Source organism: Priestia sp. JNUCC 25, assembly GCF_053667915.1.
In genome coordinates this window covers 4662908-4720578 of sequence record NZ_CM132211.1, presented here as the reverse complement: position 1 = coordinate 4720578, position 57671 = coordinate 4662908, and the positions used below count along the sequence as shown (strand labels likewise).

General features: G+C 39.4%; 52 protein-coding genes, 20 tRNA genes, 3 rRNA genes and 2 riboswitches (2 of these 77 running past the window's edge). Of the genes, 56 read left to right on the top strand and 19 right to left on the bottom strand.

Features of this window, described 5'->3' with window-relative positions; all coding sequences use genetic code 11:
- Positions 1-1343: the 5' portion of a Na+/H+ antiporter subunit A gene (locus JNUCC25_RS24785; RefSeq protein ID WP_029319206.1), read on the bottom strand. It extends 1063 nt beyond the left edge of the window; only the first 1343 of its 2406 coding nucleotides appear in the window; it begins with the start codon at positions 1341-1343; its stop codon lies beyond the left edge, outside the window.
- Between the two features lie 214 nt (positions 1344-1557).
- On the opposite strand from JNUCC25_RS24785, the gene JNUCC25_RS24780 reads away from it, so the two are divergent.
- From JNUCC25_RS24780 to JNUCC25_RS24770, 3 genes are all read left to right on the top strand, one after another.
- A complete protein-coding gene (locus tag JNUCC25_RS24780) occupies positions 1558-1806 on the top strand; it encodes a hypothetical protein (RefSeq protein ID WP_223269018.1) in 249 nt (82 codons plus the stop codon).
- Between the two features lie 245 nt (positions 1807-2051).
- On the top strand, positions 2052-3401 hold the full coding sequence (locus JNUCC25_RS24775) for a glucose-6-phosphate isomerase (protein ID WP_013059589.1): 1350 nt from the start codon (positions 2052-2054) through the stop codon (positions 3399-3401).
- A 379-nt stretch (positions 3402-3780) separates the two neighbouring features.
- The gene (locus tag JNUCC25_RS24770) at positions 3781-4185 is read left to right on the top strand and encodes a YugN-like family protein (RefSeq protein ID WP_016765797.1); all 405 of its coding nucleotides are present in this window, start codon (positions 3781-3783) and stop codon (positions 4183-4185) included.
- Between the two features lie 9 nt (positions 4186-4194).
- Here JNUCC25_RS24770 and JNUCC25_RS24765 read toward each other — a convergent pair whose 3' ends face one another.
- The 3 genes from JNUCC25_RS24765 to cdaS form a co-directional block, all read right to left on the bottom strand.
- Positions 4195-4983: a potassium channel family protein gene (locus JNUCC25_RS24765; RefSeq protein WP_025601282.1), complete on the bottom strand. Its 789-nt coding sequence runs from the start codon at positions 4981-4983 to the stop codon at positions 4195-4197.
- Between the two features lie 67 nt (positions 4984-5050).
- On the bottom strand, positions 5051-5434 hold the full coding sequence (locus JNUCC25_RS24760; RefSeq protein WP_013059586.1) for a VOC family protein: 384 nt from the start codon (positions 5432-5434) through the stop codon (positions 5051-5053).
- Positions 5435-5531: 97 nt separating this feature from the next.
- Positions 5532-6158, bottom strand: a complete 627-nt coding sequence (gene cdaS / locus JNUCC25_RS24755; RefSeq protein ID WP_029319203.1) for a sporulation-specific diadenylate cyclase CdaS — start codon at positions 6156-6158, stop codon at positions 5532-5534.
- Between the two features lie 312 nt (positions 6159-6470).
- Positions 6471-6573: riboswitch (SAM riboswitch) on the top strand.
- Between the two features lie 254 nt (positions 6574-6827).
- Between cdaS and JNUCC25_RS24750 the strand changes: the two genes are divergently transcribed.
- The 7 genes from JNUCC25_RS24750 to JNUCC25_RS24720 all read left to right on the top strand — a co-directional run bounded on the left by JNUCC25_RS24750 (position 6828) and on the right by JNUCC25_RS24720 (position 12697).
- Complete coding sequence (locus JNUCC25_RS24750) at positions 6828-7541, top strand: phosphoadenylyl-sulfate reductase (RefSeq protein WP_025601286.1); 714 nt, start codon at positions 6828-6830, stop codon at positions 7539-7541.
- Positions 7542-7560: 19 nt separating this feature from the next.
- Positions 7561-8640 (top strand): inorganic phosphate transporter, encoded by a 1080-nt coding sequence (locus JNUCC25_RS24745; protein WP_013059583.1) that lies wholly within the window; start codon positions 7561-7563, stop codon positions 8638-8640.
- Between the two features lie 52 nt (positions 8641-8692).
- Positions 8693-9844 carry a sulfate adenylyltransferase gene (sat, locus tag JNUCC25_RS24740; protein WP_013059582.1) on the top strand — a complete coding sequence of 384 codons (1152 nt, stop codon included), beginning with the start codon at positions 8693-8695 and terminating at the stop codon, positions 9842-9844.
- Positions 9845-9856: 12 nt separating this feature from the next.
- Positions 9857-10456, top strand: coding sequence for an adenylyl-sulfate kinase (cysC, locus tag JNUCC25_RS24735; RefSeq protein ID WP_013059581.1), 600 nt, complete (start codon positions 9857-9859; stop codon positions 10454-10456).
- Positions 10457-10547: 91 nt separating this feature from the next.
- Positions 10548-11327, top strand: a complete 780-nt coding sequence (cobA, locus tag JNUCC25_RS24730; RefSeq protein WP_013059580.1) for a uroporphyrinogen-III C-methyltransferase — start codon at positions 10548-10550, stop codon at positions 11325-11327.
- A 13-nt stretch (positions 11328-11340) separates the two neighbouring features.
- Positions 11341-12108: a sirohydrochlorin chelatase gene (locus tag JNUCC25_RS24725; protein ID WP_013059579.1), complete on the top strand. Its 768-nt coding sequence runs from the start codon at positions 11341-11343 to the stop codon at positions 12106-12108.
- Entirely contained in the window at positions 12089-12697 is a 609-nt protein-coding gene (locus JNUCC25_RS24720) for an NAD(P)-binding protein (protein ID WP_013059578.1), read from the top strand. Before JNUCC25_RS24725 ends, JNUCC25_RS24720 begins: the two co-directional genes overlap by 20 nt.
- A gap of 26 nt (positions 12698-12723) precedes the next feature.
- On the opposite strand, the gene JNUCC25_RS24715 is transcribed toward JNUCC25_RS24720, so the two are convergent.
- From JNUCC25_RS24715 to JNUCC25_RS24705, 3 genes are all read right to left on the bottom strand, one after another.
- On the bottom strand, positions 12724-13401 hold the full coding sequence (locus JNUCC25_RS24715) for an MgtC/SapB family protein (protein WP_013059577.1): 678 nt from the start codon (positions 13399-13401) through the stop codon (positions 12724-12726).
- A gap of 119 nt (positions 13402-13520) precedes the next feature.
- Positions 13521-15107, bottom strand: coding sequence for an AMP-binding protein (locus tag JNUCC25_RS24710; protein WP_064472179.1), 1587 nt, complete (start codon positions 15105-15107; stop codon positions 13521-13523).
- Positions 15108-15343: 236 nt separating this feature from the next.
- Positions 15344-15538: a hypothetical protein gene (locus JNUCC25_RS24705; protein ID WP_013059575.1), complete on the bottom strand. Its 195-nt coding sequence runs from the start codon at positions 15536-15538 to the stop codon at positions 15344-15346.
- A 353-nt stretch (positions 15539-15891) separates the two neighbouring features.
- Between JNUCC25_RS24705 and JNUCC25_RS24700 the strand changes: the two genes are divergently transcribed.
- The 28 genes from JNUCC25_RS24700 (at position 15892) to JNUCC25_RS24565 (ending at position 30912) form a co-directional block, all read left to right on the top strand.
- Positions 15892-17443, top strand: a 16S ribosomal RNA gene (locus JNUCC25_RS24700).
- Between the two features lie 225 nt (positions 17444-17668).
- A 23S ribosomal RNA gene (locus tag JNUCC25_RS24695) occupies positions 17669-20604 on the top strand.
- A 109-nt stretch (positions 20605-20713) separates the two neighbouring features.
- Positions 20714-20829 (top strand): 5S ribosomal RNA (rrf, locus tag JNUCC25_RS24690).
- The 16S, 23S and 5S rRNA genes sit together here with 20 tRNA genes alongside, the layout of an rRNA operon.
- A gap of 9 nt (positions 20830-20838) precedes the next feature.
- A tRNA-Val gene (locus JNUCC25_RS24685) sits at positions 20839-20914 on the top strand.
- A gap of 26 nt (positions 20915-20940) precedes the next feature.
- Positions 20941-21016, top strand: a tRNA-Thr gene (locus JNUCC25_RS24680).
- A gap of 8 nt (positions 21017-21024) precedes the next feature.
- A tRNA-Lys gene (locus JNUCC25_RS24675) sits at positions 21025-21100 on the top strand.
- A 13-nt stretch (positions 21101-21113) separates the two neighbouring features.
- Positions 21114-21195 (top strand) — tRNA-Leu (locus JNUCC25_RS24670).
- A 23-nt stretch (positions 21196-21218) separates the two neighbouring features.
- Positions 21219-21293: transfer RNA gene (locus tag JNUCC25_RS24665), tRNA-Gly, on the top strand.
- 14 nt (positions 21294-21307) lie between these two features.
- Positions 21308-21396: transfer RNA gene (locus JNUCC25_RS24660), tRNA-Leu, on the top strand.
- 9 nt (positions 21397-21405) lie between these two features.
- Positions 21406-21482 (top strand) — tRNA-Arg (locus tag JNUCC25_RS24655).
- 4 nt (positions 21483-21486) lie between these two features.
- Positions 21487-21563 (top strand) — tRNA-Pro (locus JNUCC25_RS24650).
- A gap of 5 nt (positions 21564-21568) precedes the next feature.
- Positions 21569-21644: transfer RNA gene (locus tag JNUCC25_RS24645), tRNA-Ala, on the top strand.
- A gap of 30 nt (positions 21645-21674) precedes the next feature.
- Positions 21675-21751 (top strand) — tRNA-Met (locus JNUCC25_RS24640).
- Between the two features lie 27 nt (positions 21752-21778).
- Positions 21779-21871: transfer RNA gene (locus tag JNUCC25_RS24635), tRNA-Ser, on the top strand.
- Between the two features lie 25 nt (positions 21872-21896).
- Positions 21897-21973: transfer RNA gene (locus JNUCC25_RS24630), tRNA-Met, on the top strand.
- A gap of 4 nt (positions 21974-21977) precedes the next feature.
- A tRNA-Asp gene (locus JNUCC25_RS24625) sits at positions 21978-22053 on the top strand.
- An 8-nt stretch (positions 22054-22061) separates the two neighbouring features.
- Positions 22062-22137: transfer RNA gene (locus JNUCC25_RS24620), tRNA-Phe, on the top strand.
- 10 nt (positions 22138-22147) lie between these two features.
- A tRNA-His gene (locus JNUCC25_RS24615) sits at positions 22148-22223 on the top strand.
- An 11-nt stretch (positions 22224-22234) separates the two neighbouring features.
- Positions 22235-22308: transfer RNA gene (locus JNUCC25_RS24610), tRNA-Gly, on the top strand.
- 6 nt (positions 22309-22314) lie between these two features.
- Positions 22315-22391, top strand: a tRNA-Ile gene (locus JNUCC25_RS24605).
- Positions 22392-22394: 3 nt separating this feature from the next.
- Positions 22395-22469 (top strand) — tRNA-Asn (locus JNUCC25_RS24600).
- 3 nt (positions 22470-22472) lie between these two features.
- Positions 22473-22563, top strand: a tRNA-Ser gene (locus JNUCC25_RS24595).
- Between the two features lie 20 nt (positions 22564-22583).
- A tRNA-Glu gene (locus JNUCC25_RS24590) sits at positions 22584-22655 on the top strand.
- Between the two features lie 293 nt (positions 22656-22948).
- Entirely contained in the window at positions 22949-24910 is a 1962-nt protein-coding gene (glgB, locus tag JNUCC25_RS24585; protein WP_035438693.1) for a 1,4-alpha-glucan branching protein GlgB, read from the top strand.
- A complete protein-coding gene (locus JNUCC25_RS24580) occupies positions 24861-26012 on the top strand; it encodes a glucose-1-phosphate adenylyltransferase (RefSeq protein WP_025601713.1) in 1152 nt (383 codons plus the stop codon). Before glgB ends, JNUCC25_RS24580 begins: the two co-directional genes overlap by 50 nt.
- Positions 26013-26034: 22 nt before the next feature.
- Positions 26035-27060, top strand: coding sequence for a glucose-1-phosphate adenylyltransferase family protein (locus JNUCC25_RS24575; RefSeq protein WP_064472178.1), 1026 nt, complete (start codon positions 26035-26037; stop codon positions 27058-27060).
- Positions 27057-28487 carry a glycogen synthase GlgA gene (gene glgA / locus JNUCC25_RS24570; RefSeq protein ID WP_454222570.1) on the top strand — a complete coding sequence of 477 codons (1431 nt, stop codon included), beginning with the start codon at positions 27057-27059 and terminating at the stop codon, positions 28485-28487. Before JNUCC25_RS24575 ends, glgA begins: the two co-directional genes overlap by 4 nt.
- 13 nt (positions 28488-28500) lie before the next feature.
- Positions 28501-30912 carry a glycogen/starch/alpha-glucan phosphorylase gene (locus JNUCC25_RS24565; RefSeq protein ID WP_064472177.1) on the top strand — a complete coding sequence of 804 codons (2412 nt, stop codon included), beginning with the start codon at positions 28501-28503 and terminating at the stop codon, positions 30910-30912.
- 38 nt (positions 30913-30950) lie between these two features.
- Here the strand turns inward: JNUCC25_RS24565 and JNUCC25_RS24560 are convergent, their stop codons facing one another.
- Positions 30951-31748 carry a TIGR00266 family protein gene (locus tag JNUCC25_RS24560; RefSeq protein ID WP_013059569.1) on the bottom strand — a complete coding sequence of 266 codons (798 nt, stop codon included), beginning with the start codon at positions 31746-31748 and terminating at the stop codon, positions 30951-30953.
- Positions 31749-31842: 94 nt separating this feature from the next.
- Entirely contained in the window at positions 31843-32595 is a 753-nt protein-coding gene (locus JNUCC25_RS24555; RefSeq protein WP_013059568.1) for a TraR/DksA C4-type zinc finger protein, read from the bottom strand.
- Positions 32596-32946: 351 nt separating this feature from the next.
- Here JNUCC25_RS24555 and JNUCC25_RS24550 point away from each other — a divergent pair, with 351 nt between their 5' ends.
- The 8 genes from JNUCC25_RS24550 (at position 32947) to JNUCC25_RS24515 (ending at position 44313) form a co-directional block, all read left to right on the top strand.
- Positions 32947-34368 carry an isochorismate synthase gene (locus JNUCC25_RS24550; protein ID WP_454222567.1) on the top strand — a complete coding sequence of 474 codons (1422 nt, stop codon included), beginning with the start codon at positions 32947-32949 and terminating at the stop codon, positions 34366-34368.
- Positions 34355-36109, top strand: coding sequence for a 2-succinyl-5-enolpyruvyl-6-hydroxy-3-cyclohexene-1-carboxylic-acid synthase (menD, locus tag JNUCC25_RS24545; protein WP_029319905.1), 1755 nt, complete (start codon positions 34355-34357; stop codon positions 36107-36109). The genes JNUCC25_RS24550 and menD overlap by 14 nt, the downstream gene beginning before the upstream one ends.
- Positions 36110-36112: 3 nt before the next feature.
- Positions 36113-36922 (top strand): 2-succinyl-6-hydroxy-2,4-cyclohexadiene-1-carboxylate synthase, encoded by an 810-nt coding sequence (gene menH, locus JNUCC25_RS24540; RefSeq protein ID WP_218812670.1) that lies wholly within the window; start codon positions 36113-36115, stop codon positions 36920-36922.
- Between the two features lie 16 nt (positions 36923-36938).
- Positions 36939-37757, top strand: coding sequence for a 1,4-dihydroxy-2-naphthoyl-CoA synthase (gene menB / locus JNUCC25_RS24535; protein ID WP_013059564.1), 819 nt, complete (start codon positions 36939-36941; stop codon positions 37755-37757).
- Between the two features lie 82 nt (positions 37758-37839).
- Positions 37840-39303, top strand: coding sequence for an o-succinylbenzoate--CoA ligase (locus tag JNUCC25_RS24530; protein ID WP_098279031.1), 1464 nt, complete (start codon positions 37840-37842; stop codon positions 39301-39303).
- 3 nt (positions 39304-39306) lie between these two features.
- Positions 39307-40410 (top strand): o-succinylbenzoate synthase, encoded by a 1104-nt coding sequence (menC, locus tag JNUCC25_RS24525; protein ID WP_029319911.1) that lies wholly within the window; start codon positions 39307-39309, stop codon positions 40408-40410.
- Between the two features lie 280 nt (positions 40411-40690).
- A riboswitch (cobalamin riboswitch) is annotated at positions 40691-40876 on the top strand.
- 133 nt (positions 40877-41009) lie between these two features.
- Positions 41010-43253, top strand: coding sequence for a ribonucleoside-diphosphate reductase subunit alpha (locus tag JNUCC25_RS24520; protein WP_016765778.1), 2244 nt, complete (start codon positions 41010-41012; stop codon positions 43251-43253).
- A gap of 16 nt (positions 43254-43269) precedes the next feature.
- On the top strand, positions 43270-44313 hold the full coding sequence (locus tag JNUCC25_RS24515; RefSeq protein ID WP_013059560.1) for a ribonucleotide-diphosphate reductase subunit beta: 1044 nt from the start codon (positions 43270-43272) through the stop codon (positions 44311-44313).
- Between the two features lie 29 nt (positions 44314-44342).
- Here the strand turns inward: JNUCC25_RS24515 and JNUCC25_RS24510 are convergent, their stop codons facing one another.
- Positions 44343-44546: a hypothetical protein gene (locus JNUCC25_RS24510; protein ID WP_013059559.1), complete on the bottom strand. Its 204-nt coding sequence runs from the start codon at positions 44544-44546 to the stop codon at positions 44343-44345.
- 66 nt (positions 44547-44612) lie between these two features.
- Positions 44613-44771 carry a DUF1540 domain-containing protein gene (locus JNUCC25_RS24505; protein WP_013059558.1) on the bottom strand — a complete coding sequence of 53 codons (159 nt, stop codon included), beginning with the start codon at positions 44769-44771 and terminating at the stop codon, positions 44613-44615.
- Positions 44772-44978: 207 nt separating this feature from the next.
- Between JNUCC25_RS24505 and JNUCC25_RS24500 the strand changes: the two genes are divergently transcribed.
- The 3 genes from JNUCC25_RS24500 to JNUCC25_RS24490 are packed head-to-tail and all read left to right on the top strand — an operon-like array spanning position 44979 to position 46544.
- Positions 44979-45260: a DUF2325 domain-containing protein gene (locus JNUCC25_RS24500; protein WP_025601454.1), complete on the top strand. Its 282-nt coding sequence runs from the start codon at positions 44979-44981 to the stop codon at positions 45258-45260.
- A 54-nt stretch (positions 45261-45314) separates the two neighbouring features.
- On the top strand, positions 45315-46070 hold the full coding sequence (locus JNUCC25_RS24495; protein ID WP_223268961.1) for a hypothetical protein: 756 nt from the start codon (positions 45315-45317) through the stop codon (positions 46068-46070).
- Between the two features lie 15 nt (positions 46071-46085).
- A complete protein-coding gene (locus JNUCC25_RS24490) occupies positions 46086-46544 on the top strand; it encodes a flavodoxin (protein WP_098279032.1) in 459 nt (152 codons plus the stop codon).
- A 30-nt stretch (positions 46545-46574) separates the two neighbouring features.
- Here JNUCC25_RS24490 and JNUCC25_RS24485 read toward each other — a convergent pair whose 3' ends face one another.
- Positions 46575-47612, bottom strand: coding sequence for a cytochrome d ubiquinol oxidase subunit II (locus JNUCC25_RS24485; protein ID WP_013059554.1), 1038 nt, complete (start codon positions 47610-47612; stop codon positions 46575-46577).
- Positions 47613-47627: 15 nt separating this feature from the next.
- The gene (locus JNUCC25_RS24480; protein WP_013059553.1) at positions 47628-48962 is read right to left on the bottom strand and encodes a cytochrome ubiquinol oxidase subunit I; all 1335 of its coding nucleotides are present in this window, start codon (positions 48960-48962) and stop codon (positions 47628-47630) included.
- 152 nt (positions 48963-49114) lie between these two features.
- On the opposite strand from JNUCC25_RS24480, the gene JNUCC25_RS24475 reads away from it, so the two are divergent.
- On the top strand, positions 49115-49360 hold the full coding sequence (locus JNUCC25_RS24475) for a type B 50S ribosomal protein L31 (RefSeq protein ID WP_013059552.1): 246 nt from the start codon (positions 49115-49117) through the stop codon (positions 49358-49360).
- A gap of 29 nt (positions 49361-49389) precedes the next feature.
- Here JNUCC25_RS24475 and JNUCC25_RS24470 read toward each other — a convergent pair whose 3' ends face one another.
- Positions 49390-50349, bottom strand: a complete 960-nt coding sequence (locus JNUCC25_RS24470) for a metal ABC transporter substrate-binding protein (protein ID WP_013059551.1) — start codon at positions 50347-50349, stop codon at positions 49390-49392.
- 83 nt (positions 50350-50432) lie between these two features.
- Positions 50433-51620 (bottom strand): GTP-binding protein, encoded by a 1188-nt coding sequence (locus tag JNUCC25_RS24465; RefSeq protein WP_454222562.1) that lies wholly within the window; start codon positions 51618-51620, stop codon positions 50433-50435.
- Positions 51621-51739: 119 nt separating this feature from the next.
- Here JNUCC25_RS24465 and JNUCC25_RS24460 point away from each other — a divergent pair, with 119 nt between their 5' ends.
- Positions 51740-52312 carry a beta-class carbonic anhydrase gene (locus JNUCC25_RS24460; protein WP_014457956.1) on the top strand — a complete coding sequence of 191 codons (573 nt, stop codon included), beginning with the start codon at positions 51740-51742 and terminating at the stop codon, positions 52310-52312.
- Between the two features lie 3 nt (positions 52313-52315).
- On the opposite strand, the gene yidD is transcribed toward JNUCC25_RS24460, so the two are convergent.
- Positions 52316-52543: a membrane protein insertion efficiency factor YidD gene (yidD, locus tag JNUCC25_RS24455; protein WP_013059548.1), complete on the bottom strand. Its 228-nt coding sequence runs from the start codon at positions 52541-52543 to the stop codon at positions 52316-52318.
- A 150-nt stretch (positions 52544-52693) separates the two neighbouring features.
- On the opposite strand from yidD, the gene JNUCC25_RS24450 reads away from it, so the two are divergent.
- The 5 genes from JNUCC25_RS24450 (at position 52694) to ytkD (ending at position 55258) form a co-directional block, all read left to right on the top strand.
- Positions 52694-53167, top strand: a complete 474-nt coding sequence (locus tag JNUCC25_RS24450) for an S-ribosylhomocysteine lyase (RefSeq protein ID WP_013059547.1) — start codon at positions 52694-52696, stop codon at positions 53165-53167.
- A 163-nt stretch (positions 53168-53330) separates the two neighbouring features.
- On the top strand, positions 53331-53771 hold the full coding sequence (locus JNUCC25_RS24445; protein ID WP_013059546.1) for a Dps family protein: 441 nt from the start codon (positions 53331-53333) through the stop codon (positions 53769-53771).
- Positions 53772-53862: 91 nt separating this feature from the next.
- A complete protein-coding gene (locus JNUCC25_RS24440; RefSeq protein WP_013059545.1) occupies positions 53863-54288 on the top strand; it encodes a phage holin family protein in 426 nt (141 codons plus the stop codon).
- A 74-nt stretch (positions 54289-54362) separates the two neighbouring features.
- Positions 54363-54683, top strand: coding sequence for a hypothetical protein (locus tag JNUCC25_RS24435; protein WP_013059544.1), 321 nt, complete (start codon positions 54363-54365; stop codon positions 54681-54683).
- Between the two features lie 104 nt (positions 54684-54787).
- Positions 54788-55258: an RNA deprotection pyrophosphohydrolase gene (gene ytkD, locus JNUCC25_RS24430; RefSeq protein ID WP_013059543.1), complete on the top strand. Its 471-nt coding sequence runs from the start codon at positions 54788-54790 to the stop codon at positions 55256-55258.
- Between the two features lie 45 nt (positions 55259-55303).
- On the opposite strand, the gene JNUCC25_RS24425 is transcribed toward ytkD, so the two are convergent.
- The 3 genes from JNUCC25_RS24425 to JNUCC25_RS24415 form a co-directional block, all read right to left on the bottom strand.
- Complete coding sequence (locus JNUCC25_RS24425; protein ID WP_407728420.1) at positions 55304-56023, bottom strand: ABC transporter permease; 720 nt, start codon at positions 56021-56023, stop codon at positions 55304-55306.
- A 73-nt stretch (positions 56024-56096) separates the two neighbouring features.
- Positions 56097-56867, bottom strand: coding sequence for an ABC transporter ATP-binding protein (locus tag JNUCC25_RS24420; RefSeq protein ID WP_025601484.1), 771 nt, complete (start codon positions 56865-56867; stop codon positions 56097-56099).
- Between the two features lies 1 nt (position 56868).
- Positions 56869-57671: the 3' portion of an ABC transporter substrate-binding protein gene (locus JNUCC25_RS24415; RefSeq protein ID WP_013059540.1), read on the bottom strand. 196 nt of this gene lie beyond the right edge of the window; the window shows 803 of its 999 coding nt (coding positions 197-999); its start codon lies off the right edge, out of view; it ends in the stop codon at positions 56869-56871.

The following is a 57671-nucleotide window of genomic DNA, read 5'->3' as shown; positions in this document are numbered from 1 at the left end:
ATACTATAGACGAAAGTGAAAATACTTCCTAACCAAGCGATGATAGGCAGCAAAATTCCCCACGTCTGCATACTATACATATCCATTTTTGTCACGTTTACCATGCCTGTAAAAAACATCTCTTTACTTAAGAATCCATTAAAAGGAGGAAGACCCGCCATTGAAAATCCCCCGATGATAGCAATGGTAAATGTCACAGGCATGAAGCTCATTAACCCGCCTAACTTTCTAATGTCACGCGTGCCTGTTTCATGATCGACAATGCCTACTACCATAAACAAGCTGCCTTTGAAGGTAGCGTGGTTAATCAAATGGAAAACCGCTGCAGTAAGAGCTACTAAGTAGATATTATCGTCTAAAAAATTATAGTGAATAGCTGCGCTACCTACTCCTATAAGTGACATAATCATCCCGAGCTGACTAATGGTTGAAAAAGCTAAAATCCCTTTCAAGTCTTGTTGCTTTACTGCTGAAAACGAGCCCCAAAACAGTGTGATTAGTCCTATAATTGAAATAGTAAAAAACCAAGTGGCGCTTATAGAGAAAACAGGGCTGAGTCTTGCTAAAAGATAAATTCCCGCTTTTACCATTGTGGCTGAATGAAGGTATGCACTCACTGGGGTTGGAGCTTCCATTGCATCTGGCAGCCAAATATGAAAAGGAAACTGAGCAGATTTTGTAAAGGCCCCTAATAAAATGAGGACTAGAGCTGGAATGAATAGATGACTTGATGTGACTACATCTATGTTTGAGATAATTTCGCGTATGCTGAAAGTACCTGTCATAACGTATAAAAGCACAATTCCTGCTAAAAGGGAAAGTCCTCCGAATACGGTAATGAGCATAGATTTTAAGGCTCCGTATTGAGATTTCTCTCGTTTGTACCAATAACCAATCAATAAAAAAGATGAAAGGCTTGTTAATTCCCAAAAGCTGTAAAGGCTCATTAGGTTGTCTGATAATACAACTCCTAGCATCGACCCCATAAAAAGAAGCAAATAGACATAAAACGAATGCAGTGCTTCTTTTGTCTTAGAAAGATAATAAATGGAGTAAAGAATAACAAGTGTCCCAATTCCGGTGATTAATAGAGAAAACAGAAGACCAAGTCCATCCACATAGGCATCAAAGTTAATGCCCAGACTAGGTATCCATTTCATTGAATGTAGATATGTTTCCCCCTTAGAAACACCACTGATATATTGTGTGAAATAAATGAACAACACAAGTGGAAGAGGTAAAACGAACCACCCTGTATGAATACGCTGGAATTTCCTATACAGAAGGGGGACAAAAAAGGCTAATAAAAAAGGCGATAAAATCACCAAGTGCAACCACGACAAAAGACAAACCTCCTTGTGATATTCAATTCTGTAACCGATTATATAATAATTTAATTATGCATGCATCCATGCTATTTCTTAGTATCAGCGGATTTTTCAAACCTTATTAAATAAATAGAAACTCGTCACAAAATCCATAAAAAAAACATAAAAAAATTTTTTTGGACGTATAAAAATCACTCGAAATTGTCACTCTAAGAGTGAGGTGATGGAAATGTATAGGAAACAAATAGCCATCAGTTTTCTCATTTTTATCGCATTATGTATGGGCGGATTTGTGCTGAATAATCACTTGGAAATGAAAGAAGAAAACAGGATGCTACTCACTTCTAAAAACCAAGCTGAAAATTCCATATCAATAGACTTTTCCCTTTTAAAAGCCTCTTATAAACCGAGACAATATGTGAAGATAGGTGAAATGAACTATATTGCACCACCCGATAAGCAAATAAAAAACGATTGAAGACCACTCTGTAGTCGTTTTTTATTTGCTTATTATTTGCGTAATCGTGCATGAATTACGTCCTGTAATCAAAGAACATTAGTTGACTTCACAACTGAATTTATCGTTAAATAAAAGGGTACATACAATGATTGCAGTTTCAACAAACTATAATGATTGTGTCAAATTGTAAGTGGATTCACTTGAATTCACCTAACAGTTTCGATAAAGTGAAAAATAAAGATATTTTAATGGAGGAACAGACTATGACACATGTTCGTTTTGATTATTCAAACGCGTTATCATTTTTTGGTGAACATGAACTTACATACTTACGTGATGCCGTGAAAGTAGCTCACCATTCAATTCATGAGAAAACAGGTGCTGGAAACGACTTTTTAGGATGGGTCGACCTTCCTACGGAGTATGACAAAGAAGAATTTGCACGCATTCAAAAAAGTGCAGAAAAAATTAAATCTGATTCAGATGTATTAATTGTTATCGGTATTGGAGGATCTTACTTAGGTGCTCGTGCTGCTATTGAAATGCTTCAGCATTCATTCTATAACACATTATCAAAAGAACAGCGTAAAACTCCGCAAGTTATTTTTGCTGGTAACAACATCAGCTCAACATACATGAAAGACTTAATGGATGTTTTACAAGATAAAGATTTCTCTATTAATGTTATTTCAAAATCTGGTACAACAACAGAACCGGCGATTGCTTTCCGTATCTTCCGTAAATTATTAGAAGAGAAATATGGCAAAGAAGAAGCACGCAAGCGCATTTATGCAACAACAGATAAAGCGCGTGGCGCATTAAAAACATTAGCGGATGAAGAGGGCTATGAAACATTTGTTATTCCAGATGATGTAGGCGGCCGTTATTCAGTATTAACAGCAGTTGGTTTATTACCAATCGCCGCTGCGGGTCTTGATATCGAACAAATGATGAAAGGGGCAGCTGATGCTCAAGAAGCATTCTCATCATCAGAGCTAGAAGAGAACCCAGCTTATCAATATGCTGTAGCTCGTAATGTTCTTTATAATAAAGGAAAAACAATTGAAATGCTGATTAACTATGAGCCAGCTCTTCAATACTTTGCTGAATGGTGGAAACAGTTATTTGGCGAAAGTGAAGGAAAAGATCAAAAAGGTATTTACCCTTCATCTGCTAACTTCTCAACGGATCTTCATTCTTTAGGTCAATATGTACAAGAAGGTCGTCGTGATATTTTTGAAACAATTGTACAAGTTCAAGATTCTCGTCATGAGCTAACAATTGAAGAAGATGCAGCGGACTTAGATGGATTAAATTACTTAGCTGGTGAAACAGTTGACTTTGTAAATAAAAAAGCCTTCCAAGGTACAATGCTTGCTCACACAGATGGAGGCGTTCCAAACTTAGTTGTGAACATCCCTGCGCTAGATGAGTATACGTTCGGATATGTTGTATATTTCTTCGAAAAAGCATGTGCAATCAGCGGCTATTTATTAGGCGTAAACCCATTCGATCAGCCGGGAGTAGAAGCATACAAAGTAAATATGTTTGCTCTTCTTGGAAAACCTGGTTTTGAAGAGAAAAAAGCAGAATTAGAAAAGCGTTTGAAGTAAGTAAAAAGAGGGCGGTACAAAAGTATTTTAGCCCAAGTGGAAAACGAACCATTGATCAACATGTTTGATTAGTGGTTCGTTTTTTTTGTTATGGTGAATATAGTTTCATCTGTTTAGGTCCTTCTAGCAGTTGATTGGAGGGCAAGGCGAAGACTCCTGCGGGGAAAAGCGCAAGCGACGAGGAGGCTCAGCGCCTGCCCGCGAAAAGCGAAGCCTTGCACGGACATCACGGTGTCACAAGCGATTTATACGAGCTACTTTATCCAGTTTGTTCGTCTTTAGGTTGGATTCATTTAGTTATGTCTCAACCTTTTTTTTGCTTTTGAGATAAAGGATAAAACGCTGGAAAGAGGACATGTTAAAACAGAGGAGGGATAACATGATTGAATTATCTTCAAGATTAGAGGGCACATTATTCAAGCTTTACGAATTAGAAAAAACGCTTAAGCCGCTTGGGTATAACATTGGAGGGAATTGGGATTATGACCATGGTTCATTCGACTATAAGATGAATGATGAAGTCGGCTATCAGTTTTTACGTATCCCGTTTACAGCTACGAATGGAGAACTGGATTCTAAAGGAACAACCGTACAGATTGGCACGCCATTTTTACTTTCACATAAATATCAAATTGGTCTAGATGACGATGTTCACAATGGAAATGTGAGTGCTTCATTTAATCAGTTTGCAGAACCCCAAGACGCAGACGCTTCATTTCCAGAAAAGTATATCAGCTTAGGAGAAGAGCTAATCAGAGAGGCAGAAGATGCGCTGCTTCAGTAATTGAAGGAACTATTCTTTTTTTAAACTCTCTGATTTTTTCACAAAAATATGTTCGTACATGACTTGACTAATCAACTCGTTTGTTTTAATCATTTCATTCACCCCCAAATTTTGTGCATTTTGAATATGCTTTTTTGTTAACAGTTCAACGATGCTGTAAATAGAAGGGTTCAATCCTTGCAGCGCGACTAACGTAACAATAGTATTCATGTCTGCATATTCTTCTGTCTTATGCTGATCGGCAGTAATCAGCACTTTTTTTGCGTACCGAGCGTTGGCAAGTTCTAATACTTCATAATGAGAGGGACTTCCTTTAATAAAATGAACGCGATCACAAATCATGGGATTTTTAGTCAGAGAGTCGTCGATAAGAACAATGTCTTCTTTATGAAATGCGTCGCGATAAGACTCTAACACGAGTTTGGCGCGCTCATTCCACCCAACAACGATGAAGTGATCTTTTCCATAAAATTTTAAATTTCCTTCCAAATAAGCGCTCTCAGCGGAAACAGCAATTTTAGAAAGCGTAACAAAATAAGTGGTAATAAATCCCGTTCCGATCAGGACTAAAATAATTGCAGCTATCCTTCCAATCGTAGTGGTCGGAGCAAAATCACCGTACCCTATAGTAGAGATTGTAATAATAACCCACCAAATTCCTTCAAACACATTCCCAAACGTTTGCGGCTCTAGGAAATGTATAAGCATGCCGAAAAGCAGAACAAGGCAGCCGATAATAAAAAGAAGCCGCACTAAAATAGAACGACGAAAAAGTCGAAATAATAGCCATTCCATCATAAAAAAACCTCCAGTGATTAGTCATAGCCACAGTATGACCATTTTTCACTGAAGGTATAAGATATCTTTATCTTTTTACTTCGTAATATTCAATCCATTCTTTGTCTGGACCGTAGAAAAATAAGTATCTTGCTCCATTTGGCAAAGTTACAATGTTTTCTTCCACAAATGAAACGCCTGCTGATTTTAAACGCTCAAACTCCTCTTCAATTCCGTCTACTGCCAGCGCAAAATGATGAACTTTACCTTCGTTAGGTAAGCTTGAGTTATACCCTTGAATTAACTCTACAATTACATTGCCTTCTAAACCTAGAAAAGCTAGCTTCAAAGACGGATCGGTATGTGGTAGTTTTTCGATGAGCTCTAATCCCACTTTTTGCGTATAGAACTCAATAGATTCTTCTATATCCTTTACTTGAACGCCTACATGTTCAAATTTTAAAATTGTCATATGCATCACCCGTATCTATAGTATGTAAAAACTATGAAATATATTAAAGAGAAAGGATATAGAAGTCAATATAGGGCTGCTTATCAGGAAAGGGCTCTTAAATCATATTTTTGCTGGAGTGAATAGGGTAGAGGCTTCCCTCAAGTGCAAACGAAATTTTGCCTGTTTCTTCAGAGACAACTAAAATTAATGCATCCGATTTTTCCGACATTCCAATGGCTGCACGGTGACGTGTTCCCAATTTTTTGGTCGTTGAAATAATAGACGAGAGAGGTAAAACATTAGCAGCTGAGATAAGCTGATTATTTCTAATTAGGACGGCTCCGTCATGTAAGGGTGTCCCTGGATAGAACAGCGTCTCAACTAGCGTAGCGCTGACAGGAGCTTGAATAGGCATTCCTTTTTGAATAAGAGGGTCTACATTTTGTTCCCGTTCAATGACAATTAAAGCGCCGTGACGTTTCTCAGAAAGGTTATGAATAGCTAAGGACAGAGCAGCATATTCAAATGTATAAGGCGATAAGTAATGACGCAAGTAATAAGAGGCAGCCGTAGCTTGAACATCTTGAAATAACTTTCGCATCTCCTCAAAATCACATAGTATACAATGATCACTCGTGTCTAAATGTTTAACTAAATTAGAGGCTTCAGTTGAAATCTGCTGTAAATATGTTCGCACATTATTTTTAATTGTATCGTCTAATTGAAAAGGTTGTCTCTCCATCTTATATAGCTCCTATCTGTCAGTCAGTGTTATCTGTAATGTGTGCTAATGTGGGTGAATTATCCGTAAAGCTTATAAATCCCTTATTAATTTTATAGAGAGGTTTTGTGTTTTATTTAGCAAGAGAATATAAAAAGTTGGAGAAAAAGAAAGCGTTTTATAAACTGATATGTTCACATTTGGTTTAAATTTACATATGTTGTTTTAAATAAAAGTATAGATATTTCTGTGAATTTAAAGTATAGTTTTCTTATCGGATATATGATTTTTAATGTTGACAAATATTCTAAATATGCTAAAATTTTTAAAAAATGCTTATCAAGAGTGGTGGAGGGATCTGGCCCGTTGAACCCCGGCAACCTGCTTAGCAAGGTGCTAATTCCAGCAAAGTGTGTATCATTTTGAAAGATAAGGTGAAAATTTATTGCCTACCCAGTCTTTCAATATGGAAGACTTTTTATTTTGATATAGCGCAAGCGATAATTTGAGGAGGGACACCAATGACTGTAACCCCCGACTTAAAACAAATCTTTGGGCATGTCGAAGCAAAGTAAGAATTAAATAGTTTCGCTGACTAGACACACTAGAGGCGGTTTTATCCAATTCTAGTGGGTAAAACCGTCTTTTTTTATTGGATAACGCGGATAACTAAGAATTGGAGTGAAGAAAATGGCAGACTTATATACGTACGAAAACTGGAGTGATACGTTTCCAGAGTTCGACAGTGAAGATGAAACAAAAGGAGCCCTTTCAGCATTGCAGTGGGCGTATGATACCTACGGAGATTCAATTATCTATGCATCAAGCTTTGGGATCGAAGGGATCGTGTTAATTGATTTAATTTCAAAAGTGAAAAAAGATGCTGAAATTGTCTTTTTAGATACAGGCGTTCATTTTAAAGAAACATATGAAGTGATTGATGCAATTAAAGAACGCTTCCCTGATTTACGTATTCATATGAAAAAACCGGATTTAACTCTTGCAGAACAAGCTGAAAAACATGGAGATGAGCTTTGGAAGAGTCAGCCTAACTTATGCTGTCAAATTCGAAAAATCATTCCATTAAGAGAATCTCTTGCTCCTTATGATGCGTGGATTTCTGGTTTGAGACGCGAGCAGTCTGAGTCTCGTGCCAGCACGAATTACTTTAATAAGGATGAGAAATTCAAGAAGGTGAAAGTTTGTCCGTTAATTCATTGGTCTTGGAAGGAAATTTGGCGCTATGTGTATAAGCATGATTTACCATATAACAAACTTCATGATCAAGGCTACCCAAGTATCGGCTGTGAACCCTGTACCGCACCTGCCTACAATGTAGACGATTTACGTTCAGGAAGATGGGCAGGTACACAAAAAGTTGAATGCGGATTACACGAATCTTAAATACGAAAGAGCTGAATAAATGATGCTTTTATATGTTGCCTTTATCATTGCGCTTTTTTTTGCAATGAATATTGGGGCAAGCGGTGCAGCAGCAGCTATGGGCGTTTCATACGGCTCCGGTGCGATTAAAAAGCGAAGAGTAGCCCTGTTCATCTGTGCTGTAGGTATTGTGCTCGGAGCCATTATCGGAGGCGGCGAGGTGGTAAAAACCATCAGTTCAGGTATCATACCTGAAAAATTGCTGTCAGTAGAATTAGTTATTATCATTCTGGCTGCTGCAACGCTGTCACTCTTTTTCGCGAATTTAATTGGTATTCCTCTATCAACAAGTGAAGTAACGGTTGGTTCAGTTGTTGGAGTAGGCGTAGCTTATCAATCTCTGTATGTGGAAAAACTTTTAGTTGTCATGTCTTTTTGGATTATTGTTCCGCTAGTTTCATTTGTCATTGCTTTTTTGATTGGAAAAGTGATAAAACGCAGAGCGCATAAAAAAGAAGCAGAGGGAAAGTGGAAAAGAGTTTTAACGATTTTAGTTATAGCGACGGGATTCTTTGAAGCCTTCTCAGCTGGAATGAATAACGTGGCAAATGCTGTCGGTCCTCTAGTAGGAGCTGGATTAATGGATGCCACAACGGGTGTCATAGCAGGCGGATTGGCAGTGGCGCTCGGAGCTCTTTTACTAGGAGGCCGAGTTATTGAAACAAACGGGAAAAAAATTACTCGCTATTCTGTAGGAGAAGGGTGCATTATCTCGGGTACTGGTGCTTCTCTTGTCACAGTCGCTTCACTGTTTGGTTTGCCAGTACCGCTTACACAGGTCACTACGTCTTCTATTATTGGAATAGGAGCAGCGAAAACGGGATTCACGAAAGAACAGCGCGAAGTGGTCATTCAAATGTTAAAGGTTTGGGTGGTATCCCCTGTATTTTCACTCGTAATCTCATATGTTCTTGTGAAATTAGTACTTGAAAGCGACTTATATTCATTTGTGGTGCTAGCTAGCGGATGTATTGCCACAGCAGGTGTTCTAAGCTTGGCTAGAGCGACTAGAAGAAAAAGAGCAAGCTTGCAGTCGGAAAAAGAAAAAATGACTGCGTGATTCAAGTGCTTTTTATTATATTGTGTTAATTATTTAAGGAGGATTTTACAAAATGACAACAATTCAAGCACACGGTGGAGAATTAATTAATTTATATCAACCAACATATGACTACACGTCACTAACAAAAGAAATCGAAGTAGATAACATGGCCCTAAGTGATTTAGAACTAATTGGAATTGGTGCTTACAGCCCAATTACAGGATTTTTAGGAGAAAAAGATTATCAATCAGTTGTTGAAAATATGCGTTTAGCAGATGGAACAGTATGGAGTATTCCTATCACTCTTCCTGTAACAGAAGAGCAAGCTAAAGAATTAAACATTGGCGACAAAGTAAAACTTGTTCAAAACGGCGTAACGTATGGTGTTTTAGAAGTTTCTGAAGTATATACGCCAAATAAAGAAAAAGAAGCGGAGAACGTGTACCGCACGGCAGAACTTGCTCATCCTGGCGTGAAAAAAATGATGGAGCGCCCAAATGTATATGTAGCAGGTCCAATCGTACTTGTAGAACGTACACCTAAAACGCGTTTTGAAAAGTATTACCTAGATCCTACTGAAACAAGAGCAGCATTTGAAGAACGCGGTTGGAAAACAGTTGTTGGATTCCAAACTCGTAACCCTGTTCACCGTGCGCACGAATATATTCAAAAAACGGCATTAGAAATTGTAGACGGCCTGTTTTTAAATCCACTTGTAGGAGAAACAAAGTCAGATGATATCCCAGCAGATATCCGTATGGAAAGTTATGAAGTACTTTTAGAGAACTATTATCCTAGCGATCGTGTAGCTTTAGCAGTTTTCCCTGCTGCGATGCGCTATGCTGGACCTAGAGAAGCTATTTTCCATGCAATGGTTCGAAAAAACTTTGGATGCACACATTTCATTGTAGGCCGTGACCACGCTGGTGTTGGTGACTACTATGGAACATATGACGCACAAAAAATCTTCAGTAACTTTACAGCAGATGAATTAGGAATTACACCTTTATTCTTTGAACACAGCTTCTATTGCAAGAAGTGTGAAGCGATGGCATCAACGAAAACATGCCCTCACAGCAAAGAAGATCATATGATTCTATCTGGAACAAAGGTACGTGAAATGCTTCGTAACGGAGAAGTGCCACCAAGCACATTCAGCCGTAAAGAAGTAATTGAAGTGTTAATTAAAGGATTAGCAAAACAAAAAGTATCTTCAAAATAAGGAGCGGTTGAAGTGAACAAATCAACAAACATTACGTGGCATGATGCTGGAATTACAAAAGAGGAAAGACGCGAGCAAAATAATCATCACAGTTTTGTATTATGGTTTACAGGTCTTTCGGGTTCAGGTAAATCTACCGTAGCAAACGCAGTGGCAAAAGCGCTTTTTGATAAAAATATTCGCAACTATGTATTAGATGGTGACAATGTTCGTTTCGGCTTAAATAAGAATCTAGGGTTTTCTGCTGAAGATCGTACAGAAAATATTCGCCGTATCGGTGAGGTTTCTAAACTGTTTGTAGACAGCGGTCAAGTGGTACTCACAGCATTTATCTCTCCATTCCAAGAGGACCGCGCTCAAGTGCGTGAGATCTTAGAGGGGAATGAATTTTTGGAAGTATACGTGGAGTGTCCGTTAGAAGAATGTGAAAAAAGAGATCCAAAAGGCCTTTACAAAAAAGCAAGAAGCGGAGAAATTCGTGATTTTACAGGAATTGATTCTCCGTATGAGTCACCGGCTAACCCTGAATTAACAATTAATACAAGCACACAGTCTGTAGAAGAATGTGTACAAACTGTTATTGAATATTTAGCTAACCGAAAATTTATCTAAATGACAGCGGACTTTGTCCGCTGTTCTAATTCAAATTAAAATGTGGGAGCGCTGCGGAGACGTGGAAATGATGGAAGGGTGAAAGGCATTCATGGGGAAAGTATATCTAGTCGGTGCAGGACCGGGAGATCCAGATTTAATTACATTAAAAGGGTTGAAAGCAATTCAGCAAGCAGATGTTATCTTATATGATCGTTTAGTGAATAAGGACCTGCTGGAGTATGCTAAAAGTGATGCAGATATCATTTACTGCGGAAAGCTTCCGAACTATCATACCCTCAAGCAAGAAACAATTAACAACTTTTTAGTGAAATTCGCTAAAAAAGGAAAAATTGTAACGCGCTTAAAAGGCGGAGATCCATTTGTTTTCGGACGCGGAGGGGAAGAAGCAGAAGCTCTCGTGCAGCAGGGCATTTCATTTGAAATTGTTCCAGGAATTACATCAGGCATCGCAGCCGCTGCTTATGCAGGAATCCCTGTCACTCACCGGGAATACAGCGCAAGCTTTGCTTTTGTAGCAGGTCATCGTAAAGATAGCGAGCATGATGCAATCAAATGGGATAGCCTAGCCAAAGGTGTAGATACTCTTGCAATTTATATGGGGGTGCGGAACTTACCGTACATTTGCCAACAGTTAATGAAACACGGAAAAACTTCAGCTACGCCAATTGCATTGATTCACTGGGGAACATGTGCGGACCAGCGCACTGTAACTGGAACTCTTGGTACAATTGTTGATATTGTTAAAGAAGAACAAATTGAAAATCCAAGTATGATTATCGTTGGTGAAGTTGTGAATTTTCATGACCGATTAAATTGGTTTGAGAAGACTGGACAGCATTACTATTCGTTTGCACAAGAAGCTTACTAAAGAGGTTGATTATATGGATGCAGTTTTATATGTTTGCCATGGCAGCCGCGTAAAAGAAGGCGCTGATCAGGCAGTTGCTTTTATTGAAAGATGTAAAAAAAATCTAGATGTACCGATTCAAGAAGTTTGTTTCCTAGAACTAGCTTCCCCCACTATTGAACAAGGATTTGAAGCATGTATTGAACAAGGTGCTACTCGTATTGCAATTGTGCCTCTTCTGTTATTAACAGCTGCGCATGCAAAGCATGATATACCCGAAGAAATACACAAAGTATATGAACGTTATCCCCAGGTAGAAGTGCTGTACGGAGAACCGTTCGGCGTAGACGAACGAATTGTTGATATCTTGGTAGAGAGAATCAAGGAAACCAATGTGGATAAGCATGAAGATTCGATGGTATTGTTGGTCGGCAGAGGAAGCAGTGATCCTGCTGTAAAAAAAGATTTTAACGAAATAGCTCAACTGCTAAAAGGGAAAGGTGCTTTTAAAGAAGTGAGCACATGCTATTTAGCTGCAGCTTCTCCTAATTTAAAAGAAGGCCTGCACCTTGCTAAACGAACTTCGTATAAGCAAGTATTCGTTCTTCCGTACCTTTTGTTTACCGGTATTTTAATGAACGAAATTAAGGAAGAATTGGAGCAGCTATCAACAGATGCCCAGCAGTTTATCTTAGCCAACTACCTAGGTTATCATGATGGACTTGCACACATTTTAAGTCACCAAGTAAAAACGTTATTATCGAGCAAAGGAAATCAATACGATGTATACCGTTATGCTTGATTTAAAGGGTCGTTCGGTCTTAGTAGTTGGGGGAGGGACAATCGCAACTCGTAGAATTAAAGGTTTTTTACAAGAAGGAGCAGCCATTACAGTGGTTGCTCCAACTGTTTCAGCCGAAATAAATGAGTGGGAAGCTAAAGATCAGCTGCGTGTAAAAAGAAAAAAAGTAGGAGAAGAAGACTTACTTAATGTCTTTTTAATTGTTGTGGCTACAAATGATCAAGCTGTGAATAAGTTTGTTAAGCAGCATATTAAAAATGATCAGTTGGTTAATATGGCCAGCAGTTTTTCCGATGGAAATATTCAGATTCCTGCACAGTTTTCTAGAGGGAGATTATCGCTAGCAATATCCACAGATGGCGCTAGTCCTTTGTTGACAAAACGAATCAAAGAAGACTTATCCTCAAATTATGATGAGAGTTACACACAGTATACACAGTTTTTGTATGAATGCAGAGTTCTTATCCACAGATTGAATGTGTCAAAGAGCCGTAAACATGAGTTATTAACAGAAATTATCAATGATCAATACCGGCTGTCTCTAGTAAAACAGCGGGAATTTTTACAGCAGATTGAAAAATATAAATAAAAAACGGCCAATTGGCCGTTTTTTATTTATACATTTTCAACTTCAATGCTTCGAATACCGCTGATTTTTTGAATTTCGTAATACACTTCTGTAGTAGGGCGCTGGTTATTAACTGACACTTTCATTCGTATATACAATTCATTGGTGTCTAAATCTTTGATTCGAATATTTTTAATTGTAATATTCTTTTCTCTAATGCTATTAGTTGTATCAAAGATATTGTGCTTATCCGCCAGCTTGAGTTGAAGAATAAGCTCTTTTTCGCGCAGTTGCCTAGGCCCCAAAATAGTAATGAGGAAGGGAAGAAGTTCAACGCTGATGATGAGCAGTACAACTCCGGTAATAGCTTCAGGATAAAACCCTGCACCTACAGCAATGCCTATACCTGCTGCTCCCCAGATAATAGCCGCTGTTGTAAGCCCTGAGATGCTGTCATTTTCTTTTCGTAAAATGACACCGGCCCCTAAAAAACCAATTCCAGAAACAATTTGAGCGGCCAGACGAAGCGGGTCCATTGTGATGTGATCACCTTTATTAAAGATTTGAGAAGACTCAATCGAAACAATCGTGAGTAAACAGCTAATAATGGAAATTACGAGAGATGTTTTTAAACCAACAGGCTTTCGTTTTAGTTCCCTTTCAATTCCAATAATAAGACCAAGTACAGCGGAAATACCTAATTTGAGCAACATTTCATTTTCCATTATTTTCACCTATTTCAATAAACATTGTTGTTTATATCTGTATGAAAGAAGAAAAACAGATATGTATCAGTATAGTAAACTTTTCTTCATAATGACAGGTGAAATTCAAAAAAATCTGATTATTTATAAAGCGCTACGATCTTTTCTTTTAATTTATATTTTTGAATCTTGCCGGATGCCGTCATGGGAAAGTCGTCTATAAAATAAATATGTTCCGGAATTTTGAAATGAGCAAGCTTACCTTTGCAAAAGTCTTTGATTTCTTGAGCGGTAAGAAAAGAATGTTGCTTGAGTTTAATGCATGCAGCAACTCGTTCTCCATACTTTGGATCAGGAATACCGACAATTTGCACATCTTCTACCTCGGGTATTCTATATAAAAACTCTTCAATTTCTCTTGGGTAAATATTTTCTCCGCCTCTAATAATCATATCTTTTAGACGTCCTGTAATTTTTACATAGCCATCTTTATCGATGGTAGCTAAATCTCCTGTATGTAGCCAACCTTCTACAATTGTTTTTTCTGTTTCTTCCGGCATTTTGTAATATCCTTTCATTGTTAAATATCCCTTTGCACAAAGTTCTCCTTGTTCTCCGAAAGAAGCTGGTTTACCTGTAACTGGGTTAATAATTTGAATCTGTACATGATTATGAACTTTGCCAACCGTTTGTACTCGCCGCTCGATAGAATCAGTTGGGGTTGTTTGGGTGATTACAGGAGATGTTTCGGTTTGACCATAGGCGATCGTAATTTCATTGATGCCCATGTCATGTATGACTCGTTTCATTACTTCTGCTGGACAATTAGAACCAGCCATGATTCCTGTGCGAAGAGTAGATAAATCATATTGATGAAAGTCAAGCGTATTTAATTCCGCAATAAACATAGTTGGTACACCGTGAAGAGCTGTACATTTTTCGTTCTCTACGGTGCGTAAAACAGAGGCAGGTTGAAATTCAATAATCGGTAGCATAGTAGCACCTACAGATACGCATGCTAGAACACCCAGCACACATCCGAAGCAATGAAAGAAAGGAACTGGGATGCATAAGCGGTCTTCGTTAGTCAGTTTCATAGACTGAGCAACTAAAAAGCCGTTGTTTACTATATTATGGTGACTGAGCATAACTCCTTTTGGAAAACCTGTTGTTCCGGAAGTATATTGCATATTGATAACATCATGGATATGTAGGGATTGTTCATGCTTATCGAGAACCTCATCCGATACCATTAAGCTACTCATTAAAAACTCGTTCCAAGATGTATGTTCGCTTGATCCACTTAAGTTTATAAGATGTTTTAGTTTGGGAAGATTATGTTCAATACTGGTGATAATAGACGTATAAGAAGTGCTTTTAAATTCATCAATGAAAAATAGCGCTGATGTATCAGAATTACTCAATACATACTCTAATTCAGAGGATTGATAACTTGTATTAAGGGTAACCAAAACAGCGCCTATTCTAGCTGCTGCGAATTGAAGAAGCAACCATTCCGGCACATTGGTAGCCCAGATAGCGATATGGTCGCCTTTTTTGAGACCGGTGGCTAGAAGTGCCTTTGCAACTCGAGAGGTTTCTTGATAAAATTCCGCGTACGTATAGCGAATATTTTGTTCAGAGTAGATAACCGCTTCTTGATGCCCAAACTTTTTTGTACTTTCTTTTAAAAGTTCTCCAACCGTTAATTCAAGCAATGGTTTCATTTGGTTTCCTCCTTGAATAATGTTAAAGTATATATGAAAGCGTTTTCTAAAAGTAGTTTATCAAATTTAAAGGAAGTGTTCCAAAAAATCATTCGACAAATTCCTTCACTTTACACTGCATATAGGAAAGGGAAGGAACTAGATTTATCACATTGATTTCAACAAGTAAGTATACGGAATGCGAATATTGTAATAAAATAAAGAAATGTCTCCCTGTTATAAGAAGACAACGCATGTTAATAAAGAATGGTATAAAAATATGAAGTAAACAAACAAAAAATCATGCTGAATGTTGAAAGTGAAATAAATGAAAGGCCGTTGACTTTGCCTTCTTTATTAGACATTTGAATTGATTCCCAATAAGCAAGTGAAATTAAGAGAATAGACATACAAAAGGACAAATAGAGTGCAGCTGCAATTAAGGTATCCAAGTGAACGCCTCCTTGGCGGATAAGGATTTAATAGACATTATGCTAGTATGGCTCTAGATATGCTAGTATCTATTAATTGGCTAACGTTTCGTTTGCAAGAAAATAGTTTTTAAAAATATATCGAAAAACTATTGCACAATAAAAGAAGGCGTGGTATATTATTAAATGTCGCTAAGATGAACTGCTAAAGCAAACATCGAAGTGATAAACAAATAAAAAAACTTGTTGACAACTAGGTTTCAACTTGTTATGATAGTAAAGTCGCTTAAGAGCGGCGGTTGAACTTTGAAAACTGAACAAAGCGACAAACGTCAACGTTAATTTTTATTTTTTAAATGAGCAAGTCAAACATTTCTTCGGAGAGTTTGATCCTGGCTCAGGATGAACGCTGGCGGCGTGCCTAATACATGCAAGTCGAGCGAACTGATTAGAAGCTTGCTTCTATGACGTTAGCGGCGGACGGGTGAGTAACACGTGGGCAACCTGCCTGTAAGACTGGGATAACTTCGGGAAACCGAAGCTAATACCGGATAGGATCTTCTCCTTCATGGGAGATGATTGAAAGATGGTTTCGGCTATCACTTACAGATGGGCCCGCGGTGCATTAGCTAGTTGGTGAGGTAACGGCTCACCAAGGCAACGATGCATAGCCGACCTGAGAGGGTGATCGGCCACACTGGGACTGAGACACGGCCCAGACTCCTACGGGAGGCAGCAGTAGGGAATCTTCCGCAATGGACGAAAGTCTGACGGAGCAACGCCGCGTGAGTGATGAAGGCTTTCGGGTCGTAAAACTCTGTTGTTAGGGAAGAACAAGTACGAGAGTAACTGCTCGTACCTTGACGGTACCTAACCAGAAAGCCACGGCTAACTACGTGCCAGCAGCCGCGGTAATACGTAGGTGGCAAGCGTTATCCGGAATTATTGGGCGTAAAGCGCGCGCAGGCGGTTTCTTAAGTCTGATGTGAAAGCCCACGGCTCAACCGTGGAGGGTCATTGGAAACTGGGGAACTTGAGTGCAGAAGAGAAAAGCGGAATTCCACGTGTAGCGGTGAAATGCGTAGAGATGTGGAGGAACACCAGTGGCGAAGGCGGCTTTTTGGTCTGTAACTGACGCTGAGGCGCGAAAGCGTGGGGAGCAAACAGGATTAGATACCCTGGTAGTCCACGCCGTAAACGATGAGTGCTAAGTGTTAGAGGGTTTCCGCCCTTTAGTGCTGCAGCTAACGCATTAAGCACTCCGCCTGGGGAGTACGGTCGCAAGACTGAAACTCAAAGGAATTGACGGGGGCCCGCACAAGCGGTGGAGCATGTGGTTTAATTCGAAGCAACGCGAAGAACCTTACCAGGTCTTGACATCCTCTGACAACTCTAGAGATAGAGCGTTCCCCTTCGGGGGACAGAGTGACAGGTGGTGCATGGTTGTCGTCAGCTCGTGTCGTGAGATGTTGGGTTAAGTCCCGCAACGAGCGCAACCCTTGATCTTAGTTGCCAGCATTCAGTTGGGCACTCTAAGGTGACTGCCGGTGACAAACCGGAGGAAGGTGGGGATGACGTCAAATCATCATGCCCCTTATGACCTGGGCTACACACGTGCTACAATGGATGGTACAAAGGGCTGCAAGACCGCGAGGTCAAGCCAATCCCATAAAACCATTCTCAGTTCGGATTGTAGGCTGCAACTCGCCTACATGAAGCTGGAATCGCTAGTAATCGCGGATCAGCATGCCGCGGTGAATACGTTCCCGGGCCTTGTACACACCGCCCGTCACACCACGAGAGTTTGTAACACCCGAAGTCGGTGGAGTAACCGTAAGGAGCTAGCCGCCTAAGGTGGGACAGATGATTGGGGTGAAGTCGTAACAAGGTAGCCGTATCGGAAGGTGCGGCTGGATCACCTCCTTTCTAAGGATTTTTACATGACGTACGTTTTGACACTTTGTTCAGTTTTGAGAGTTCAATCTCTCAATTATAGAAAGCACACTACTTTCTTCTTATTAGATAAGAAGAATTTTGGTTGCGATTGTTCTTTGAAAACTAGATAACAGTAATTGCTGAGGAAAAGTGAAACTTTTCTTTAATCAAACCAATAAATAACACAACAATATGTTGTACCATTTATTCGCTAATGGTTAAGTTAGAAAGGGCGCACGGTGAATGCCTTGGCACTAGGAGCCGATGAAGGACGGGACTAACACCGATATGCTTCGGGGAGCTGTAAGTGAGCTTTGATCCGGAGATTTCCGAATGGGGAAACCCACTGTTCGTAATGGAACAGTATCTTTATCTGAATACATAGGATATTGAAGGCAGACCCGGGGAACTGAAACATCTAAGTACCCGGAGGAAGAGAAAGCAAATGCGATTTCCTGAGTAGCGGCGAGCGAAACGGAATTAGCCCAAACCAAGAGGCTTGCCTCTTGGGGTTGTAGGACACTCTATACGGAGTTACAAAGGAACGAAGTAAATGAAGCGACCTGGAAAGGTCCGTCGAAGAAGGTAACAACCCTGTAGTTGAAACTTCGTTCCCTCTTGAGTGGATCCTGAGTACGGCGGAACACGTGAAATTCCGTCGGAAGCTGGGAGGACCATCTCCCAAGGCTAAATACTACCTAGTGACCGATAGTGAACCAGTACCGTGAGGGAAAGGTGAAAAGCACCCCGGAAGGGGAGTGAAAGAGATCCTGAAACCGTGTGCCTACAAGTAGTCAGAGCCCGTTAACGGGTGATGGCGTGCCTTTTGTAGAATGAACCGGCGAGTTACGATCCCATGCAAGGTTAAGCTGATAAGGCGGAGCCGTAGCGAAAGCGAGTCTGAATAGGGCGTTTAGTATGTGGTTGTAGACCCGAAACCAGGTGATCTACCCATGTCCAGGGTGAAGTTCAGGTAACACTGAATGGAGGCCCGAACCCACGCACGTTGAAAAGTGCGGGGATGAGGTGTGGGTAGCGGAGAAATTCCAATCGAACCTGGAGATAGCTGGTTCTCTCCGAAATAGCTTTAGGGCTAGCCTCATGTTGTGAGAGTCTTGGAGGTAGAGCACTGATTGGACTAGGGGCCCCCAACGGGTTACCGAATTCAGTCAAACTCCGAATGCCAAAGACTTATCCATGGGAGTCAGACTGCGAGTGATAAGATCCGTAGTCAAAAGGGAAACAGCCCAGACCACCAGCTAAGGTCCCCAAGTATACGTTAAGTGGAAAAGGATGTGGAGTTGCTTAGACAACCAGGATGTTGGCTTAGAAGCAGCCACCATTTAAAGAGTGCGTAATAGCTCACTGGTCGAGTGACTCTGCGCCGAAAATGTACCGGGGCTAAACGTATCACCGAAGCTGTGGATTGACATCTTTGATGTCAGTGGTAGGAGAGCGTTCTAAGTGCAGCGAAGTCAGACCGTAAGGACTGGTGGAGCGCTTAGAAGTGAGAATGCCGGTATGAGTAGCGAAAGACAAGTGAGAATCTTGTCCACCGAATGCCTAAGGTTTCCTGAGGAAGGCTCGTCCGCTCAGGGTTAGTCGGGACCTAAGCCGAGGCTGAAAAGCGTAGGCGATGGCCAACAGGTTGATATTCCTGTACCACCTCCCCGCCGTTTGAGTAATGGGGGGACGCAGTAGGATAGGGTAAGCGCGCTGCTGGATATGCGCGTTCAAGCAGTTAGGCTGATGAGTAGGCAAATCCGCTCATCATGAAGGCTGAGCTGTGATGACGAGGGAATTACAGTACCGAAGTTCCTGATTCCACACTGCCAAGAAAAGCCTCTAGCGAGGCGGGAGGTGCCCGTACCGCAAACCGACACAGGTAGGCGAGGAGAGAATCCTAAGGTGATCGAGAGAACTCTCGTTAAGGAACTCGGCAAAATGACCCCGTAACTTCGGGAGAAGGGGTGCTCTGGTAGGGTGTATAGCCCGAGAGAGCCGCAGTGAATAGGCCCAGGCGACTGTTTAGCAAAAACACAGGTCTCTGCGAAGCCGCAAGGCGAAGTATAGGGGCTGACGCCTGCCCGGTGCTGGAAGGTTAAGAGGAGGGGTTATCCTTTGGGAGAAGCTCTGAATCGAAGCCCCAGTAAACGGCGGCCGTAACTATAACGGTCCTAAGGTAGCGAAATTCCTTGTCGGGTAAGTTCCGACCCGCACGAAAGGCGTAACGATCTGGGCACTGTCTCAACGAGAGACTCGGTGAAATTATAGTACCTGTGAAGATGCAGGTTACCCGCGACAGGACGGAAAGACCCCGTGGAGCTTTACTGTAGCCTGATATTGAATTTTGGTACAGCTTGTACAGGATAGGTAGGAGCCTGAGAAGCCGGAGCGCTAGCTTCGGTGGAGGCGTCGGTGGGATACTACCCTGGCTGTATTGAAATTCTAACCCGCGGCCCTGATCGGGCCGGGAGACAGTGTCAGGTGGGCAGTTTGACTGGGGCGGTCGCCTCCTAAAATGTAACGGAGGCGCCCAAAGGTTCCCTCAGAATGGTTGGAAATCATTCGTAGAGTGTAAAGGCACAAGGGAGCTTGACTGCGAGACCTACAAGTCGAGCAGGGACGAAAGTCGGGCTTAGTGATCCGGTGGTTCCGCATGGAAGGGCCATCGCTCAACGGATAAAAGCTACCCCGGGGATAACAGGCTTATCTCCCCCAAGAGTCCACATCGACGGGGAGGTTTGGCACCTCGATGTCGGCTCATCGCATCCTGGGGCTGTAGTCGGTCCCAAGGGTTGGGCTGTTCGCCCATTAAAGCGGTACGCGAGCTGGGTTCAGAACGTCGTGAGACAGTTCGGTCCCTATCCGTCGTGGGCGTAGGAAATTTGAGAGGAGCTGTCCTTAGTACGAGAGGACCGGGATGGACACACCGCTGGTGTACCAGTTGTCTTGCCAAAGGCATCGCTGGGTAGCTATGTGTGGACGGGATAAGTGCTGAAAGCATCTAAGCATGAAGCCCCCCTCAAGATGAGATTTCCCATAGCGCAAGCTAGTAAGATCCCTGAAAGATGATCAGGTTGATAGGTCAGAGGTGGAAGCGTGGCGACATGTGTAGCTGACTGATACTAATCGATCGAGGACTTAACCAAACTTTAAAAGCGTAAGCTTTACTCAGCAAGCTGTTATCTAGTTTTGAAAGAATAAATCTTTCGAAAAAAAGTATTGCTTTCTTTATAAAATAGTGTATAATATAATATGTCTGGTGGCGATAGCGAAGAGGTCACACCCGTTCCCATACCGAACACGGAAGTTAAGCTCTTTAGCGCCAATGGTAGTTGGGACTTTGTCCCTGTGAGAGTAGGACGTTGCCAGGCTTATATATCGGAGGATTAGCTCAGCTGGGAGAGCACCTGCCTTACAAGCAGGGGGTCGGCGGTTCGATCCCGTCATCCTCCACCATCGACTATTTAAGTCAGAGATTGCACGCCGGTGTAGCTCAATTGGTAGAGCAACTGACTTGTAATCAGTAGGTTGGGGGTTCAAGTCCTCTTGCCGGCACCATTTTTTTCGAGCCATTAGCTCAGTTGGTAGAGCATCTGACTTTTAATCAGAGGGTCGAAGGTTCGAGTCCTTCATGGCTCACCATTTATATTCACACGCGGGTGTGGCGGAATTGGCAGACGCGCTAGACTTAGGATCTAGTGTCTTACGACGTGGGGGTTCAAGTCCCTTCACCCGCATCTTTCATTAATTTCATATATGCGCGGAAGTAGTTCAGTGGTAGAACACCACCTTGCCAAGGTGGGGGTCGCGAGTTCGAACCTCGTCTTCCGCTCCACATATATAAGTCCTGCCGGGGTGGTGGAATTGGCAGACACACAGGACTTAAAATCCTGCGGTAGGTGACTACCGTGCCGGTTCAAGTCCGGCCCTCGGCACCATTTTAATAAGCGCCCGTAGCTCAATTGGATAGAGCGTTTGACTACGGATCAAAAGGTTAGGGGTTCGACTCCTCTCGGGCGCGCCATAAACGGGAAGTAGCTCAGCTTGGTAGAGCACTTGGTTTGGGACCAAGGGGTCGCAGGTTCGAATCCTGTCTTCCCGACCATTTAAGGGGCCTTAGCTCAGCTGGGAGAGCGCCTGCCTTGCACGCAGGAGGTCAGCGGTTCGATCCCGCTAGGCTCCACCAATTAAACTGAATAATTGTAACGAATAATATGGCGGTGTAGCTCAGCTGGCTAGAGCGTACGGTTCATACCCGTGAGGTCGTGGGTTCGACTCCCTCCGCCGCTACCATATAAGTTACATTTGTTATAAATATACGGAGGAATACCCAAGTCCGGCTGAAGGGATCGGTCTTGAAAACCGACAGGGGTGTTAAAGCCCGCGGGGGTTCGAATCCCTCTTCCTCCGCCATTTATTTATATCATATTCATATCATCGCGGGGTGGAGCAGTTCGGTAGCTCGTCGGGCTCATAACCCGAAGGTCGCAGGTTCAAATCCTGTCCCCGCAACCAAAGTGGTCCCGTGGTGTAGCGGTTAACATGCCTGCCTGTCACGCAGGAGATCGCGGGTTCGATTCCCGTCGGGACCGCCATTTTGTTTGGCTCGGTAGCTCAGTTGGTAGAGCAAAGGACTGAAAATCCTTGTGTCGGCGGTTCGATTCCGTCCCGAGCCACCATTTTAAGACGGCGATTGTGGCGAAGTGGTTAACGCACCGGATTGTGGTTCCGGCATTCGTGGGTTCGATTCCCATCAGTCGCCCCATCTTAAGTAACGCGGGTGTAGTTTAGTGGTAAAACCTCAGCCTTCCAAGCTGATGTCGTGAGTTCGATTCTCATCACCCGCTCCAAATGAAGGGCCTATAGCTCAGCTGGTTAGAGCGCACGCCTGATAAGCGTGAGGTCGGTGGTTCGAGTCCACTTAGGCCCACCATATTCCACAGTAGCTCAGTGGTAGAGCTATCGGCTGTTAACCGATCGGTCGTAGGTTCGAGTCCTACCTGTGGAGCCATATGGAGAAGTACTCAAGTGGCTGAAGAGGCGCCCCTGCTAAGGGTGTAGGTCGTGTAAGCGGCGCGAGGGTTCAAATCCCTCCTTCTCCGCCAGTCGTTTTAAATTTAAATATGGCCCGTTGGTCAAGCGGTTAAGACACCGCCCTTTCACGGCGGTAACACGGGTTCGAATCCCGTACGGGTCATCTCAAAAAGGTTTGCATACATGCAAACCTTTTTTATTTGCGCTTTTTTAAAGATTAAGTAAACAGAAATAATAGTTAGGAATAATTACCATGAATTTTCAGAATAAAAAGTAAGTTTTAAGCAGGATTTTCCCTATATCATATGGAATTATTCATAAAGTAATAAAGTATGAAGAGTATGGGATAAAGAGTAATTTAAAAGAACATTTATTCTATTATATTTGTAGAAAAGGTTTATGTTTTTACTGTAAAAGGGAATGAGTGGTAAGAAGCGTATATTATGTGCGTATATTATGTTTGAAGTTAAAGGGGTGGCAAAAGTGAATCTAGCGGTTCAGCCTACTGAATTTGATGTTCATTTGTATCACGAAGGAAACTTATTTCGCAGTTACTCTATTTTCGGTGCGCATCAGGTAACGGTAGAAGGAATTGAAGGCGTACGATTTTGCGTGTGGGCACCTCATGCAAAGGGTGTAAGCGTTGTAGGTGATTTTAATAAATGGAACGGTTTTCAACATTCAATGGTTAAAGTTAATGAAGAAGGTATTTGGATGACATTTATCCCTGAATTAGAACAAGGGACTATTTATAAATATGAAATCATCACACAAAGCAATCAAAAAAAATTAAAAGCAGATCCATACGCTTTCTTCAGTGAAGTGCGTCCAAACACTGCGTCTATTGTTTACTCATTGGATGGCTACAAATGGAACGACCAATATTGGCGTAGAAAGAAAAAACAGCAAAATATATATGAAAGACCACTGTGTATTTACGAGCTGCATGCAGGGTCTTGGAGGACTCATGAAGATGGCAGCCTTTATACATACAGTGAATTAGCACAGGAGCTTATTCCTTATATTGCTGAACAAGGTTTTACACATATTGAGTTATTACCAGTCATTGAGCATCCGCTCGACCGATCCTGGGGATATCAAGGAATTGGATACTATTCTGCTACCAGTCGATACGGTACACCTAAAGAGTTGATGAACTTTATAGATGAGTGTCATCAAAACAATATAGGGGTTCTTTTAGACTGGGTACCCGGGCATTTTTGTAAGGATGAACATGGTCTGTATATGTTCGATGGAGAACCTACTTATGAATACAAACAAGAACCCGATCGTGAAAACTACGTTTGGGGAACAGCTAATTTCGATTTAGGAAAGCCTGAAGTACAAAGTTTTCTGATTTCGAACGCTTTGTTTTGGTTGGAGTACTTCCATATAGATGGATTTCGAGTAGATGCTGTAGCTAATATGCTTTATTGGCAAAATTCTTCTGGAAAAGCAGTGAATGATGGAGCTGTCAGCTTCTTGAAAAAGTTGAACGAAGCTGTTTTTGAATCTGATGAAACGATATTAATGATGGCAGAAGATTCAACGGACTGGCCGCTTGTTACAGCACCTACGTATGAGGGCGGTTTAGGCTTTAATTATAAGTGGAACATGGGATGGATGAATGACGTTTTAACATACATGGAAGCTGGCGTGGAAAGACGTCCCTATCTTCACGATAAAATGACCTTTTCACTAATGTATGCGTTTAACGAAAACTTTATTTTGCCGCTTTCTCATGATGAAGTCGTACATGGGAAAAAATCATTACTTAATAAAATGCCAGGTGATTACTGGCGCAAGTTTGCACAGCTTCGACTGCTATATGGATATTTCTTTGCACACCCTGGGAAAAAGCTTTTATTTATGGGCGGAGAGTTTGGGCAATTTGATGAGTGGAAAGATTTAGAGGAGTTGGATTGGATGCTTTATGACTTTGACATGCATCGCAATCTTAACGGATATATGAAAGATCTCATCAAGATTTATAAGAGAAGCAAGCCTTTATATGAATTAGACCATAATCCAGATGGATTTGAATGGATTGATGTTAACAACCATCATCAACAAATTTTCTCTTTTATTCGTAAGTCGAAAGAAAATCAGGAGATTTTTATAGTTGTTAGCAATTTTTCTGAGCATCCATATCATTCTTACAAAGTTGGAGTTCCAGTTGAGACAGAGTACATTGAAGTTATTAACAGTGATGACGAAGTGTACGGCGGTTCAGGCATTGTAAATAAAAAGGCATTAAAATCAGTGGGTGAATCGTTTCACGGCCAACCTTTTTGCATTGAAATGAATATTCCGCCGTTTGGCATTAGTATACTACGAGCAAAGAGAAAACGAGGGGAGAGAAAACAACATGTTAAAAAAGAAATGCGTAGCGATGTTATTGGCAGGAGGAAAAGGTAGTCGGCTAAGTTCACTTACAAAAAATCTAGCAAAGCCAGCTGTACCATTTGGTGGTAAGTATCGAATTATTGATTTTGCTTTAAGTAATTGTACAAATTCAGGTATTGAAACAGTAGGTGTGTTAACACAATACCAACCGCTAGTTCTCAATTCATACATTGGAATTGGAAGCGCTTGGGATTTGGACCGACGGAATGGTGGCGTCACGGTATTGCCTCCATACGCGGAGTCAGATGGAGTAAAGTGGTATAAAGGGACGGCTAGTGCTATTTATGAAAATTTAAACTATTTAACACAATATGATCCTGAGTACGTACTGATTCTATCAGGTGATCACATTTATAAAATGAACTATGAAAATATGCTTGATTATCATATAAACAAAGAAGCAGACGTAACGATTTCTGTTGTTGAAGTACCTTGGGAGGAAGCGAGCCGTTTTGGTATTTTAAATACAAATAGTGACCTAGACGTAATGGAGTTCGATGAAAAGCCTCAGCGTCCTAAAAACAATCTAGCTTCCATGGGGATTTATATTTTTAAATGGAGTATTTTAAAAGAATATTTAGAAATGGATGCACGCAATCCATATTCAAGCCATGATTTTGGTAAAGATGTTATTCCGCTTTTACTAGATGAAAAGAAAAAGCTAATTGCATACCCATTCCAAGGTTATTGGAAAGATGTAGGAACTGTAAAAAGCTTGTGGGAAGCGAATATGGATTTGTTATGTGATAAAGACGAGCTTAATTTATTTGACTCTTCATGGAAAGTATACTCTGTTAACCCTAATCAGCCTCCTCAATATATCGCGCCAAACGCCTGCGTGGTGGAGTCATTAGTAAATGAAGGGTGCGTTGTTGAAGGAAACGTAGAGCAGTCCGTGTTATTTCCAGGTGTACAAATCGGCTCAGGTTCTGAGATCAAGAAAACGGTTGTCATGCCTACTGCAAAGATAGGTTCTAACGTATATATTGAAAACGCAATTGTTCCATCGGACATTGAAGTTCCAGACGGTACTATTATTCGACCGACCAAAGGAAGCGAAGAAGTAATTCTTGTTACTCAAGAATTGATTGAATCAGTTGCTAAATGCATTTAACGAACAGAGAGGATGAACGACATTGAATAATCAAATGCTTGGTATTATTGATGCTTGTACAAACACAACAGCGCTGCAGCCTTTAACCTTTTATAGATCGATTGCTGCCATTCCTTTTGCAGGACGCTATCGATTAATCGATTTTGCGCTTTCTAATATGGTGAACTCTGGAATTTCGAGCGTTGCCATTTTTCCTCGTGATCGCTATCGCGCATTGATGGATCATATAGGTTCAGGAAAAGAGTGGGATTTGGATCGGAAGCGAGATGGATTGTTTATCTTCCCTCCTATGACAAGTGATTTACACTTAGAAAGTCCATCACTATTCACGCAGTTCCGTTATCATATTGATTATTTCTTAAGAAGTAAGCAGGAATACGTATTAATTGCGAATAGTTATACGATATGTACAGTTGACTTTGAGCACGTGCTGCAACGTCATATTGCTTCAAATGCAGATATTACTGAAATGAAGCAGGGTGATAAATCGCTTAATATGTATATTATTAATAAATCTATTCTAGTTAATATTTTGCAAAATGAATCCCATGATTTTTATACGATTAAAGAAATGGTTCGATATATGGCACAATCTCATCGTGTAGAAAAGTATGAGCACCATGGATATACGGCTGAGATTTCTAGCTTAGATGCCTACTATAAAACAAGTATGGAAATTTTATCTCCAGATGTTTGGAAGCAGCTATTTATCAACGAACGTCCTGTTTTCACTAAAGTAAAAGATGAACCGCCTACTCGTTACGCAAAAAAAGCGGTTGTGAAAAACTCAATGATCGCAAACGGGTGCGTGATTGAAGGGCATGTGGAAAATAGTATTATCTTCCGAGGTGTTAAAATTGGAAAAGGTACGGTCGTTAAGAATAGCATTGTGATGCAAAAAGGCGTTATTTTAGAAAATAGTGTATTAGAAAATGTTGTTTTAGACAAAGATGTGAAAATAGGAAGTAATGAAACGTTGCTAGGTGAGTCAGGTCTACCTAGAGTCATTGCTAAAGGAACAACTCAAGGAGCGTTGATGAAGTCGTGAATGTATTATTTGCTGTATCAGAATGTGTACCTTTTATTAAAACAGGAGGATTAGCAGACGTAGCTGGTGCCCTGCCTAAAGAATTAAAAAAGTTAGGAACGAACGTATGTGTAGTCATGCCAAAGTACGGAACGATTCCTCAACATTATCAAGATGAAATGGTGCTTGAAAAAGTTATTCATGTGCAGGTTGGGTGGAGAAGACAGTACTGCGGAATTGAATCGTTAACGATGGATGGCGTTAAATATATTTTCATTGATAATGAATATTATTTTAAAAGAGATAGCTTATATGGGCACTACGATGACGCTGAACGATTTGCTTTTTTCAGCAGAGCCGTGCTTGAAGCTATCCCATTTTTAGAGAATGAGCCTGATATTATTCATTGTCACGACTGGCATACGGCTATGATTCCATTTTTACTTCGTGCTAATTATGATATGTATGATCATATTCAGACGGTCTTTACGATTCATAACTTGCAATTCCAAGGAATTTTCCCTAAGAGCAATTTATATGAGTTATTAAATTTAAATGATTATTATTTTACTACAAGCCAGCTCGAGTTTTATGGGAATATTAATTTTATGAAAGCTGCGCTTGTATCAGCTGATAAAATTACCACGGTAAGTCCTACATATCGAGATGAAATTCAAATGCCATATTACGGAGAAAGTTTAGATGGATTATTGCGTCAGCGAAATCAAGATTTAATTGGGATTGTAAATGGAATCGATGAAGAAGCTTATAGCCCAGACGCAGATCAGCTTATATCTTATCCTTATTCGGTAGAAGAGATTGAAGGAAAATATAAAAATAAAAAAGAGCTCCAGCGCTATCTTGAATTAGAAGAAAATAAGGATGTTCCAATTATTTCGATGGTTACAAGGTTAACTCAGCAGAAGGGGCTGGATTTAGTTAAGCACGTTTTCCATGAGACGGTTAACTTAGGAGCCCAAATTGTTATTTTAGGAACTGGAGAACACGAGTTTGAGCAGTTTTTCCGTGAGATGGAAGATACGTACCCCCAACAAGTAAAAGCCATTATTGGTTTTAATGAGGAACTTGCTCATAAAGTTTATGCCGGTACGGATTTATTTTTAATGCCTTCCCGTTTTGAGCCTTGCGGACTCGGACAATTAATAGCCTTAAAATATGGAACCATTCCAGTCGTGCGTGAAACGGGCGGCCTGAATGACACGGTCAAAGCTTATAATGAATATAGGGGAGAGGGAAATGGCTTCTCTTTTAAGAATTATAATGCTCACGACATGCTTCATACGTTAGAAAGAGCTGTTTCATTTTATCACCAGAAAGATGTATGGAAAAAATTAATGATGGATGCTATGGGTCAGGATTATAGCTGGGGACAATCGGCATTTAAATATAATCAATTGTATTCAAATTTGACATCTACTCCATCGTGAAAGGGTGAGCAGATTGTTCTCTGATAAAAAAAGCTTTCAAGAGGCTTTTTTAAAAAAGCTGGAAATGACATATGGAAAGAGCTTTAAAGAATCTACTGTTCAAGATCACTATCATACATTAGGCAATATGGTGCGAGAGTATATTAGCAGCGATTGGATTTCAACCAATGAAATTCATAGGTCTTCACATACAAAGCAAGTGTATTATCTTTCTATCGAATTTTTATTAGGCAGACTATTGGGTCAAAATCTGTTGAACTTAGGAATTCGGGAAGTTGTAAAAGAAGGATTAAGTGATCTGAATATTTCACTTGAAAATATTGAGGAAATAGAAGTAGACGCAGGATTAGGGAACGGTGGATTAGGCAGGCTTGCTGCTTGTTTTTTAGATTCTCTTGCTTCACTTAATCTTCCAGGCCACGGTTATGGAATTCGCTATAAACACGGTTTGTTTGATCAAAAGATTGTAAACGGCTTTCAAATTGAGCTCCCAGAACAGTGGTTAAGGCATGGGAATTCATGGGAAGTACGCAAATTAGATCAAGCCATAGAAGTGAACTTTTGGGGCGAAGTTGAAATGGTACAGGAAGACGGAAAATTCTCTTTTCGTCATGTAAAAGGAGAACCCGTCTCTGCTGTTCCTTATGACATCCCGGTTATCGGGTATAAAACAGATACAGTGAATACACTTCGCCTTTGGAATGCGGAGCCTTCATCATTTCCAGTACATAAAGATGTGATGGAGTATAAGCGTCAAACAGAGGCTGTATCAGAATTTTTATATCCGGATGATACACATGAAGATGGTAAAATATTAAGATTGAAACAGCAATATTTTCTTGTGTCAGCTAGCTTACAAAGTATTATCAGAGCACATCGAAATACCTATCAAACACTTACAAACTTTCACGAAAAAGTAGCCATTCATATTAACGATACGCATCCTGTACTTGCGATTCCTGAGCTAATGAGAATTTTACTGGATGAAGAAAAAATGGAATGGGAAGATGCATGGCACATTACGTCCAATACCATATCATACACAAATCATACGACTCTTTCTGAAGCCCTTGAGAAATGGCCGATTGATTTATTTCAACCCTTGCTTCCACGCGTGTATATGATTATTGAAGAAATTAATGAGCGTTTTTGTAAAGAATTATGGGAATCATATCCAGGTGACTGGCGGCGAATTGAAAATATGGCTATTTTAGCGCACGGGTTAGTAAAGATGGCTCATTTAGCAATTGTGGGAAGTTATAAAGTAAACGGCGTGGCAAAGATTCATACTGATATTTTAAAAGAACGAGAAATGAAAGATTTTTATCAGTTTTATCCTGATAAATTTAACAATAAAACGAATGGAATTACCCACCGGCGCTGGTTGTTAAAAGCTAACCCGCAGCTTTCCTCCCTTATTACCGAGGTGATAGGAGATAAATGGATTAAACAGCCGCATTCTCTTATAAAGCTCCAAGAGTATGTGAAAGATCCAAGCTTTTTACAAGGACTAAAAACAGTAAAACAACAGCGTAAAAAGCTGCTTGCGGATATTATTCAAGAGCAAACGGGAATTAAAATAGATTCTAATTCTATTTTTGATGTACAGGTTAAAAGGCTTCATGCTTATAAAAGACAGCTTTTAAATGTGCTGCACATTATGTATTTGTACAATCGATTAAAAGAAGACCCTAATTTTCAAATCGTTCCTCGTACATTTATTTTTGGTGCAAAAGCTTCTCCCGGCTATTATTATGCAAAAAAAGTCATCAAGCTAATTAATTCTGTAGCTGATGTTGTCAATCATGATCCACAAACATCACCGTTCTTAAAAGTCGTTTTTTTAGAAAACTATCGAGTGTCACTTGCTGAGTATATCTTTCCTGCAGCGGATGTCAGTGAACAGATTTCAACCGCCAGCAAAGAAGCTTCGGGAACGGGAAATATGAAATTCATGATGAACGGAGCGTTAACTCTTGGCACCATGGACGGAGCGAACGTCGAAATTAGCGAGGCAGTAGGAAAAGATAATGTCTTTATTTTTGGATTAAAAGCCGAAGAAGTGTTGAGCTATCAGCAAAATGGAGGATACCGTGCCTATGATTATTACCATCATGATAAGCGGATTCGACAAGTGCTCGAGCAGCTTACAAACGGCTTCCTGCCTGACACATATGACTTATTCGAGCCTATATATGATTCATTATTAATGCAAAATGATGAATACTATGTGCTCCGTGACTTTGACTCATACGTTACGGCACAGCAAAAAGTAAACGAAGCTTATAGAAATGAAAATAAATGGCTTCAAATGAGTGCGACGAACATTGCACATTCCGGCTTTTTTTCGAGTGATCGAACGATTGAGGAATATGCATCTGATATTTGGGGAATTCACTCCACTAAAAATTTATTAAATCAATAAATAAAAAAGGTGTAGTCAAAGACTACACCTTTTTTATTTTATCTGTTGTCACCGTTTAAGAAATCACCTAAAGAACCAAGGATACTGCCTTCACCTTTACCTCCCGTTGGCGAAACTGCACTTGATAAAACGCGATCGGCTAGTCGGCTAAAAGGAAGAGATTGAATCCAAACTGTTCCTGGTCCTGACAGAGTAGCAAAAAACATGCCTTCTCCTCCAAACAGAGCTGTTTTAATTTTCCCTACATATTCGATGTTGTAGTTTACATCACGGGTCATGGCCACTAAACATCCAGTATCCACACGAAGGCGTTCACCCGGCTGCAGCTGTCTTTTATGAATGGTGCCGCCTGCATGCAAAAATGCCAAGCCATTACCTTCTAATTTTTGCATAATAAAACCTTCACCGCCAAAGAAGCCCGTTCCTAGTTTTTTTTGAAAATCAATGCCAACGGATACGCCTTTGGCAGCGCATAAAAAGGAGCTTTTTTGACAAATGATTTTATGATCGAGCTGCTCTAAATCGACAGGAATAATCTTACCTGGAAATGGTGAAGCGAAAGATACTTTTCGTTTGTGATATCCGTTATTTGTATATACCGTCATAAATAAACTTTCACCAGTTAATACGCGTTTCCCAGCTCCTTTTAGTTTATTAAAAAGCCCGCTGCTGTTGGAGGAAGAACCGTCACCAAAAATGGTTTCCATCTCAATATCATCTTCCATCATCATCATTCCTCCAGCTTCTGCTATAACACTTTCTGAAGGATCTAATTCAATTTCAACAAACTGCATGTCATCTCCATACAATTTATAATCAATTTCATGTGCATTCATCATTTTCACCTCATTATTAATTCTAATCTCCTATTCATTCGATATCATCTCCTATTGCTCCTACTAAAAATAGAAAAAAGAGTAGTATGAAGAACTACTCCTTTTCAGTGTATGGATCTTTCTCATAGGCCGGTAAATCTCCAAATATGGTCATCGTACCTTCTTCATCCAGTGCATTTTCGTATCGCTCATGCTCTTTTGAAGGGTAAATAGGAAGAGGCTGTCCATATAAATCGGTAGCGGCAAAGTTTTCATAATCTTCAACGTACCCGATGGCTTCATCTGCCTCAATATAGGTTTCACTATAGTTAGACGTATCTTCTATAAAATCAGAAGGAGATTCAGACGTCCCGTAACGCGCAACGTCTTGCCAAGAATCTTCTGCGTCATATCCTGTCGTTTCGGTATCGTCATAGTCGTATTGACCAAATGGGTGATGGAGAACATTTTCTTCTACAGGTCTGTGCTTTGGAATATCCTGTGATGGGCTATGTTCTCTACAGTATAAAGTAGTCGGTACAGCCTGAAGTCTTTCAAACGAGATATCTGCTCCGCATACTTTGCATGTTCCATACGTGCTGTGAGCGATTGCCTGAAGTGCTTCTTCTATTTCATGTAGCTCTTGTTTTGCATGTTCATTTAGTGCAAGGTCTTTTTCACGCTCGTATGTTTCCGTGGCTGTGTCACCAGGGTGGTTATCGTAGCTTGAAAGTTCTCCTACAGCATCGTGAGCGTCGCTTCGAGTTAGACCAAAATGATCATTTTGGTCAAAGTGCGATTGAATATCAGCCTGCTGCTGCTGTAAATTTTGTTTTAACTGACTGATTTCTTGTTTTGAAAGTGTCATGAAGCTCCCCCTTAAAAATTTATTGTGCTTTTGTAGTATGTGTTAAAAATTCAAAAAAACACGATTCATATTAGGAGTATTTGGGGTATTCATGAAGCTAAGAGAGAAAAGGAGTGGAAAATTAAAGAAAGTTAAAGGTTATAGAAAAGGGTATGATAAAAATAACGTTCTCGAGGTTTAAGGAGTACTAAATAGATCATAAAGATTTTTGATTCATTTAATAAAAACGCATAATTTAGACAAGCGAAATTAATTTTTTCTGGCGAATCGCGATGCTAGATTTTTTTGAACTGAAAGTTTATAATAAGTTAGTTACAGACTTAAGAAAAAAGATGAACGGGGGGACGTAGTGTGATTGCAACGACCGAACAGTTAGTACAAGAATACATTAAAGATGCGATTGAGTGTGCAAAAAATGAAAATCAGCCAAAATTGGTCAGTTTAGTGAAAAAAGTAAGACCTATTGACCCCCTTATTTTTTATGCGAACGGACATGACCAGTTTTATAAAGAACGCTTTTTTTGGAAAGATCCCAACAGTTATTATACATTTGTTGGATTAGGATATGCGCATACTATTTGCACCAATGCGGCAAAAGAACGTTATTTCCACATTGAAAATGAATGGAAGCGCTTTATAAAAGAAGACTTTTATAAAAATAACCAAATTTTCCCGGATGGGACAGGTCCTCTTTTATTTGGAGGATTTTCATTTGACCCAAATCAGTATCGAGAAAACTATTGGAGTGATTTCCCGAGTTCAAAATTTATGATTCCAACTGTGTTATATACTCAGGTAGACAAAGAAGGATACCTTACCGTTAATATGATGGTTAAAGGACAAGATTCTGTTAAAAAGCACATCAATTATTTCGAAGAGGTCCAAAAGCTTGTTCTTTGTGAAGAGTACGACGGGGAATCTCATATTTCACCTTTGCTGTTGGAAACAGGGGAAATTGGGGTAGAGAAATTTAAAGGAAATGTTGAAAGAGCTACTACTTTAATTAAGCAACAGGCTATAGAGAAAGTGGTTCTTGCTCGTCAATTAAAAGTAAAATTTAATGAAGATATTTCTACTGAATACGTGCTTCAGCGTCTGTTAAAGGAACAGCCAACTAGCTACACATATATTTTAGAGGGAGAGCATCAGCATTTTATCGGCGCTTCCCCAGAAAGGCTAGTGCAAAAACAAGGAGATTATGTGTTTTCCACTTGTTTAGCGGGTTCGATTCCAAGAGGAAAGACAAGGCAGGAAGATCACGAACTAGGTGAGGAATTGCTTCAAGATCCCAAGAACTTAATTGAACACGATGTTGTTGTTCATATGATTAAAGAAGCGATGAATTCTTATTGTTATGAAGTAGAAATTCCAAGTACGCCAAGTTTATATAAAACAAAGCATATTCAACATTTGTATACACCTGTTAAAGGGCGTATAAAGGAAGATGTAACGCTATTTTCATTTATTCAAAAGCTCCATCCAACACCAGCGCTAGGAGGATATCCTCAACAGGAGGCCTTGCCTATTATTCGACAGCTAGAATCCTTTGACCGAGGGTGGTATGCAGCTCCTTTAGGGTGGATGGATATCAACGGAAACGGTGAATTTATAGTAGGAATCCGCTCCGCTGTTATTCAGCAGAAAGAAGCCGTTTTATTTGCGGGCTGTGGAATTGTAGCAGATTCTACGCCTGAAAGTGAATATGAAGAAACAAGAATTAAATTCAACCCGATGCTTTCAGCTTTAGGAGGGATTATGCGTGGAACACATTAAATCATTAACAACGTATATTGCGTCATTCGTGGATGAATTAGTAGAAGCAAATGTTGAAGAAGTAGTGGTCAGTCCAGGGTCACGTTCAACGCCTATTGCGATGCTCATGGCTGAACACCCTGATATTCATGTGCACTTAAATATTGATGAACGTTCCGCCGGCTTTTTTGCTCTAGGAATAGCAAAAGCAAAGAAAAAACCAGTGGTGCTTGTATGTACATCTGGAACAGCTGCAGCGAATTATTATCCTGCAGTAATTGAAGCTCACTACTCACGCATTCCTTTAGTAGTTATCACAGCGGATCGGCCGCATGAGTTAAGGGATATAGGTGCCCCGCAGGCCATTAATCAGAATCATCTTTTCGGTCAATATGCGAAGTGGTTTGTAGATACAGCTTTACCAGAAGAAAGTGCAGATATGAATCGTTATATTCGAACAGTAGCTTCAAGGGCTGTTCATACAGCTCAAGCTATACCGAGCGGTCCTGTACACATTAACGTACCTTTACGTGAACCGATTGTACCAGATTTGTCTATTGAACATTTATGGAGTCAAGGGAAACGCGGTAAATCATATGTGGCTGCTATTCATGGAGAAGCATCTCTATCTGAAAAAGGATTCGAAGAAATTGCGAAGCGCTTAAAGGGAACAACAAAAGGACTTATTATATGCGGAGACCAAATGTCTTTAAAAGCAGTAGACAGCGTATGCCGTTTAGCTGAATCTTTAAGCTTTCCGGTCCTTGCAGATCCGTTATCACAATTAAGAAGCGGCAAGCATTCAAAAGAAAATGTAATAGAGACATATGATACATTTTTAAAAAGTGATAAGGTTGATGAGCGTTTTCACCCGGAAGTTGTCATTCGTTTTGGCGCGATGCCGGTATCGAAACCGCTATTGCAATTTTTGAAAGCACACGAGCCGACAGAAATGTTTGTAGTTGACCAAGGTAAAGGCTGGAGAGATCCTACTTTGCGTTCAACAGTGATGATTGAAGCCGATGATACATTATTTTGTGAAGAACTGATCAAGCGTCTTTCAGCGAATCAAGAGGAGTCTACTTCATGGCTGAGGCTGTGGAAAAAGATTAATGCTCAAACTGCACAGGCTTTGAGAACATTAACTTCTGGCCAGGAATGGTTCGAAGGACAAGTAGTTCAAGAAATTGTTGATGTAGTACCTGAAGGCACGGCTTTGTTTGCTGGAAATTCAATGCCTGTTCGAGATATTGATTCTTTCTTCTTAAATACGGAAAAAGATATTCCACTCTTTGTAAATCGGGGAGCAAATGGAATTGATGGTGTAGTTTCGTCTGCTCTAGGCGTAAGCACGGCTTACGATCACACCGTTTTATTTATTGGTGACCTATCGTTTTATCACGATTTAAATGGTCTGCTGGCAGCTAAAATGCATAATTTGAATTTAACCGTTGTGCTAGTTAACAATGACGGCGGAGGAATTTTTTCATTTTTACCGCAGTCAAAACAAGAAAAGCACTTTGAATTTTTATTTGGTACGCCAACTGGATTAAATTTTGAGCATGCCACGCGTTTGTATGATGGCACATTTTCTTCAGCAAGCAGCTGGGAAGAATTTCGACATGCAATGAACCATGCTTTCGTAAAAGGCGGGTTGCATGTTGTAGAGATTCGTACAACTCGTACAGAAAATGTAGAGACTCATCGCAGTTTGTGGAAACTTGTTTCCGGGGAAATAAATTTGTCAAACGGTGAGGAATAAGCAATGATGTATCAATTAAATGGTGTATCTTACTATGTGCACACCGAGGGAAAAGGAGAGCCGCTGCTTCTGCTTCACGGCTTTACCGGTTCTTCTCAAACTTGGCGTACCTTTATGAAGAAATTCGTTAAAGACTATCAGGTGATTGCTGTTGATATTATTGGTCATGGCCAATCAGCAGCTCCGAAAGAAATCAAACCATATTCAATGGAAGCAGTTGTTGAAGCACTGCATGAGCTTCTTCAACAGCTATCTCTATCACAGGTGAATGTAATTGGATATTCGATGGGAGGAAGGCTTGCTCTTTCATTTGCTCAGCGATATCCACACCTTGTGAAAAAGTTGGTATTAGAAAGCGCATCGCCTGGTTTAAAAACGCGAGAAGAACAAAAGCTAAGAAAAGAAAAAGATGAACAGCTGGCGAGCCGCATTATGAAAAATGGTATTGAAGAATTTGTAAACTTTTGGAAGGAAATCCCTCTTTTTAGTTCTCAAAAGCAATTGCCTAGCCATGTTCAAGAAGCGGTGCGTAAAGAAAGACTTTCGCATACAGAAACCGGCCTTTCCAACAGTTTGAAAGGAATGGGAACAGGAGTCCAGCCGTCACTTTGGGAGAAGCTGGACAATCTGTTGATGCCGGTTTTGCTTATTACAGGAGAAGTAGATCAAAAGTTTTGTTTAATTTCCAAAGAAATGCAAACATTAATACCAAATGCTACTTCTAGAATTATTTTAGGGACAGGCCATGCAATTCACGTGGAACAACCCGAGATTTTTGGTAGAATAGTAAGTGAGTTCTTAGCTACTACATAATTAGGAGGAAATAAAGATGACAGTTGAATGGACATCAGCACGTCAGTATGAAGACATTTTATACGAAACATATAACGGAATCGCTAAAATTACGATTAACCGTCCGGAAGTGCACAATGCATTCCGTCCAAAAACAGTAATGGAATTGATCGATGCATTTGCTTATGCTCGTGACGATGCAAGTATTGGAGTAATTGTATTAGCAGGTGCTGGAGATAAAGCATTTTGCTCAGGCGGAGACCAAAAAGTTCGCGGCCACGGCGGCTATGTAGGAGAAGATGAAATTCCACGTCTAAACGTTCTAGATTTACAGCGCTTAATTCGTGTAATTCCAAAGCCGGTTGTTGCGATGGTATCAGGCTATGCAATTGGTGGAGGCCACGTTCTTCACGTTGTATGTGACTTAACAATTGCAGCGGATAACGCAGTCTTTGGACAAACAGGTCCTAAAGTTGGAAGCTTCGATGCAGGATATGGCTCTGGTTACTTAGCTCGCATCGTAGGTCATAAGAAAGCGCGTGAGATCTGGTTCTTATGCCGTCAGTACAACGCTCAAGAAGCACTAGACATGGGATTAGTAAACACGGTCGTTCCATTAGAACAGCTTGAAGCTGAAACAATTCAATGGTGTGAAGAGATGTTAGAAAAAAGTCCAACCGCTCTTCGTTTCTTAAAAGCAGCATTTAATGCTGATACGGATGGCTTAGCTGGTATCCAGCAATTTGCGGGTGACGCAACGCTTCTTTATTACACAACCGATGAGGCAAAAGAAGGTCGCGATGCATTTAAGGAAAAACGCAATCCAGACTTCCAACAGTTCCCACGTTTCCCTTAAACAGCTGAAACAGCTTGGTGATTATCATCAGGCTGTTTTTTCAATTTAATTTAGTTAATCAGTATAAAAAGGAGAGAAATTCATGAGTAGCCAAACGATTCCCAATGGGCTTATGCAAAGAGCATATTTGACGCCAAATCGAGTGGCGGTAGAAACACCGCAAACGTCTCTTACGTTTCATGAGCTTCATAAACGTGTTCAAAAAGTAGCACAGCAGCTTTCTTTTAACGGTGTAAAGCAAGACGATACTATTGCTTTATACATGAAAAATAGAGTGGAGTTTATTGAGATTTTACATGCGGTTTCTTATATTGGCGCCCGGTTGCTGCTCGTCAACACGCGTTTGACAAACGAAGAAATTAATTATCAGCTAACAGATGCAAACGTGTCGTTGCTTATTGCGGATGAAACATTTTTAATGAGAGAATTCCAAAGTTCCATTACTCAGCTTACTTTACCTGCTTTAAAAAGTTCTCCAGAAGCAGAAACAGGTTTTCAAAAAACGTGGAATCTCGAGGAGACATTCACCATTATGTATACGTCTGGAACAACAGGTCATCCAAAAGGAGTGCTGCAGACATATGGAAATCACTGGTGGAGTTCCGTTGGCTCAGCGCTTAATTTAGGATTAAATGAAAAAGACTGCTGGCTTATAGCGGTTCCTTTGTTTCATATTAGCGGCTTATCTATTTTAATGCGGAGCGTCTTTTACGGAATGAAAATCATTTTAGAAGAACGGTTTGAAGCAAGAGCAGTAAATGAAGCGATTGAAAACAAAGGGGTAACGATTATTTCGGTTGTCACTTCCATGCTATCCAATATGCTTGATGAGTTAGGGGAACGGAAATATCCGCATACGTTTCGCTGCATGCTTTTAGGAGGAGGACCTGCACCGCTTACTATTTTAGAGGCTTGTGTGAATAAAGAAATTCCTGTTTATCAAACGTATGGAATGACAGAAACATCTTCACAGTTCGTTACCCTTTCACCTGAAGACAGTTTGCGAAAACTGGGATCAGCAGGTAAACCATTATTTCCATGTGCAATGAAAATTGTAGATGAAAAAGGAAATGAAACAAGCGAAGCAGGAGAAATCATTGTTAAAGGTCCAAATGTTACAAAAGGATATTTAAATAAACCTGAAGCTACTGAAAAAGCCCTTCAACAAGGCTGGTTCTATACAGGAGATATCGGGAAAGTGGATGAAGAAGGCTTCCTATATGTATTAGACAGACGTTCGGACCTCATTATTTCAGGTGGAGAAAATGTATATCCAGCTGAAATTGAAAATATTTTATTGAAGCACCCTGCTGTTAAAGAGGCTGGTGTAACGGGAGTAGCCGATGAAAAATGGGGACAAGTTCCGGCAGCATGCATCGTTACAAAAGAAGACGTTTCAGATGAAGAATTATCTTTACACATGCAACAATTTTTAGCGAAGTACAAACTTCCAAAGTATTTCGTTCGAGTAGAGGAGCTGCCGCGAACGGCTTCTAATAAAATCATACGCCGGAAGCTATCATCGTTCATACAGAAAGGTAGTTAATCGATGATTATAAAAAAAGTACATCTTTATAAAATTGACATGAAGCTTCTTTCTCCTTTTTCAACAAGCTATGGTACGGTGCAGGATCGAGAATTGATTTTGCTGGAAGTAGAAGATGAAAAAGGTTTTACAGGGTGGGGAGAGGTCGTTGCTTTTTCATCTCCTTGGTATACGGAAGAAACGATTCAGACGTGTTTTCATATGTTAGACGATTTTTTAATTCCTTCGCTTCTTCATCAGCAGCTTCAAAAACCAGAGGATGTTCAAAAGCTATTCAAACCTCTAAAGCGAAATAACATGGCTAAAGCAGCTTTGGACTGTGCTGTATGGGATTTGTATGCAAAGCGGCAAAATAAGCCGTTATCTGAAGTAATTGGCGGAGTAAGGCCTGCTGTAGAAGCTGGAGTGGTAGTTGGCTTAAATGACATTTCCGTAATGAAAGAACAAATAAAGACTTACATGAAAGATGGCTATAAGCGCTTTAAAGTGAAAATTAAGCCGGGTGCTGACTATGAGCTACTGAAACAAATTCGAGATGAATTTCCAAGCATTCCTCTTATGGCTGATGCCAATTCAGCCTATACGTTAAGCGATAGTGATTCATTGAAGAAACTAGATGAATTGAATTTAATGATGATCGAACAGCCGTTAAGTTCTGATGATATCCTTGATCATCGATTGTTACAAAAGCAAATGAAGACGCCGATTTGCTTAGATGAAAGTATTGTGAGCTATGAAGATGCACGTCATGCAATTGAACAAGAAAGCTGTAAGATTATCAATGTGAAAATCGGTCGAGTTGGCGGAATGTCCGTAGCAAAGCAAATTCATGATTTATGCGCCCAGCATGGTGTAAGACTTTGGGTTGGAGGAATGTTAGAAGCAGGGATTTCACGAGCTCATAATATCGCCCTTGCCACACTGCCTTCTTTCACGATACCAGGTGATATTTCTGCGTCGTCTCGCTATTGGGAAAAAGATATTATTAAGCCCGAAGTAGAGGTAGAAGCCGGAGTAATAAAGGTGAAGGGAAAACCGGGGATAGGATACGATATTGATAAAAAGTTTATCAAAACAATCACAGCATTTGAAAAAGAATACAAATAATTAAAAACCGTTTTTTTATGAAAAACGGTTTTTTTTATTGAGGTTGTCAATGTTTAGTAGAAAAATAGGACAAATTTTTTAAAAAGAGCACATTGTTCCATCAAGCGTGTCAAAACATGTTATGATGGAATAGTTTGATGAAAAAGGTCGAAGAGTTTTATCGTAAAAAACAAAATTATTTTTGAAAATAGGTTGATAGTTTTCTAAGTTGTCCTATATAATGTGTTTATAACATAACACAATATGTTGTTTTGAAATCCATAATAAAATACTATATTTTGTGTTTTCCAGTGAAAAAGGTGTCTGATAAAAAGACTTAAAAGGGAATTTGGTGAAAATCCAAAGCTGTCCCCGCAACTGTGAATGCTGATGAAATAAGGAGATCCACTGTGAGTAAACATCATGGGAAGGCCTTAAAGTAAAAAGAAGCATAAGTCAGGAGACCTGCCTTTTTTATGTCGTTTTATCTTCTTCGGGAGGTGAGAGGGTAGAGCGAGGATTGAGAAAAGACTTAGTGTCTTCTTCTATCTTCGTTCTATTCGCTCACCGAGGTACGGTGAGCGATTTTTTATTTTGAAGTGAAGAGAGGAGCCATATTTATGGTGAATACATTAAAGCCTACAATTCTACATGAATTAACTGCATATATTGAACGTTTAAAAAAAGAATTTACGCAGCTTGATTTTTCTTTGTATGAGGAAAAGGTTATTCAAACTGTTACAGTAAAGGAAAATATGACGGACGAAAAGGTTGCAAACGTACTAATTTTGGCAGCCTTAGAGCGTATTTCAATGGAAGAACCCGATTGGACGTACGTAGCGGCAGACGTCTACTTAAACGAACTATATCGAAAAGCAGCGGACAACCGAGGTTACGATAAAAAAGAGAAGTACGGTTCGTTTTATCAGCTTATTCAAGAACTAACAAAAATTGGCATTTATAATAAGCAGCTATTAAAAACATATACAGAAGAAGAAATTAATGAAATTGCTTCAGTCATTATTCCTGAACGCGATCGTTTATTTACATACATTGGATTGTTGACATTAGCAGATCGCTATTTAGCGACATCACATGATAAGCGCGTATACGAATTACCGCAAGAACGTTTTCTTATCATTGCTATGACGCTGATGTCTCAAGAAAAGAAAGAAAATCGAACAGCATTAGTAAAAGAAGCGTACTGGGCGCTTTCTAGTCTATATATGACGGTTGCCACACCAACACTTTCAAACGCAGGAAAGAGCTACGGACAGCTATCTAGCTGCTTTATTGATACGATTGATGACAGCTTACGCGGTATTTATGATAGCAATACAGATTTGGCCACGCTTAGTAAAAATGGAGGCGGAATTGGTGTCTACCTCGGTCATATTAGAAGCCGAGGAAGTGATATAAAAGGTTTTAAAGGCGTATCATCAGGAACAATTCCATGGATGAAACAGCTAAATAATACGGCTGTAAGTGTCGATCAGCTAGGTCAACGACAAGGAGCTATTGCCGTATATTTAGACGTATGGCACAAAGACATCTTTTCATTCTTAGACGCGCGTTTGAACAATGGTGACGAACGTCAGCGCACGCATGATTTATTCACTGGCGTATGTTTGCCAGATTTGTTTATGGAAAAAGTAGAGGCACGTGAAGACTGGCACTTATTCGATCCTCACGAAGTTCGTACGCTGATGGGCTACTCGTTAGAAGATTTTTATGATGAAGAAGAAGGCAGCGGTTCGTTCCGCACTCGTTACGCTGAGTGTGTAAATAATGAACAGCTTTCAAGAGAAACAGTACCTGCTATTGAAATCTTCAAGCGCATTATGCTTTCGCAGCTTGAAACCGGAACGCCTTATATGTTCTATCGTGATACGGTTAACCGAGCTAATCAAAACCGCCACGAGGGCATGATCTACTGCAGCAACTTATGTACAGAAATTACGCAAAACCAAAGCACAACGGTCGTAACAGAGGAAATTACGGAAGACGGAAAAATTATTATTACAAAGAATCCGGGCGATTTTGTTGTATGTAATCTTTCTTCTATCAACTTAGCGAGAGCCGTAACTGAAGATGTGCTTGAACGTTTAATTCCAATTCAAGTACGCATGCTTGATAACGTTATTGAGTTAAATGATTTGCCGGTACTTCAAGCAAAACTAACAAACCAAAAGTACCGCGCAGTAGGGCTTGGCACATTTGGTTGGAACCATTTGCTTGCCTTAAAGAAAATAGCATGGGAAACAGATGAAGCGGTAGCATATTGCGATGAATTATATGAGCAAATTGCTTACTTAACCGTACAGGCAAGCATGAACTTAGCTAAAGAAAAAGGTGCATATCCATTATTTAAAGGCTCAGATTTTGAGTCAGGCGCTTATTTTGAAACACGTAAATACACAAGCGAAGCGTGGAGTGAACTACGTAACGAAGTTCAAAGCAATGGGATAAGAAATGGCTACTTAATGGCTGTAGCACCTAATTCATCAACATCTATTATCGCGGGTTCTACTGCAAGTATTGATCCTATTTTCCGTAAGTTTTATTCAGAGGAAAAGAAAAACTATAAAATCCCGGTGACGGCACCAGATTTATCACCAGCAACAAACTGGTATTATAAGTCCGTTTATTTAATTGATCAGCACTGGAGCATTAAGCAAAACGCCAAGCGACAGCGCCATATTGATCAATCCATTTCATTCAACTTATATGTGCAAAATGATATCCGAGCAAAAGAGCTGCTGGATCTTCATATGACGGCATGGAAAGAAAAGTTAAAAACGACCTACTACGTACGTTCAACATCAAGTGAAGTCATTGAAGAATGTGAAAGCTGTCATAGTTAAAAGGAGTGAATAATTGATGACAAGCATGTTAAAACGAGAATTAATGAACGAAACAGCTCCGAACCGTTCGACAGGAATCATTAACGGCAAGAGCTCAAATATTCTAAACTGGGATGACGTCCGATTTTCATGGGCGTTCCCTAAATACAAACGTATGCTAGCTAACTTCTGGACGCCGTTTGAAATTAATATGGGTCAAGATATTAAGCAGTTCCCTCAGTTAACGGCTGACGAACAAGAGAGCTTTTTAAAAATTATTGGCTTGCTGGCGCTACTGGACAGTATTCAATCAGATTATGCTAGCAAAGTAGCTGACTATGTAACCGATTCTTCGATTAATGCTCTAATGATTATTTTAGCGCAGCAAGAAGTGGTTCATAATCATTCGTATTCATATGTTTTATCAAGTCTTGTACCAAAAGGAAAACAAGATGAAGTATTTGAATACTGGCGCACAGACGAAAAGCTTCGCGCTCGAAATGACTTTATTACAAACGGATATAAAGCATTTAGCGAAGAAGCAACGGTTGAAAACTTTTTGAAGTCTATGGTATATGATGTTATTTTAGAAGGCCTTTTCTTCTATAGCGGATTTGCTTTCTTCTATAATCTTGCGAGAAATCAAAAGATGGTGGCGACATCTACGATGATTAACTATATCAATCGTGATGAACAGCTTCACGTTGGGTTATTTGAAAAGATTTTCAAGGAAGTACTAAATGAAAATCCAGCTTATCGTACGGAGGAGCTAGAAACGTTTGTAGTTGAAACGTTCCAAGAGGCAGCTCGTCTTGAAATTGAATGGGCGGAATCTGTTATCGGAGAAAAATTCGACGGCATCACGATGAAAGAACTGCAGCAGTATATTGAATACATGGCTAATAAACGCTGTAATCAGTTAGGCTTCGGTCGAGCTGCTTTCCCAGAAGCACCGATTGAAAATCCTCTTCGTTGGATTATTGCTTATCAAGAGGTAGATTTAGGGAAAACGGATTTCTTTGAACAGAAATCAAGACAATATACAAAAGCATCAGATGCGAATGGATTTGATGATCTATAAATACAAAAGCTGACTAATTTCCTTATTGATTAGTCAGCTTTTTTTAAGTGAATAAGTCCAAGTTCTAACGCACGTGTCGTAATTAAGTCATCAATTTCTTCTGGAATGTTTTCAAGTGTTCCCCATTTATATGTCCATAAATGAGTAAACGATTGTACATAGATTGGAAAGGTTTGTTCATTTGCTTTTATTGCTTCTTCTTTAAAAAAATGAATCAGTTGTTCAGTTTTCATATTAGTCTCCTTTTTTATGATCTTGAAGAGAGAAAAAAGACAACCCAGAGGCTGTCCTTTTGCGGGTTACGCTTCAGTTGGCTTGAACGTTTTACAGTCTGTTTCATAACTGCTTGCTGCATGTTTTCCGCTATGACTTACCACGTAAATTTCTTCTGCGCTGCAGTGATTTCCATTTTTCCAAAAGTGACAGTTATTTACTTCACAAAGAATGTTTTGTTCCAACGTTAACCCTCCTTTGTATGTGATAGCTATAGTATGGTCAAAATTCAACTAACTTATAAGAAAGGTGGTAGACTTTCATTTTAATTGAGAATTTTTATCAATTAAACATTGACAAAGAGAATCATTCTCAATTAAACTGTGTATATAGTAAAGAATACAAGTTGTTGTCAAATCATTAAATGAATAATTAATTGGGAGGGAACAAACATGTCATCAGTTATGGTTGTAGGAGGAGACAGGTTAAAGCATATTACAGATCGTTTAGCGGGAGAAGGATTTAATGAAGTAATTCATTTAGATGGCCGTAAAAGCAATATGGTGAAGCGAGAAATACCCGAACATATTGGGGTTGTATTAGTTATTACGGATTTTATTAATCACAATATGGCAAAAGTCATTAAAGAGAAAGCAAAAAAACAAAAAAAACCGATTTATTTCGTCAAACATTCATGGAGTGCTATTCGTAAAGTGATTGAGCAAATTTCATGATTTAATTTTTACTTATTATTGAGAATGAATTTCAATTAGGGTGGTGAGACATAGGTGGAACCGATAAAAGTGCATATAAAGACACTCTCTAACGACCACATCGAACAATTTATTCGATGTCCGTACAAATTTTATCAGCAGCAGCTTCTTTTGAAAAAAACATCTATAGATTGGAAACAGCTTGTTCAAGTAACTGTCCATCAAATCATTAAAACATACTATAGCAAGCCCGTTGAGTATCGCTCGAACCTCTATGTTTTACAGCTTATTGAAAAATATTGGCGCCTAAAGCCAAATATGTTTTCATCACCCGTTCACTATTACGATGTGTTAGCTAAAGTAAGCGATTATTTACTAAGGTTTTTAGGAGAGAAAGCACATGTGGAACTACCGCTTTTTGTGTTTGAGAAATACAGCGTGTATGTAGAAGAAATTCAAAGCAACCTTTCTCTAACCATTGATTTTGCTGCATGGACAGAGAAGTCTTATACGGTAACAAAATTCATTCTAGATGACCATGAAGAAGTGAAAAACGCCATGAAAGACTTTATTATCGTTTTTTCGAAACAAGCTTTTAAAAAGGTTCCTGAACAAATTCGTTTTTATTCATTATTAACTGGAGAAACAACAACTTATCATATTGCACCAGACGATTATCAAAAAGCCATACTTCAACTACATATTGTCAAAAGTGTGTTAATGGAACCAAAACATTTTCAAAAGAATTATGCATCCAGTGAGTGTGAAAACTGTCCTCTTAAGCAAGAATGTTGTGAAGAAGGAGATGTGCGGCCAACACTGCTGGTGTAAAGGAGCGTCATTTACATGAAGGAAATCTTACTAGCTTATGCGAGTATGTCAGGTAACACAGAAGCGATAGCCGATTTGATCGAAGAAGAATTAGTCAAGCATGGATTGCATGTGAAACGAGCAGAAGTATATGACATTGATGCTTCTGACCTTGTATCCGCAGAATCTATTATCTTTGGAGCTTATACGTGGGGAGATGGAGAGCTGCCAGATGATTTTTTAGTTCTTTATGATGAAATGGATGATATAGATCTCAGTCAAAAGCAGATGGCTGTATTTGGCTCAGGTGATTCATCATATGATGTTTTTTGCGGAGCAGTTGATTTAATTGAAGAAAAAATAAAGAGACGTAACGGAAATATAGCCGTTCCCGGTTTGAAAATCGAGCTCTCTCCCTTTGGAGAAGATGTAGAAAAATGTAAGGTATTTGCTAAAGGTTTTGCTGAAGTAGTAGCAAAATCTGCTGCTTCATAAGAAAACCCGGTCAAGTGCTGACCGGGTTTTTTAATATGGCTTCTTTTTGCTGTATTCTTTATTATCTTTCATAAATAGACGCCAGAAATAAAAGAATCCAGGAAATAAAATAGCAAAACCAACAATATACACAATAAATAAAGAATGAAACGCATCGGGATGTGTAAATCCATTCTCAATCGTTACGTTTGGATAGACAACATAAGGTAAATGACTTCGTCCGTATACGTAACTTGCTAAGAAATATTGAAGGATAATGGATACCACGGCTAAACGAGGCATGCCTTTTCCTTTTTGAGAAGGTAGCAGCAGAGCAATGCCAGCTACTACAAATAGACCTACAGATCCGTAAAGAAGGGGCTTAAACTGCATCATTTTATCATATAACCAGCTTGCTTCTGATTGCATTGTAATCATAATAAAGATAGCCATTAGCAGGGAAAGAGGTCCTGTAATGAGCGCATCACGCCGATAGACCGCATAAGCTTCCATTTCGTCAGATGACTTCGAGTAATCTGCTAATAACAGAGACGATAGAAACAGCGAAGAGCTTATGGCAAACCCGATAAATGAATAGACGTGCGGACTTGAAAATACTTTTGCTAAATTTAATCGCTGCGTGCCATCAATTATATCAATAAATCCACCTTGACTTACTGGCAGTACAGCGATTAAAAAAGCAGGAATTAACACGCCGGATATACCGGATATATAAACCAATGCTCTTCGATATTTGAAGCTGCTAGCATAGTGTGAAAACACTAAAAATCCGCTTCGAATAGATAAGAGAAGTAAAATGATACTTCCGGGTATTAGTAACACTGTGCCAAGCGTAAATGTAGCTCGAGGAAAAAAACTAAACAGCGCAACAACAATCGCAACGATAAATACATTGGTTACTTCCCAAGTAGGCGATAGATATCTGTTTGCTACATCTGTAGCATTTGTTTTCGTACGATTAATATATACCATCGACCAAAAGCCAGCTCCAAAGTCCATCGTTCCCATTACGGCATAGATAAAAATGAAGCCCCATATTACAGTAATTGCTAGTAATGAATCACCCATATTCTCACATCCTTTTTAATCTGCTTGCGCAGCAAGCTCTTTAGAAAGCGGATTTCTTCTGAAATAAAACACCAGTACAAGGGCGACTGCGGCCACAAGTACGATATAAACAAGCAAAAATAAAAAAAATAAAATATGCAAATTAGCAGAAGTGGTAACTGCTTCTGATGTACGCATGATGCGGTAAATGACCCAGGGCTGTCTTCCTGTACATGCGAAAATCCATCCGAATTCAATGCCCATGATCGCGAGAGGGCCTGTTGCGACAAATGCCCACATAAAAATTTTAGGGAAGCTTTTCTTCTTTAAAAACTTGTACCAAACAACGCCCACTAGCGCCACTAAAATTAAAATCGATCCGATAATGACCATACCGTTAAACAAGGTATGCACAAAAAGCGGCGGCCAATAATCCCTAGGGAAGTCATTGAGTCCAGTAATCACTGTATTAAAGCTATTACCCGACAAGAAGCTGAGCATCCATGGAAACTCAATTCCATACTTGACTCGCTGTTCTTTTTCATCTGTAAATCCGCCTAAAGCTAATGGCGCATGATCTTGTGTTTCAAATAGACCTTCAGCTGCTGCAAGTTTTTCGGGTTGATATTCGTATACTTTTTGCATAGATTCATGTCCATTCAAAGCTGTTACAAAAGAAAAAATCCCGCCGATTACTAATCCCATCATCAATGCTTTATGATGAAATTTATATTCTCTTGGATTATGTTTTCGCGCACGAAGCATTTTAAAGGCAGCGACTGAAGCAATGACAAAGCCTCCGGTTGTATAAGCAGAAACGGCTACATGACCGGACGTTACAAAGAAACTCGGATTAAAGAAAGCTGCCCAAGGATCTACGCTTACAATTTCGCCATTTAAAATTCGAAAGCCAGCAGGTGTTCCTTCAAATGCGTGCACGTTTGTAATTAAAACGGCAGAGGCAAGAGCGCCTATTGCTACTAAAATTAGACTGATAATCCTCATTTTTCGAGAAATACGGTCCGCTGCGTATACGTAAATAGAGAGAAACAGAGCCTCAATAAAGAAAGCATAAATTTCAATTTGAAAGGGAAGAGCCATCACTTTTCCTACGATTTCCATAAAACCCGGCCAAAGCAACGCTAATTGTACACCAGCAATCGTTCCCGTAGGAATGGCGACTCCAAGCAGGACAGCAGCTCCTTTTGTCCAACGCTGTGCCATAAGTTCATAATCTTTATCTTTTGTTTTGTAGTAAAGAATTTCAGCCAATAAAATCATGAGAGGAATGCCGACGCCAAGAGTGGCAAAAATGATATGTACTCCCATGTTCAAACCAAACATTGAACGTGCAGTAACTAAATGATCCATTCACTTTTCAACCTTTCCAGTAAAGTATTGATAAACCTTATTGTCCACTTTTTACCACGCTTTATGCATCAGAATTGGTAAAACATATAACTTGAAAATAGTAATCATTACGATTATAATGAGTGTATATTGTTTTAAAGGAGAGATATTTAATGAAAACAAATATTCATCCAGACTATCGTAAAGTTGTATTTATGGATACAAATAGCGGAACATCATTTTTATCAGGATCTACAAAACAATCAAATGAGACTGTTCAATGGGAAGATGGCAACACATATCCGCTTTTAAAAGTTGAAATCAGTTCGGATACACATCCATTTTATACAGGAAAACAAAAATTTGCTGATAAAGGCGGCCGTGTAGAACGCTTTAAGCAAAAATATAAGTTACAATAAAAAAACTAGCCGGGAGGCTAGTTTTTTTATTAATATAATGCTTTTTTCAACGTATCAATGTTGTGCTGCATAATGGAGAAATAATCTTCTTTATTTTTAACATCGTTTTTTGTTAATGACTCTAAGTTATGAAGTGTTAAAGCTTGAGCTCCCACTTCATTTTTTACAAGCGTAGACACTTTAGGCTTTAAATTTTGGTCAAAGATAAAGTATTTGATATGGTCTTTTTTTGCCTGTTTTACGATGTTTTCTAATTGTTTTTGAGACGGCTCATTTGTAGGAGATAAACCCGCTACGCTAATTTGCTTTAAGCCGTATCGTTTTTCCCAGTAGCCATAGGCTGCATGTGATACTAAAATTTCTTTATGAGGTGCGTCGCCAATCGTTGTTTTTAACTCTTGGTCCACATCTTCAAGGTGAGTCTTTAACGCTTGGAAGTTCTTTTCAAACTCTGCTTTTTTATCTGGTTTTAATTCAATAAGTTCATCTTTAATATTTTCTGCTAATTGAATAGCTAAAACAGGATCAAGCCAAACGTGAGGGTCTGTATCTCCGTGGTTATGCTCTTCTTCATGGGCATGTTCGTCTTCGTGAGCATGATCATCTTCAGAACTCTTTGCTAATTTAATTCCTTTTGCAGCTTCTACTAAAGCTACATCTTCATTTTTAAGTGTAGACTGTGCTTTATCTGCAAAACCTTCAAGTCCAATTCCTGAGTAAACGAATGCGTCCGCGTTGGCGATTTTAACCATTGTTTTTGTTGTAGGCTCAAATGAGTGGGCATCTACACCGGTTGGTAAAATGCTTTTAGCTTCTACATATTTTCCACCAATTTTTTCAGTAAAGTCTTGTAAAGGGTAGATTGTTGTATAAACTTCTAATTTTTTGTTTTTATTATCAGATGCGTTATTTGCACTGCTTGAACTGCACCCTGCAAGAGCTGTTCCGATTCCTAATGCAAGCACCATTAAAAGTGGTTTGAATTTCATTATGTTGCTCCTTCCGTTCGTATCGTAACCATTTATGACCTATGTTATTATATCGTAATTATTACGATTTGAAAACTAAAAATTTACGTACTTACTGTAAACTTAGGAAGGGGATCTTTGAGAGTAGCCCAATCTTGATTCATTTCCTCATTTGTCAGCAAACAGCGGTCTAAAGTTTCAATTATTTCAGCTGTGTTCATATCAATACCAATGAACACGAGCTCGTTAATACGATCTCCAAAGTGTTCATCCCATTTTGCTCGTAATTCAGGCTCTTCTTTTAAGGTTTGTTCTCTTTCTTCCGGTGCGTAAGTTGCTATCCATTCACCCGCTGCTTGAATCATAATGGACGTACCCGCTTGAGAAAGAAGTCCTGCCATATTATTACGCGAAGCAAGCCAGAAAAATCCCTTTGCGCGTACAATATCAACCGGCCAGTTCTCTAACCATTTCATAAAGCGTTCAGGATGAAGGGGACGATTCCTTCTGTATACAAAAGAAGAAATACCGAACTCTTCCGTTTCAGGCGTATGGTGTTCTTCATTTAATTCTTTAATCCATCCGGCTCCTTGACTAGCTTTTTCAAAGTCGAATAAGTGGGTATGAAGTATGGCTTCAAGGCTTACTTCACTATTAATTGTTTGGATAACAGTGGCTTCTGAGTTTAATTTATGAAGAACAGCCTGCAGCTCATCTGCATCATCTTTTGTTAACAAATCAACTTTGTTTAACAAAATGACGTTTGCAAATTCAATTTGATCGATTAATAAATCAATCACTTCTCTTGTATCGTTTTCATCTGTTCCTTCTTTGCGGTCTAATAAGCTTTCGCCGGATGAAAAGTCTTCCCAAAAGCGATTGGCATCTACTACAGTGACCATCGTATCTAACGAACATTTCTGAGTTAAATCAATGCCAAGCTCTTCCTCAATATAAGTAAATGTTTGAGCAACAGGTATAGGTTCGCTGATTCCAGAAGATTCAATGACAATATAATCAATATCACCATTGTCAGCTAGGCGTTCTACCTCTTTCATTAGATCGTCTCGAAGCGTACAGCAAATACAGCCATTTTGCATTTCAACAAGTTTTTCTTCTGTTCGAGAAAATCCGCCTTGTTTAACTAAGTCTGCATCAATATTTACTTCGCTCATGTCATTGACAATAACCGCGACCTTTAAACCTTCTTTATTTTTTAAAATATGGTTCAAAAGAGTTGTTTTACCTGAACCAAGGTATCCGCTTAAAACGGTAACGGGAATTTTTTTCACTGTTATAACCTACTTTCTTGTTTATAAATAATAATGATTACGATTTAACACTTTTCATCTTATAGGAAAAAGTATTATAATACAAGAAAGAATTTTTTTTATGAAGGAGAAGACAGCAAATGAGCTTATTACAAGATGTTTTAGAATTCAACAAAAAATTTGTAGAAGAAAAGAAGTATGAACTTTACGAAACAAGCAAATTCCCTGATAAAAAAATGGTCATTTTATCGTGTATGGACACAAGATTGGTAGAATTGCTTCCACACGCTTTAAATTTACGCAACGGAGACGTGAAAATCGTTAAAAATGCAGGAGCGCTTGTTTCACATCCATTTGGAAGTATTATGCGAAGCATTTTAGTAGCTGTGTACGAGCTACAAGCTGATGAGGTATGTGTAATTGGTCACCATGACTGCGGAGCAGGTAAACTTCAGGCGGAACCTTTTTTAGAGAAAGTAAGAGCAAAAGGCATCTCAGATGAAGTGATTAATACCATTGAATATTCTATGGACTTGAAACAATGGTTAACGGGTTTTGATTCAGTAGAAGAGACTGTTCAGCATAGTGTAGAGACAATCCGTAATCATCCTCTATTTTCAAAAGATACTCCTGTACATGGACTAGTTATTGATCCAAATACAGGAAAGCTAGATGTTGTTGTAAATGGGTATGAAGCAATCGAAAACAACTAAAGCTTAGTGTGATTTTTTCTCAGGTACTTCATCGATGCCACCCGGATGGAACGGGTGGCATTTTAAAATGCGTTTTACAGTCAAATAAGATCCCTTTACGGCACCAAAGCGTTTAATGGATTCAACTCCGTACTGGGAGCAAGTAGGGTAAAACCGGCACCTTGCCGGAAGAAAAGGTGAAATTCCTTTTTGATATCCTTTTATAAGTAAAAGCAAAAGCTTTGCAATCATTTATTATCACGTTCTTTCTTTCGTGTTTGCTCATACTATAAGGGATAGAAGGAATAAAAAGCAACTAAAAGAAATAAAGGTTATTAAATGGATGAAATATATCGGAATTGCATGTTATGATAGGTGAAAGAAGAAAAAAGGAGTGGTATTATGCCATCAGTAGAAAGTTTTGAGCTAGATCATAATGCGGTTAAAGCACCTTACGTAAGACACTGCGGTGTTCACAAAGTGGGAAGCGACGGCGTTGTAAATAAATTTGATATTCGTTTTTGCCAGCCAAACAAACAAGCAATGAAGCCCGACGTTATTCATACGTTAGAGCATTTATTAGCTTTTAACATTCGTACTCATGTAGAAAAATATGATCACTTTGATATTATTGATATTTCGCCTATGGGATGTCAAACTGGGTACTACTTAGTAGTGAGCGGCGAGCCGACTGTACGTGAAATTATTGACTTGTTAGACGATACGTTAAAAGATGCAATTAACATTACTGAAATTCCAGCAGCAAACGAAAAGCAGTGCGGTCAAGCGAAACTTCACGATTTAGAAGGAGCAAAACGCTTGATGAAGTTCTGGCTAGAACAGGACAAAGAAGATTTAGAAAAAGTATTTGGCTAAAAATAAGCAGTCCACTGGGCTGCTTATTTTATTTGAAAAAAGATGAAGAAGTTTCTCTGAGTCTAAAGAAAGGGAAATGTCTCTTTTTATGAAAAAAATGTTTTAATCAACTAAAAAAGGGTACAACTATATTATATAAAGAGTTCACAAAGGAGCGAAAAACATGGCAGCAAATGTAAATGAAATCGTTAATAAACAAGTAGCGAATTTTAGTGTAATGTACATAAAACTTCATAACTTTCACTGGTACGTAAAAGGTGAACAATTCTTCACTCTTCATGAAAAGTTTGAAGAGCTGTATACGGAAACAGCTACAATTATTGATGACCTTGCAGAACGCCTTTTAGCATTAGAAGGAAAACCTGTGGCAACAATGAAAGAATCGTTAGAACTTTCTTCTATTAAAGAAGCGGATGGAAGCGAAACGGCTAAAGATATGGTTGCTTCTTTAGTAAGCGATTTTGATACGCTAACTGCTGAATTAAAAGAAGGAATGGACGCAGCCGGTGAAGCGGGCGACGAAACAACAGGAGACATGCTGTTAGCCATTCATCAAAGCTTAGAGAAGCATACGTGGATGTTAAAATCATTCCTAGGCAAGTAATTAAAACCTGCGAGTACTCGCAGGTTTTTTTATGATAAGATGGACGAACACTTTTTTTTCACTGGCATATACTGTAGGGATATGACTGCTTATGACTGCTGAAAGGGTGAAAAAAGTGGATATGCAGAAGCTTGCTGTCTTGATAATCTCAAGTTTAGGTTCACTGGCTTTTTTTTTATTTGGAGAGTGGGACTATTTACTAATGGCTTTAGTAGCATTAGTGGCAATGGATTACTTGACGGGTACAATTGCAGCTTTTATAAATAAACGTTTATCTAGCAAAGTAGGTTTTAAAGGAATTGCCAAAAAGATTTTTATTTTTGCCATGATTGCTGTAGCAAACTTTATCGATTCTGTATTCTGGGAAAACGGTCATATTATTCGAGATGGAGCTATTTTGTTCTATATTTTAAACGAAATGATTTCAATTACAGAAAATGCAGGAATTGTAGGAATTCCAATTCCAGAGCCGTTAAAAAAAGCAATAGCGATTTTAAAAGACCGCTTTAAATCGTAGAGTGTATAAAAAAAGAATAAGATACAAATAAGAAAGATAAGTTGGCACTAGAAAGAAGGAGCTGAATATCTTTCATGACAAAAAAATATTATGTATCTCTGAGTTCAGGAGAAATCAATCAGTCAAATACTGCTTCAGATTGGAATTATGCAATTGAAGCAACAGATGAAGAAGTGGAGAAGCTGAGAACGTATTTAGATCAGCGTGCTTCAAGCGATTGGTCGAGCTTTTGGCGATCACATATTCCATATCTGGAATATCATCATGATTCTCAAAATGATATGTACGATAAAACGACAGTTGAAATATATACCATGCTTTATCAGCTGGGAGACAATGAAACAAAATCACATATCAAACAGATGAATATTTTATCTTCAGATAGAATGGAATAAGGGGTAAAAAGCAAAGAAAAAAAGTACGAGCATACTTTTCTTATCAGGTATGGCCGTAATGTATGATAAAATAAGGGAAAAATCAAATGGAGTTTGAGTCGACCATGTACACATTTAAGGATGCATATCATAATCAAGTATTTTTATCATTTGAAAAAAATCCATTCTCGAAAACTCCACGTCATGTTTGGGTCGTATGCAGGTATGAAAATCAATGGTTGCTAACGAATCACTCAAAACGAGGTTTAGAATTTCCCGGAGGAAAACTAGAAGGCAATGAAGTACCAGAAGAAGCAGCGGTTCGAGAAGTATTTGAAGAAACAGGCGGAGAAGTCTCTTCTTTAACTTATATTGGTCAGTACAAAGTAGTAAGTAAAGGAAAGACTATTATTAAAAACATTTATTTTGCTACTATTGGAAATGTAATTAAAAAAGAAGACTACATGGAAACAGATGGTCCAGTAATGATTGATGAACTACCTTCGGGTATTCAACAAGATGATGCATACAGCTTCATCATGAAAGATAATGTTTTACAATATGTAATGAAATATGTAAAGCGAACATTTTTGTAAAAGCATCGTATTAATAAAAATCCCCCCGTTTGTACGGGGGATTTTTTATGAGCGTCGGATCAATTTCTTTTCTAAATAAGCAACGCCTTGGTACATAATCGTAGCGAAAATGGCAATTAATAATAAGCTGAGAAGAACAAGAGTAAAGTTGAAAACTTGGAAACCATAAATAATCATATATCCAAGCCCTTTTGAAGAAACTAAAAATTCTCCTACGATGACGCCTACCCAAGATAAGCCGACATTTACTTTAAATGTGGAAATAATGGCAGGCATGGAAGCTGGCAGAATTGCTTCTTTAAAACAGCGGGTTTTCGTTGCACCGAAGCTTTTTAGTAATTTAATATAGTTTGGATCAACTTCTTTAAAGGCTGTGTAAACGACGATGGATGTAATAATAACGGATATAATCGCTCCCATCGTTAAAATTGAGAAAAATCCTGGACCGATCGCTACTATTAAAATAGGGCCCAGCGCTACTTTGGGCATGGCGTTTAAAATAACGAGGTAAGGGTCTAATATGTTTGCAAGCCTAGTTGAATACCAAAGGGCCGTTGCAAGTAAAATACCTAGCAATGTGCCTAGAATGAAGCCAAGAACCGTTTCAAATAATGTAAAACCAATATGTTCTGCTAGCGAGCCGTCGGCAAGTTTAATTAAAAATAAATGCCATACTTTAGTAGGGGAACTGAAAATTAAAGGATCAATCCACTTTAAACGAGAAGCTAGTTCCCAGAAGCTAAAAAAGACTAAGAAAATGACCATCTGTACGCTCAGTACTAATCGTTTTTCGCCGCGAACCTTGCGAAGGTAGCTTTCGTGAAGAGTATTTAGGGAGCTAGTGGGTTTCAAGTTGATCAAGCTCCTTCCATATGTCCATAAATAAATCGTTATAGACAGGGTGCTGGCGTGCTTCAAACGGAGAAAGGGTTCGTAAAATAGAAGGAACCGTAAATATTTTTGCGATTTTCCCCGGCTTGGCTGAGAATAAAAAGATTCGGCTGCTCATAGCAATGGCTTCGCCGATATCGTGCGTGACCAAAACGGCCGTTTTTTGATAGGTCATCAGCGTTTTGGAGACAAGTTCTTCAAGCTTGAGTTTTGTTTGAAAATCGAGTGCTGAAAAAGGTTCGTCTAAGAGTAAAATAGCGGGGTCAATAGCAAGTGTTCGAACTAAAGCGACGCGTTGTCTCATGCCTCCGGATAACTGGTGCGGATATAGGCTATCTACGCCTTGTAAACCGATTTCTTTTAGAAGTAACAAAGCTTTCTTCTCTGTTTCATCTGTTAGCTGGCCGCGAATTTCAAGACCAAGTAAAATATTTTCTTTAATGGTTTTCCACGGAAACAAATAATCTTGTTGAAGCATATAACCGATGTTTGGGACTGATGTTCCGATATTTTCACCGTCTATTGTGACAGAGCCGGACGATGGTTCAATCAAGCCGGCAATAATCGATAGAAGCGTCGTTTTTCCACATCCGCTTGGGCCGAGAAAGGAAACAAATTCTCCTTCTTCAATAGACAAATTAATATGTTCAAGTGCAGTGGTAGCAGACTTTGTCGTAAGATACATATGCTGAACATCTTGAATGTGAAGTTTTGTCATATTACTCACTCATTGCATCTTTTGCGAATTTTGTGTTGACTAGCTTGCTGTGATCGATGTGTCTTGGAAGTTCTCCAGATTCGTCCATGATTTTTTGTAAATGATCCCACTCTTTTTGATCTAATAAAGGGTTAGTTGCAAAGGATTTTTGGGATTTATAGCGGTCAATAACAGTTTTCAGCGTTTCTTTAGGTGTATCTTCAAAATACGGTGCAACCACTTCAGCAATTTCATCTGTGTTATGTGTATTTACCCATTTTTGTGCTTTGTAAATAGCTCGAGTAAATTTAGCCGCTGCTTCAGGGTTATCTTTTAAATAGCTTTCTTTGGCCATAAATGTTGTATAAGGAACTGTTCCTGATTCTTTTCCGAAGGAAGCAACGATATGTCCTTTTCCTTGTTGCTCTAAAATACTAGCCGTTGGCTCAAATAATTGAACGTAATCTCCAGTGCCAGAAGCAAAAGCATTCGCAACGTTAGCAAAATCAATGTTTTGAACGAGTTTTACATCTTTTTTAGGATCAATATTATGCTGTTTCAACACATATTCCCCTACCATTTGCGGCATGCCGCCTTTGCGTTGACCAAGAAACGTTTTGCCTTTAAGCTGATCCCATGAGAAGTGATTGACTTTTTTACGCGCTACTAGAAATGTTCCGTCGGTTTGGGTTAGTTGTGCAAAGTTGATGACGGGATCACTAGACCCCTGTGCATATACGTAGATTGAAGTTTCCGAGCCGACTAGAGCGACGTCGATGCCGTCAGATAAAAGTGAAGTCATTGTCTTATCTCCGCCCCACGTTG

Coding starts and splice junctions, on each gene's coding strand:
- JNUCC25_RS24420 (WP_025601484.1), bottom strand. CDS start 56,867: ATGACAAAACTTCACATTCAAGATGTTCAGCATATGTATCTTACGACA.
- JNUCC25_RS24780 (WP_223269018.1), top strand. CDS start 1,558: ATGTATAGGAAACAAATAGCCATCAGTTTTCTCATTTTTATCGCATTA.
- JNUCC25_RS24760 (WP_013059586.1), bottom strand. CDS start 5,434: ATGACAATTTTAAAATTTGAACATGTAGGCGTTCAAGTAAAGGATATA.
- JNUCC25_RS24770 (WP_016765797.1), top strand. CDS start 3,781: ATGATTGAATTATCTTCAAGATTAGAGGGCACATTATTCAAGCTTTAC.
- JNUCC25_RS24555 (WP_013059568.1), bottom strand. CDS start 32,595: ATGACACTTTCAAAACAAGAAATCAGTCAGTTAAAACAAAATTTACAG.
- JNUCC25_RS24765 (WP_025601282.1), bottom strand. CDS start 4,983: ATGATGGAATGGCTATTATTTCGACTTTTTCGTCGTTCTATTTTAGTG.
- JNUCC25_RS24460 (WP_014457956.1), top strand. CDS start 51,740: ATGAGCTTATTACAAGATGTTTTAGAATTCAACAAAAAATTTGTAGAA.
- JNUCC25_RS24470 (WP_013059551.1), bottom strand. CDS start 50,349: ATGAAATTCAAACCACTTTTAATGGTGCTTGCATTAGGAATCGGAACA.
- JNUCC25_RS24715 (WP_013059577.1), bottom strand. CDS start 13,401: ATGGAAAATGAAATGTTGCTCAAATTAGGTATTTCCGCTGTACTTGGT.
- JNUCC25_RS24750 (WP_025601286.1), top strand. CDS start 6,828: ATGGCAGACTTATATACGTACGAAAACTGGAGTGATACGTTTCCAGAG.
- JNUCC25_RS24710 (WP_064472179.1), bottom strand. CDS start 15,107: ATGAAACCATTGCTTGAATTAACGGTTGGAGAACTTTTAAAAGAAAGT.
- yidD (WP_013059548.1), bottom strand. CDS start 52,543: ATGATTGCAAAGCTTTTGCTTTTACTTATAAAAGGATATCAAAAAGGA.
- JNUCC25_RS24725 (WP_013059579.1), top strand. CDS start 11,341: ATGGATGCAGTTTTATATGTTTGCCATGGCAGCCGCGTAAAAGAAGGC.
- cobA (WP_013059580.1), top strand. CDS start 10,548: ATGGGGAAAGTATATCTAGTCGGTGCAGGACCGGGAGATCCAGATTTA.
- JNUCC25_RS24720 (WP_013059578.1), top strand. CDS start 12,089: ATGTATACCGTTATGCTTGATTTAAAGGGTCGTTCGGTCTTAGTAGTT.
- JNUCC25_RS24745 (WP_013059583.1), top strand. CDS start 7,561: ATGATGCTTTTATATGTTGCCTTTATCATTGCGCTTTTTTTTGCAATG.
- JNUCC25_RS24515 (WP_013059560.1), top strand. CDS start 43,270: ATGACAAGCATGTTAAAACGAGAATTAATGAACGAAACAGCTCCGAAC.
- menH (WP_218812670.1), top strand. CDS start 36,113: ATGATGTATCAATTAAATGGTGTATCTTACTATGTGCACACCGAGGGA.
- menB (WP_013059564.1), top strand. CDS start 36,939: ATGACAGTTGAATGGACATCAGCACGTCAGTATGAAGACATTTTATAC.
- ytkD (WP_013059543.1), top strand. CDS start 54,788: ATGTACACATTTAAGGATGCATATCATAATCAAGTATTTTTATCATTT.
- JNUCC25_RS24435 (WP_013059544.1), top strand. CDS start 54,363: ATGACAAAAAAATATTATGTATCTCTGAGTTCAGGAGAAATCAATCAG.
- JNUCC25_RS24440 (WP_013059545.1), top strand. CDS start 53,863: ATGACTGCTGAAAGGGTGAAAAAAGTGGATATGCAGAAGCTTGCTGTC.
- JNUCC25_RS24510 (WP_013059559.1), bottom strand. CDS start 44,546: ATGAAAACTGAACAACTGATTCATTTTTTTAAAGAAGAAGCAATAAAA.
- menC (WP_029319911.1), top strand. CDS start 39,307: ATGATTATAAAAAAAGTACATCTTTATAAAATTGACATGAAGCTTCTT.
- JNUCC25_RS24560 (WP_013059569.1), bottom strand. CDS start 31,748: ATGAATGCACATGAAATTGATTATAAATTGTATGGAGATGACATGCAG.
- JNUCC25_RS24475 (WP_013059552.1), top strand. CDS start 49,115: ATGAAAACAAATATTCATCCAGACTATCGTAAAGTTGTATTTATGGAT.
- JNUCC25_RS24445 (WP_013059546.1), top strand. CDS start 53,331: ATGGCAGCAAATGTAAATGAAATCGTTAATAAACAAGTAGCGAATTTT.
- cdaS (WP_029319203.1), bottom strand. CDS start 6,158: ATGGAGAGACAACCTTTTCAATTAGACGATACAATTAAAAATAATGTG.
- JNUCC25_RS24425 (WP_407728420.1), bottom strand. CDS start 56,023: ATGGTCATTTTCTTAGTCTTTTTTAGCTTCTGGGAACTAGCTTCTCGT.
- sat (WP_013059582.1), top strand. CDS start 8,693: ATGACAACAATTCAAGCACACGGTGGAGAATTAATTAATTTATATCAA.
- JNUCC25_RS24450 (WP_013059547.1), top strand. CDS start 52,694: ATGCCATCAGTAGAAAGTTTTGAGCTAGATCATAATGCGGTTAAAGCA.
- JNUCC25_RS24775 (WP_013059589.1), top strand. CDS start 2,052: ATGACACATGTTCGTTTTGATTATTCAAACGCGTTATCATTTTTTGGT.
- JNUCC25_RS24500 (WP_025601454.1), top strand. CDS start 44,979: ATGTCATCAGTTATGGTTGTAGGAGGAGACAGGTTAAAGCATATTACA.
- JNUCC25_RS24485 (WP_013059554.1), bottom strand. CDS start 47,612: ATGGGTGATTCATTACTAGCAATTACTGTAATATGGGGCTTCATTTTT.
- JNUCC25_RS24490 (WP_098279032.1), top strand. CDS start 46,086: ATGAAGGAAATCTTACTAGCTTATGCGAGTATGTCAGGTAACACAGAA.
- glgB (WP_035438693.1), top strand. CDS start 22,949: ATGTTTGAAGTTAAAGGGGTGGCAAAAGTGAATCTAGCGGTTCAGCCT.
- JNUCC25_RS24520 (WP_016765778.1), top strand. CDS start 41,010: ATGGTGAATACATTAAAGCCTACAATTCTACATGAATTAACTGCATAT.
- JNUCC25_RS24530 (WP_098279031.1), top strand. CDS start 37,840: ATGAGTAGCCAAACGATTCCCAATGGGCTTATGCAAAGAGCATATTTG.
- JNUCC25_RS24480 (WP_013059553.1), bottom strand. CDS start 48,962: ATGGATCATTTAGTTACTGCACGTTCAATGTTTGGTTTGAACATGGGA.
- JNUCC25_RS24580 (WP_025601713.1), top strand. CDS start 24,861: ATGTTAAAAAAGAAATGCGTAGCGATGTTATTGGCAGGAGGAAAAGGT.